General features: G+C 42.5%; 57 protein-coding genes and 1 other RNA gene (2 of these 58 cut by a window edge). 43 read left to right on the top strand and 15 right to left on the bottom strand.

All coding sequences use genetic code 11. The annotated features are described in order from the left end of the window. Both FERRO_RS09365 and recN read left to right on the top strand, forming a co-directional pair. A protein-coding gene (locus FERRO_RS09365) for an NAD(+) kinase (RefSeq protein ID WP_056930580.1) crosses the window boundary here: on the top strand, positions 1–292 show its end. It extends 581 nt beyond the left edge of the window; only the last 292 of its 873 coding nucleotides appear in the window; the start codon falls outside the window, past its left edge; the stop codon is at positions 290–292. 2 nt (positions 293–294) lie between these two features. Then, on the top strand, positions 295–1,962 hold the full coding sequence (gene recN / locus FERRO_RS09360) for a DNA repair protein RecN (protein ID WP_056930579.1): 1,668 nt from the start codon (positions 295–297) through the stop codon (positions 1,960–1,962). Here the strand turns inward: recN and mnmC are convergent. Further along, positions 1,945–3,819, bottom strand: a complete 1,875-nt coding sequence (gene mnmC / locus FERRO_RS09355; RefSeq protein WP_056930578.1) for an FAD-dependent 5-carboxymethylaminomethyl-2-thiouridine(34) oxidoreductase MnmC — start codon at positions 3,817–3,819, stop codon at positions 1,945–1,947. The two genes, recN and mnmC, sit on opposite strands and share 18 nt — an antisense overlap. A gap of 125 nt (positions 3,820–3,944) precedes the next feature. Here mnmC and FERRO_RS09350 point away from each other — a divergent pair, with 125 nt between their 5' ends. After that, positions 3,945–4,841, top strand: coding sequence for a cobalamin biosynthesis protein (locus FERRO_RS09350; protein ID WP_056930577.1), 897 nt, complete (start codon positions 3,945–3,947; stop codon positions 4,839–4,841). A gap of 6 nt (positions 4,842–4,847) precedes the next feature. Here the strand turns inward: FERRO_RS09350 and rsgA are convergent, their stop codons facing one another. Both rsgA and FERRO_RS09340 read right to left on the bottom strand, forming a co-directional pair. Next, positions 4,848–5,720, bottom strand: a complete 873-nt coding sequence (gene rsgA, locus FERRO_RS09345) for a ribosome small subunit-dependent GTPase A (protein ID WP_056930576.1) — start codon at positions 5,718–5,720, stop codon at positions 4,848–4,850. After that, positions 5,717–6,967, bottom strand: a complete 1,251-nt coding sequence (locus FERRO_RS09340) for a M48 family metallopeptidase (RefSeq protein WP_192839866.1) — start codon at positions 6,965–6,967, stop codon at positions 5,717–5,719. The genes rsgA and FERRO_RS09340 overlap by 4 nt, the downstream gene beginning before the upstream one ends. A gap of 66 nt (positions 6,968–7,033) precedes the next feature. Here FERRO_RS09340 and orn point away from each other — a divergent pair, with 66 nt between their 5' ends. Continuing rightward, positions 7,034–7,582 carry an oligoribonuclease gene (orn, locus tag FERRO_RS09335; RefSeq protein ID WP_056930574.1) on the top strand — a complete coding sequence of 183 codons (549 nt, stop codon included), beginning with the start codon at positions 7,034–7,036 and terminating at the stop codon, positions 7,580–7,582. Here the strand turns inward: orn and dsbD are convergent. Both dsbD and queG read right to left on the bottom strand, forming a co-directional pair. Next, the gene (gene dsbD / locus FERRO_RS09330; protein WP_056930573.1) at positions 7,579–9,204 is read right to left on the bottom strand and encodes a protein-disulfide reductase DsbD; all 1,626 of its coding nucleotides are present in this window, start codon (positions 9,202–9,204) and stop codon (positions 7,579–7,581) included. The two genes, orn and dsbD, sit on opposite strands and share 4 nt — an antisense overlap. 35 nt (positions 9,205–9,239) lie before the next feature. Beyond that, positions 9,240–10,304, bottom strand: coding sequence for a tRNA epoxyqueuosine(34) reductase QueG (gene queG, locus FERRO_RS09325; protein ID WP_056930572.1), 1,065 nt, complete (start codon positions 10,302–10,304; stop codon positions 9,240–9,242). Between the two features lie 12 nt (positions 10,305–10,316). Between queG and tsaE the strand changes: the two genes are divergently transcribed. The 4 genes from tsaE to miaA are packed head-to-tail and all read left to right on the top strand — an operon-like array spanning position 10,317 to position 14,909. Then, the gene (tsaE, locus tag FERRO_RS09320) at positions 10,317–10,796 is read left to right on the top strand and encodes a tRNA (adenosine(37)-N6)-threonylcarbamoyltransferase complex ATPase subunit type 1 TsaE (protein WP_056930571.1); all 480 of its coding nucleotides are present in this window, start codon (positions 10,317–10,319) and stop codon (positions 10,794–10,796) included. Next, positions 10,763–12,196, top strand: a complete 1,434-nt coding sequence (locus tag FERRO_RS09315; protein WP_082601273.1) for an N-acetylmuramoyl-L-alanine amidase — start codon at positions 10,763–10,765, stop codon at positions 12,194–12,196. The genes tsaE and FERRO_RS09315 overlap by 34 nt, the downstream gene beginning before the upstream one ends. Position 12,197: 1 nt before the next feature. Further along, positions 12,198–13,967 (top strand): DNA mismatch repair endonuclease MutL, encoded by a 1,770-nt coding sequence (mutL, locus tag FERRO_RS09310; protein WP_056930569.1) that lies wholly within the window; start codon positions 12,198–12,200, stop codon positions 13,965–13,967. A 3-nt stretch (positions 13,968–13,970) separates the two neighbouring features. Continuing rightward, positions 13,971–14,909, top strand: a complete 939-nt coding sequence (gene miaA, locus FERRO_RS09305; protein ID WP_239683505.1) for a tRNA (adenosine(37)-N6)-dimethylallyltransferase MiaA — start codon at positions 13,971–13,973, stop codon at positions 14,907–14,909. On the opposite strand, the gene xseA is transcribed toward miaA, so the two are convergent. After that, entirely contained in the window at positions 14,890–16,221 is a 1,332-nt protein-coding gene (xseA, locus tag FERRO_RS09300) for an exodeoxyribonuclease VII large subunit (protein ID WP_056930567.1), read from the bottom strand. The genes miaA and xseA overlap by 20 nt on opposite strands. Before the next feature lie 251 nt (positions 16,222–16,472). Between xseA and FERRO_RS09295 the strand changes: the two genes are divergently transcribed. From FERRO_RS09295 to FERRO_RS09260, 8 genes are read left to right on the top strand one after another with little or no spacing between them, the layout of a single operon-like run. Next, the gene (locus FERRO_RS09295) at positions 16,473–17,087 is read left to right on the top strand and encodes a MotA/TolQ/ExbB proton channel family protein (protein ID WP_056930566.1); all 615 of its coding nucleotides are present in this window, start codon (positions 16,473–16,475) and stop codon (positions 17,085–17,087) included. Then, positions 17,074–17,493, top strand: coding sequence for an ExbD/TolR family protein (locus FERRO_RS09290; protein WP_056930565.1), 420 nt, complete (start codon positions 17,074–17,076; stop codon positions 17,491–17,493). Before FERRO_RS09295 ends, FERRO_RS09290 begins: the two co-directional genes overlap by 14 nt. Before the next feature lies 1 nt (position 17,494). Continuing rightward, positions 17,495–18,511 (top strand): tetraacyldisaccharide 4'-kinase, encoded by a 1,017-nt coding sequence (gene lpxK / locus FERRO_RS09285; protein WP_056930564.1) that lies wholly within the window; start codon positions 17,495–17,497, stop codon positions 18,509–18,511. Next, the gene (locus FERRO_RS09280) at positions 18,501–18,683 is read left to right on the top strand and encodes a Trm112 family protein (RefSeq protein ID WP_056930563.1); all 183 of its coding nucleotides are present in this window, start codon (positions 18,501–18,503) and stop codon (positions 18,681–18,683) included. The genes lpxK and FERRO_RS09280 overlap by 11 nt, the downstream gene beginning before the upstream one ends. Then, entirely contained in the window at positions 18,683–19,447 is a 765-nt protein-coding gene (kdsB, locus tag FERRO_RS09275; RefSeq protein WP_082601271.1) for a 3-deoxy-manno-octulosonate cytidylyltransferase, read from the top strand. Before FERRO_RS09280 ends, kdsB begins: the two co-directional genes overlap by 1 nt. A gap of 25 nt (positions 19,448–19,472) precedes the next feature. Beyond that, the gene (gene adk, locus FERRO_RS09270; RefSeq protein ID WP_056930666.1) at positions 19,473–20,129 is read left to right on the top strand and encodes an adenylate kinase; all 657 of its coding nucleotides are present in this window, start codon (positions 19,473–19,475) and stop codon (positions 20,127–20,129) included. Positions 20,130–20,140: 11 nt separating this feature from the next. Continuing rightward, the gene (locus tag FERRO_RS09265) at positions 20,141–21,415 is read left to right on the top strand and encodes a 6-phosphofructokinase (RefSeq protein WP_082601270.1); all 1,275 of its coding nucleotides are present in this window, start codon (positions 20,141–20,143) and stop codon (positions 21,413–21,415) included. Between the two features lie 27 nt (positions 21,416–21,442). Next, on the top strand, positions 21,443–22,081 hold the full coding sequence (locus FERRO_RS09260) for a CoA pyrophosphatase (RefSeq protein ID WP_056930562.1): 639 nt from the start codon (positions 21,443–21,445) through the stop codon (positions 22,079–22,081). Here the strand turns inward: FERRO_RS09260 and pip are convergent. Next, a complete protein-coding gene (pip, locus tag FERRO_RS09255) occupies positions 22,065–23,015 on the bottom strand; it encodes a prolyl aminopeptidase (protein WP_056930561.1) in 951 nt (316 codons plus the stop codon). The genes FERRO_RS09260 and pip overlap by 17 nt on opposite strands. Positions 23,016–23,132: 117 nt before the next feature. On the opposite strand from pip, the gene FERRO_RS09250 reads away from it, so the two are divergent. Beyond that, complete coding sequence (locus FERRO_RS09250) at positions 23,133–24,353, top strand: polyhydroxyalkanoate depolymerase (protein WP_056930560.1); 1,221 nt, start codon at positions 23,133–23,135, stop codon at positions 24,351–24,353. Between the two features lie 2 nt (positions 24,354–24,355). Further along, entirely contained in the window at positions 24,356–24,751 is a 396-nt protein-coding gene (locus FERRO_RS09245) for a PhaM family polyhydroxyalkanoate granule multifunctional regulatory protein (protein ID WP_056930559.1), read from the top strand. Between the two features lie 2 nt (positions 24,752–24,753). Here FERRO_RS09245 and FERRO_RS09240 read toward each other — a convergent pair whose 3' ends face one another. Then, a complete protein-coding gene (locus FERRO_RS09240) occupies positions 24,754–25,251 on the bottom strand; it encodes a dihydrofolate reductase (protein WP_056930558.1) in 498 nt (165 codons plus the stop codon). A gap of 91 nt (positions 25,252–25,342) precedes the next feature. Here FERRO_RS09240 and ribA point away from each other — a divergent pair, with 91 nt between their 5' ends. The 9 genes from ribA to serS all read left to right on the top strand — a co-directional run bounded on the left by ribA (position 25,343) and on the right by serS (position 32,754). Then, the gene (gene ribA / locus FERRO_RS09235; protein ID WP_056930557.1) at positions 25,343–25,966 is read left to right on the top strand and encodes a GTP cyclohydrolase II; all 624 of its coding nucleotides are present in this window, start codon (positions 25,343–25,345) and stop codon (positions 25,964–25,966) included. Positions 25,967–25,994: 28 nt separating this feature from the next. Further along, a complete protein-coding gene (locus tag FERRO_RS09230) occupies positions 25,995–26,777 on the top strand; it encodes a 3-hydroxybutyrate dehydrogenase (protein WP_056930556.1) in 783 nt (260 codons plus the stop codon). A gap of 19 nt (positions 26,778–26,796) precedes the next feature. Further along, complete coding sequence (locus FERRO_RS10760) at positions 26,797–28,164, top strand: 3-oxoacid CoA-transferase (RefSeq protein WP_056930555.1); 1,368 nt, start codon at positions 26,797–26,799, stop codon at positions 28,162–28,164. A 45-nt stretch (positions 28,165–28,209) separates the two neighbouring features. Further along, positions 28,210–28,308, top strand: an RNA gene (gene ffs, locus FERRO_RS10050) — signal recognition particle sRNA small type. A gap of 29 nt (positions 28,309–28,337) precedes the next feature. Next, a complete protein-coding gene (locus FERRO_RS09220) occupies positions 28,338–28,892 on the top strand; it encodes an acyloxyacyl hydrolase (RefSeq protein WP_056930554.1) in 555 nt (184 codons plus the stop codon). A 20-nt stretch (positions 28,893–28,912) separates the two neighbouring features. Beyond that, positions 28,913–30,502, top strand: coding sequence for a DNA polymerase III subunit gamma/tau (dnaX, locus tag FERRO_RS09215; protein ID WP_082601269.1), 1,590 nt, complete (start codon positions 28,913–28,915; stop codon positions 30,500–30,502). A gap of 10 nt (positions 30,503–30,512) precedes the next feature. Further along, positions 30,513–30,836 (top strand): YbaB/EbfC family nucleoid-associated protein, encoded by a 324-nt coding sequence (locus FERRO_RS09210; protein WP_056930553.1) that lies wholly within the window; start codon positions 30,513–30,515, stop codon positions 30,834–30,836. 1 nt (position 30,837) lies between these two features. Further along, complete coding sequence (gene recR, locus FERRO_RS09205) at positions 30,838–31,449, top strand: recombination mediator RecR (RefSeq protein WP_056930552.1); 612 nt, start codon at positions 30,838–30,840, stop codon at positions 31,447–31,449. Positions 31,450–31,464: 15 nt separating this feature from the next. Then, complete coding sequence (gene serS, locus FERRO_RS09200) at positions 31,465–32,754, top strand: serine--tRNA ligase (RefSeq protein WP_056930551.1); 1,290 nt, start codon at positions 31,465–31,467, stop codon at positions 32,752–32,754. Here serS and mltF read toward each other — a convergent pair. Beyond that, entirely contained in the window at positions 32,744–34,249 is a 1,506-nt protein-coding gene (gene mltF / locus FERRO_RS09195) for a membrane-bound lytic murein transglycosylase MltF (RefSeq protein ID WP_056930550.1), read from the bottom strand. The genes serS and mltF overlap by 11 nt on opposite strands. 28 nt (positions 34,250–34,277) lie before the next feature. Between mltF and ispD the strand changes: the two genes are divergently transcribed. Beyond that, positions 34,278–34,976: a 2-C-methyl-D-erythritol 4-phosphate cytidylyltransferase gene (gene ispD, locus FERRO_RS09190; protein ID WP_056930549.1), complete on the top strand. Its 699-nt coding sequence runs from the start codon at positions 34,278–34,280 to the stop codon at positions 34,974–34,976. Next, positions 34,969–35,454 (top strand): 2-C-methyl-D-erythritol 2,4-cyclodiphosphate synthase, encoded by a 486-nt coding sequence (gene ispF / locus FERRO_RS09185; protein ID WP_056930548.1) that lies wholly within the window; start codon positions 34,969–34,971, stop codon positions 35,452–35,454. Before ispD ends, ispF begins: the two co-directional genes overlap by 8 nt. 4 nt (positions 35,455–35,458) lie before the next feature. Here ispF and FERRO_RS09180 read toward each other — a convergent pair whose 3' ends face one another. Together FERRO_RS09180 and FERRO_RS09175 are read right to left on the bottom strand one after the other, a co-directional pair. After that, positions 35,459–36,832: a phosphomannomutase/phosphoglucomutase gene (locus FERRO_RS09180; RefSeq protein ID WP_056930547.1), complete on the bottom strand. Its 1,374-nt coding sequence runs from the start codon at positions 36,830–36,832 to the stop codon at positions 35,459–35,461. A 24-nt stretch (positions 36,833–36,856) separates the two neighbouring features. Further along, positions 36,857–37,825 (bottom strand): YheT family hydrolase, encoded by a 969-nt coding sequence (locus tag FERRO_RS09175; RefSeq protein WP_056930546.1) that lies wholly within the window; start codon positions 37,823–37,825, stop codon positions 36,857–36,859. A 70-nt stretch (positions 37,826–37,895) separates the two neighbouring features. Between FERRO_RS09175 and alr the strand changes: the two genes are divergently transcribed. Genes alr through FERRO_RS09160 form a run of 3 tightly spaced genes read left to right on the top strand, consistent with a single transcriptional unit; the run spans position 37,896 to position 40,517 of the window. After that, positions 37,896–38,957, top strand: a complete 1,062-nt coding sequence (gene alr, locus FERRO_RS09170) for an alanine racemase (protein ID WP_056930545.1) — start codon at positions 37,896–37,898, stop codon at positions 38,955–38,957. A gap of 13 nt (positions 38,958–38,970) precedes the next feature. Continuing rightward, positions 38,971–39,918, top strand: coding sequence for an XdhC family protein (locus tag FERRO_RS09165; RefSeq protein ID WP_056930544.1), 948 nt, complete (start codon positions 38,971–38,973; stop codon positions 39,916–39,918). Continuing rightward, positions 39,918–40,517 carry a nucleotidyltransferase family protein gene (locus FERRO_RS09160; RefSeq protein WP_056930543.1) on the top strand — a complete coding sequence of 200 codons (600 nt, stop codon included), beginning with the start codon at positions 39,918–39,920 and terminating at the stop codon, positions 40,515–40,517. The genes FERRO_RS09165 and FERRO_RS09160 overlap by 1 nt, the downstream gene beginning before the upstream one ends. Here the strand turns inward: FERRO_RS09160 and waaF are convergent. Genes waaF through FERRO_RS09145 form a run of 3 tightly spaced genes read right to left on the bottom strand, consistent with a single transcriptional unit; the run spans position 40,480 to position 42,614 of the window. After that, the gene (gene waaF, locus FERRO_RS09155) at positions 40,480–41,514 is read right to left on the bottom strand and encodes a lipopolysaccharide heptosyltransferase II (protein ID WP_056930542.1); all 1,035 of its coding nucleotides are present in this window, start codon (positions 41,512–41,514) and stop codon (positions 40,480–40,482) included. The genes FERRO_RS09160 and waaF overlap by 38 nt on opposite strands. Next, the gene (locus FERRO_RS09150; RefSeq protein ID WP_056930541.1) at positions 41,481–41,684 is read right to left on the bottom strand and encodes a zinc-finger domain-containing protein; all 204 of its coding nucleotides are present in this window, start codon (positions 41,682–41,684) and stop codon (positions 41,481–41,483) included. The genes waaF and FERRO_RS09150 overlap by 34 nt, the downstream gene beginning before the upstream one ends. Before the next feature lie 3 nt (positions 41,685–41,687). Continuing rightward, on the bottom strand, positions 41,688–42,614 hold the full coding sequence (locus FERRO_RS09145) for a branched-chain amino acid transaminase (protein WP_056930663.1): 927 nt from the start codon (positions 42,612–42,614) through the stop codon (positions 41,688–41,690). A 117-nt stretch (positions 42,615–42,731) separates the two neighbouring features. Here FERRO_RS09145 and FERRO_RS09140 point away from each other — a divergent pair, with 117 nt between their 5' ends. The 5 genes from FERRO_RS09140 to FERRO_RS09120 are packed head-to-tail and all read left to right on the top strand — an operon-like array spanning position 42,732 to position 51,110. Further along, on the top strand, positions 42,732–47,051 hold the full coding sequence (locus FERRO_RS09140; RefSeq protein WP_056930540.1) for a YhdP family phospholipid transporter: 4,320 nt from the start codon (positions 42,732–42,734) through the stop codon (positions 47,049–47,051). A gap of 8 nt (positions 47,052–47,059) precedes the next feature. Further along, the gene (locus FERRO_RS09135; protein WP_056930539.1) at positions 47,060–47,947 is read left to right on the top strand and encodes a carbon-nitrogen hydrolase family protein; all 888 of its coding nucleotides are present in this window, start codon (positions 47,060–47,062) and stop codon (positions 47,945–47,947) included. A gap of 11 nt (positions 47,948–47,958) precedes the next feature. Further along, positions 47,959–49,398, top strand: coding sequence for a metalloprotease TldD (gene tldD, locus FERRO_RS09130; RefSeq protein ID WP_152975737.1), 1,440 nt, complete (start codon positions 47,959–47,961; stop codon positions 49,396–49,398). A gap of 53 nt (positions 49,399–49,451) precedes the next feature. Then, positions 49,452–50,525 carry a 3-deoxy-7-phosphoheptulonate synthase AroG gene (aroG, locus tag FERRO_RS09125; protein ID WP_056930537.1) on the top strand — a complete coding sequence of 358 codons (1,074 nt, stop codon included), beginning with the start codon at positions 49,452–49,454 and terminating at the stop codon, positions 50,523–50,525. Between the two features lie 21 nt (positions 50,526–50,546). Beyond that, on the top strand, positions 50,547–51,110 hold the full coding sequence (locus FERRO_RS09120; protein WP_056930536.1) for a DUF4337 domain-containing protein: 564 nt from the start codon (positions 50,547–50,549) through the stop codon (positions 51,108–51,110). Here FERRO_RS09120 and FERRO_RS09115 read toward each other — a convergent pair. After that, positions 51,094–51,654, bottom strand: a complete 561-nt coding sequence (locus tag FERRO_RS09115; protein ID WP_056930535.1) for a cob(I)yrinic acid a,c-diamide adenosyltransferase — start codon at positions 51,652–51,654, stop codon at positions 51,094–51,096. The genes FERRO_RS09120 and FERRO_RS09115 overlap by 17 nt on opposite strands. A 97-nt stretch (positions 51,655–51,751) precedes the next feature. Between FERRO_RS09115 and accA the strand changes: the two genes are divergently transcribed. The 6 genes in view from accA to ispG are tightly spaced (at most 30 nt apart) and all read left to right on the top strand, a layout consistent with a single transcriptional unit that may run on beyond the window. Beyond that, on the top strand, positions 51,752–52,717 hold the full coding sequence (gene accA, locus FERRO_RS09110; protein ID WP_056930534.1) for an acetyl-CoA carboxylase carboxyl transferase subunit alpha: 966 nt from the start codon (positions 51,752–51,754) through the stop codon (positions 52,715–52,717). Beyond that, a complete protein-coding gene (gene tilS, locus FERRO_RS09105; protein WP_056930533.1) occupies positions 52,689–54,068 on the top strand; it encodes a tRNA lysidine(34) synthetase TilS in 1,380 nt (459 codons plus the stop codon). The genes accA and tilS overlap by 29 nt, the downstream gene beginning before the upstream one ends. A gap of 30 nt (positions 54,069–54,098) precedes the next feature. Next, complete coding sequence (gene ndk / locus FERRO_RS09100; RefSeq protein ID WP_056930532.1) at positions 54,099–54,524, top strand: nucleoside-diphosphate kinase; 426 nt, start codon at positions 54,099–54,101, stop codon at positions 54,522–54,524. A gap of 10 nt (positions 54,525–54,534) precedes the next feature. Continuing rightward, positions 54,535–55,611 (top strand): 23S rRNA (adenine(2503)-C(2))-methyltransferase RlmN, encoded by a 1,077-nt coding sequence (gene rlmN / locus FERRO_RS09095; RefSeq protein ID WP_056930531.1) that lies wholly within the window; start codon positions 54,535–54,537, stop codon positions 55,609–55,611. Positions 55,612–55,613: 2 nt separating this feature from the next. Beyond that, the gene (locus FERRO_RS09090) at positions 55,614–56,297 is read left to right on the top strand and encodes a helix-turn-helix domain-containing protein (RefSeq protein WP_056930530.1); all 684 of its coding nucleotides are present in this window, start codon (positions 55,614–55,616) and stop codon (positions 56,295–56,297) included. Then, positions 56,297–56,678, top strand: the 5' portion of a protein-coding gene (gene ispG, locus FERRO_RS09085) for a flavodoxin-dependent (E)-4-hydroxy-3-methylbut-2-enyl-diphosphate synthase (protein WP_056930529.1). The gene runs 836 nt beyond the window's last position; 382 of the gene's 1,218 nt are visible here — the first part of the coding sequence; its start codon is at positions 56,297–56,299; the stop codon falls past the right edge of the window. The genes FERRO_RS09090 and ispG overlap by 1 nt, the downstream gene beginning before the upstream one ends.

Below are 56,678 nucleotides of genomic sequence, written 5' to 3'. Positions count from 1 at the left end.
TGGCGGTCCCATTATTCATCCAGAGTTACAGGCAACGGTCCTTGTCCCTATTTGCCCCCACACGCTGAGTAACCGTCCTATTGTGCTCAGTGATCGTTCAGTGATAGAAGTGATTTTACAAAAGGGAAAAGGTGCTTTTGCTAACTTTGATGTCCAAGATCATATGGCTCTTCTAAGCGATGATCGATTGATTATTTCCCACGCTAAGGAACAGGTTACTTTACTGCATCCCTTAAGCCATGATTATTACGCCATGTTGCGTGAAAAGTTACGTTGGGGGACTAAACTTTAGCTATGCTTAAATCTATTTCTATTCGTGATTACGTCATTGTCGAAACCCTAGATTTAGAATTTGATGCAGGTTTAACCGTTTTTACGGGTGAGACGGGTACTGGGAAGTCTATTCTGATCGACGCGCTGTCTTTAGCTCTAGGAGGGAGAGCTGACGTCTCTACCATACGTCATGGCGCCACTCGCTCTGAAGTGTCTGCCTCCTTTGATTTATCAGAACATCCACAGCTTTACGCTTATCTGGAGGAGCAAGGATTAACGGCCAGTGAAGAGGAAGCCGTATGTCTATTAAGACGTCTTGTGGATAACCAGGGTAAATCAAGGGCTTTTATTAATGGTTCAGCGGTAACCTTAACGCAACTCAAAGAAGTCTCACAACGTTTAATTAATATTCATGGGCAACACGCCCATCAAACGCTGCAATTAAGTACTACGCAACGACAGTTATTAGATGATTTTGCAGGCCATCAAGAGTTGGTAAAGGCAGTAACCTTAAGTTACCGCGACTGGCAACAAAAATTAGCCCACTGGCAACAGTGGCAGAGTCGTTCACAAAGCTTGACCGAGGACGTGTTTCGATTAACAGCTGAGATTAAAGAGTTAGAAGAGATTGTGGTCGCTCCTCCTGACTGGCTTGAGTTTAACGACCAACACAGTCGCTTAACCCATGCTCAGCAAGTGTTAGAGCTCAACCAGCAGGCCTTAGCCGTCTTGAGTGAAGGAAGGGAGAGCGCACTGGACAAGCTAGAGAAGGCGCTCTCCTTGTTGCACAGCATGCCCTATGAGGATATGCAATTAAAATCCTCAATAGATCTGTTACAAAGCTCAGTGATCCAAGTGGATGAGGTCATCACTGGCCTGCGCCACTTTATCCACGGCATTGATATTGATGACGCGAGGCTTAGTCAATTGGATGAACACATGTCAAGGTTAATGCAGTGTGCCAGGCGTTACCGAGTCAATCCTGAGGACCTGTGGCAGTATCTTGCGGAGCGGCGCCAAGAATTATCCACTATTGAGTTGTTAAGTGATGGGCAGACATTGGAGAGAGAGCAGCGGAAGGCTCATGAGGTATATAGGAGCTTTGCCCAAGAGTTAACCCTGTCACGCCAACACGCGGCCCTTAAACTGGCGGATATCATTACCCAGACCCTTGTTGAACTGGCCATGGGGGAGGGGAGTTTTGTGATTGAGGTAAATCCTATTGGGGAACCTGGATTATACGGTCAAGATCAAATTGTATTTAAAATTTCGGGACATGCCAAACAAGCTCCGCAGGAAATTGCCAAGGTGGCTTCTGGAGGGGAACTATCACGAATTAGTCTTGCTATTCAAACGGCCTTGAGCCAATCTGCTTCTGTTCCCACCTTGATTTTTGATGAAGTAGATACGGGTATAGGCGGGCGGGTAGCGCAGATTGTGGGCAGACTCCTTAAAGGGTTAGGTAATAATTATCAGGTGTTATGTGTGACACATCTGCCGCAAGTGGCAAGCTGTGGGGATCACCATCTTCGGGTAATGAAAAAAGTCCAGAGTGATAATGTGGTGAGCCACGTGGAAGTATTAAATTCCAGTCAGCGTGTGGAAGAAATTGCCCGAATGTTAGGTGGCGTGGACATCACTGCCATCACCTTAAAGCATGCGCAAGAAATGTTACAGGCGACCCATTAAAAACCGCTTAGGAGATAAACGATCTAACAGTTGTTTTTCTATGGGCATGGGTTCCCCAGTCATTAGGCTCCTGATAATCCTGGCATTAAGAGCGCTCCATACCACACCTCTGGAAGCATTGCCGAGGATGCAGTAGAGGCGGGGCTCTAATTCTCCTGTCACCGGCAGGCGATCACGGGATACACACCGGAAGGCTACTCGATCAAGGAGACTGGTCACACTTTGTGGTGAATCGCCTAAAATAGAGGCAATACGCTGGGTGTTTTGCAGATGGCTAGAGAGCCAAGGTGTTTTATCTAGTTCATGTTCATAGGTGGCGCCTGAGAGGAGCTGCTGGCCTGGCAAACTAATTAAATACCCATCTTGGCACATAACAGGAAGGGTTGAGTCAATATTTTCATGGCAAAACAATGACAATTGACCGCGATTGGTTGTTAAACCCAGTGCAGAGGTTTGCTCAAGGCTTTCTGCTCCAATGGCTAACACCACGGCGTCAAATTCTCCTAAGCACTCTTTTTTTGGGTTAAAGAGTAACCAATGACCTGGCTGTTTTTGAAGATGCGTCACTGCGGTGTTCAAATGCAGTGACACAGAGGAAGTGCACAGTGCGATAGCCCTTTCACACAATAGCTTGGGGTTCACGTATCCTGCTTGAGGGAAAAATAAGCCACCCAAGGGCTGATTCACATGAAAACGGGAGAGCAGTTCCTTACCCTCTATAAAATAAGCGTAATCCCTCGGTAATCCAAGTTGGTGTAGTGCTTCACGCTGAGCTAGAGCTTCCTCTTGGTTTTTTGCCAGATGAACTACACCTGGATAGTAGGCAATAGGTGCTGGGCTGGCCCCTTCGATCTCGGTAATGAGCTGTTTGGTTAAGTAAAATCCTCTACGCGTCACTCTGGACAGGACATTATCGTCTTTACTGATCACAGGACGCACAATGGCGGCAGGGTTCCCTGAAGCTTGATTTGCAATGGCCTCGTCTTTTTCAAACAAAGACACCTGCATTCCTCTTTGACAGAGTTGATAGGTCATGAGCGAGCCAGCAATACCACTGCCAATGACGGCCACTCGCTTTGTTTGTTGGCCACTTAAATAGGTCCGAACATGAGGGAAGAAACGATTCTGCCGCAAGGTTTGCTTGTCTACAGGAATACGATTAAATTGGCCCACTAAACGATGTTTTTTTTGCGCAAAGCCTTTTTCTCGTGATACGTTAAATCCCGCTCTCATTAAATTGTTTCGGACTTCTCCAGCAACACACCAGGTGGCCAGGGTTGTATCGACATGACAATGTTGCGCGAGAGATGAAAAAATTTCTGCGCGCCACATATCTGGATTTTTTTTCGGCGAAAAACCATCCAGGTAAAGGGCATCAATAGTCATGGTTAAAGATTTTACCGCTGCGTCAATGTCATCAATAATAAGCGTTAAACAGATTCTCTCCTGTGGGAAAAGAATTTCATGATAACCCGGCGTTAATGTTGGCCACTCTTTGATTAATTGGTTAACGAGAGAGGTTGGGAAGTGGTACCGAGGAAGAATATCCTGGAGCTGTGTTGGGGTAATAGGATATTTTTCACAGGCCACATAATGCAACCATGTATTTGGATGGCGATTGTGTTCAAGCCATACCTGTGCGGTAGCTAAAAAATTAATGCCAATACCAAAACCTGTTTCCACCAGACAAAACTGATGGTTTACCTGCGTGAAACGTTGTTGAAGATGATTCCCTTGAATAAATACGGTATAGGCCTGTTCAGCGCCGCCCCATGCGGAATGGTAGACATCGTTAAACTCTGTGGAAAAAAGCGTATCGTTGAGGAGGATGATTTCAGGATGTTTAATAATAGCCATAAATTGGTAGTTTACTGGGTGTTGCTCATTTGCGTGAGTATTGTTGTCAAGCCTATTAATTTTATAATGGAATTAAAGAGTACCTGTAGTTATACTAAACAGATTCTGATACTAGAATTGCACCCATGAACCTTTTTTTAATATTAATAAGTTTGTTTTCTGAAAAATATCGTCCTAGCCAGTTACAAAGCCGATTGTTTACTTATTTTACTCAATATCTGCATTATTTAGATGATCTCTTCAACTCAGGTGAGCGTCATCACGGAGTAGTAGCTTGGTTTGTGGGAATATTGCCCCCGTTGTTTGCTTTTTACCTGTTAAATAGATTACTGGTTCATCTAGGTATAGAAATCAGCTGGTTGATTAACTTGTTGGTATTAGGTTCTGTGATTCAGTTTCGTACTCTATTAAAGCAACTCTCAGAAGCCACTGATGATATTCGTCTGAAAATGAGAGAGAGTCAAGATATGGCAGATCATGAGTCCTTTGTGTTAATGAAGTCGCAGGCAGTAGCCCATGCCATTGAAGTGACCATCAATGAAGCCCATACTTTTTTATTTGCTATTTTATTTTGGTATGGTTTGCTGCCTGGCGTTTATGGAGTGTTGTTATATATGCTTGCCCTCTATATCAACCGTTATTGGGGCCAAGATCGACAGACTGATTTTGGCTATTTTTCCAGTAGGATGTTTTACTTTCTGAATTGGCCGGTTTACTATCTCACGGCATTGACCTTTGCCGTAGTAGGAAATTTTGAGGACGCTTTATTTTGCTGGCGTACACAGGGAATTAAAGCGGGGGAGTCAACCACTTCTCGAATTTTCTTTGCCAGCGCAGCGGGCGCCCTTGGAATTCGTTTGGGTGATCTTCAGTCCTCTCAGCGAAGTATCAATGGTTTGGATCTTGGCTTGGGTGAGGCTCCCGATTTTGATCACTTAAAAAGTACTGAGGGTCTCATATGGCGTGCATTGATGGTATGGTTAATTGTCTATGCCCTGATGACATTGGCAGCTCACGTGTGACAGTTGTTATTTCGCGCTGAGTTGTTGGAGTTCGGTGAGGATTTCGAGTCGCCTTAATATAAGGCGGTCAGTCATCGCTAACTCCTTGAAAGCACATTGTGGTTCATTGATGTGTCGACAGTTATGAAAGCGACATTGCCCAATTAAAGGACTAAATTCCCGAAAAAGGTTCTCAAGGCCGGCATGACTGATGTGGCGTAAACCAAATTCCTGTAATCCCGGGGAATCAATCAAACAGGACTGATTATCAATTTTATAACGCCTTGAAAAGGTAGTGGTATGTTTGCCAGAATCTAAGGCTGCAGAGATGATATTTGTCCTAGCTGGTTGATTAGGAATCAATTGATTAATAATAGTGGATTTTCCCATACCCGATTGACCCACTAATAAACTGGTTTTATGATGAAGTAGCGGTAGCAATTCATCTAATTGATGGTTGACAGCGCTCAAGGGCACTACGGGATAATTTAAGCTTTTATAATACTCAATAATCTTAGCATCACGTGAACTGGTGGGTAGATCCACTTTATTATGAATAATAATGGTTTGACAGTCATTTGAATCGCCAGCCACTAATATTTTAGCCAGTAACGCATCACTAAAGGTGGGTTCATTGGCAATGACTATAATCACTTGGTCAATATTAGAAGCTATTGACTTTTGTCGGAATTCATCTGATCGATAGAAAATGTTGCGGGCCTTATGAACCGTTTCTATAATGCTCTCTTGCTGTGAGTTAATCTCTACCGTCACGCGATCATTACAGGTCACATCATTTTTTTTCCCACGACGTGAGGCCAAAAAAACCCGTCCATCCGGCAGCTCTATTTCACATTGACGGCCAAAGGTGGCCGTCACGGTAGCGTCATGCTGACTCATCCTGCAGTGAGTGCTAATTTTTCAAGATGAGCGATACGTATTGACGCGGGCGGATGGGAATCATAGATAGCTGAGTGAAGCGGATCAGGGGTTAGGGTCGCTGCATTTTCCTTATATAACTTCACTAATGCGCTAATGAGGGAGTGTGCATGGGTATAGCGGCTGGCATAAGCATCGGCTTCGAATTCATGTTTTCTGGAAAACAAACTCATCAGAGGTTGTAAGGGAAAACCAAGAATCGGTAAGATGAGCGTAAACAAAGTGAGGGCCATGGCATTACTAGGTATTTGGTGTCCAAGTCCCATATAGAACCAGTTAGATGTATAAAACCAGCCCAGTAGTGCGAGAAAAACCAGGCTTAAGACAAAAATACTCACCAGACGGTAGAGCACATGACGGAGACGATAGTGGCCTAACTCATGAGCCAGGACGGCCAGGATTTCATCCGTATTTAAACTGTTTATCAGCGTATCAAAAAACACCACACGTTTGGCTTTACCAAAGCCGGTGAAATAAGCATTACCATGGCTTGATCTTTTTGATCCGTCCATCACATAAAGACCGCTGGTATTAAAGCCGCAAGTGTTGATGAGTTGTTCAACCTGGGTTTTCAGATCTCCTTCGGGTAGAGGAGAGAAGCGGTTAAATAAGGGAGCGATCCAAGTGGGGTAGATGGCCAATAATAAAATATTGAACAGCATCCAAGCACCCCAAGCATAAAGCCACCAATGGGTCCCTAAGGAAGCCATCATCCATAGAGCGGCTAAAATAATGGGAACCCCTATTAATATTCCTATAAGAGTGTTTTTAAATAGGTCGGAGAGATACATGGCTGGGGTTAAACGATTAAAGCCAAAGCGCTGTTCAATCACAAAGGTACTGTACAGGTTTAAGGGTAATTCAATAATTGAGCCCATGAGTGTGACCCCAGCGATCAATAGAATGCCGCTTAACAATGAGGTTTGTAGGTGAGTAATAAGCCAATTATTCCACCAAGAGAGGATGCCGAGTTCAATTAAAGCATAGATCCATAAGGATTCAATGAGTGTGTTGAATAGGCTTAATTTAACTTTGGCAGTAGTGTAATGCGCCGCCTTTTGATGTTGCTCAAGTGAGACGGAATTGGAAAATGCCTTAGGAACTTGTTCTTGATGCAGTGTCACGTGTTTGATTTGTCTTACACTTAACCAAAGCCTTATTAAGGTGACGCTGACTAAGAAAATTAAAAATAAAGTGTTAAAATTCACTGCGATTGCCTCTGTATACTGTTAACCTTGAAAACCACTTAATTATTTATTACTAAGAAGATCATTATGGCACAAGATAGAAACCATCTCATTTGGATTGACATGGAAATGAGCGGATTAAATCCCGAGACCGATAAAATAATTGAAATTGCTCTGATTATTACCGATAGCCAGCTTAACCAGGTGGCGGCAGCTCCTGTGTTGGTGATTCATCAACCTGATGAGGTATTAGATGCCATGGATGCATGGAATAAAGGAACTCATGGTAAATCAGGTTTGATAGACAAGGTTAAGGCTGCCACCATGGATGAGGCGAGTGCAGAGCAAATTTTATTAGATTTTATTAGCCAATATGTGCCCGCCAATGAGTCTCCAATGTGTGGCAACACTATCGGTCAGGATCGTCGGTTTTTAGTGAAGTATATGCCTAAATTAGAACAGTATTTTCATTACCGAAATTTAGATGTGAGTACGTTGAAGGAATTGGCTAAACGCTGGCGCCCACAGGTTTATAATGGTTTTAAAAAAGCCGGCAAGCATGAAGCGCTTGCCGATATTGAAGAATCTATAGCAGAGTTAAAGTATTATCGTGAACATTTCTTACGTTTGGATTAATGAAAAGCTTTATTTAAAATGTCCATAAACTGGTTTTTGGGAACAAAGCCAGCCATTCTCAAGGCTGGTAATTCTTGACCGTTCCGATCATATAAGATCATACCCGGTGGCCCGAAGAGACCATAGCGAGCGAGAATGATACGGTCTTCCGCGTTGTTTTTTGTGACATCTGCACGCAGTAATGTGGCTGTTTCAAGTTTGGCGCGTACTGTTTTATCAGACAGCACCGTGTCCTCCATTTCAATGCAAGAGGTGCACCAGTCAGCATAAAAATCTAAAAATACAGGCTGATGATGTGTTTTAGCTAGATTTAAGGCCTGATCTAATTGTGCAACTGAATGAATGGCTATAAATTGGGGGCCTGGTGTTTTAAAATAGCCTATCCATAAGGGTTTTACCATCCATACTGCGACACCAATTAGAAGAATCCCAAAAAAACGTTTTACCCAATTCATCCATCCACCCGCCCGAGGAAGCAAAGCTCCTGCAGAGGTTCCGATAAGAACCAAGGGGGCTCCCATGCCGAGTGACATCATGAATAAAGCACTGCCACCAATCATCCAGTTCTTAGTTTGAGCGATATAAATTAACCCTCCAGCTAGTGGGGCTGCGACACAAGGTCCCACCACCAAAGCTGAGATTAAGCCCATCATGGCCACAGCCACATAACGCCCTCCAGGAAGGCGATTCGATTGTTCATTGAGTTTACTCTGCCAGCTGGATGGGATTTGTAGCTGATACAGATCAAACATGGATAAGGCTAGGACAATAAAGAGGATTGCAATGGTGATTTCTACGGCGGGCGTTTGTAGACTATTTGACAACAAGGTGCCTGTGAGGCCTGCTATCACTCCTGCTGAAGCATAGGTAAAAGACATTCCTAAGACGTAAGTGATGGATAACCAAAAAGCTCTTGATTTGGTTATGTCACGGCCTTGCCCAGCAATAATACCAGACAGAATGGGAATCATTGGAAAAACACAGGGGGTGAGTGAAAGCAGTAAGCCAAAACCAAAAAAGCTCAATAACATCCAAGTATGAGAAGAACTTCCTAAGAAGGCAGCAAAATCATTAGGGTTAGTTGAGTCAGTGTTGAGTTCAGCTGGATGGAATTGGTTAGGACTATCTAAGGGAACCAATATGTTGGGGGCCTCTGCCATAGTGAAATGGCGTGTGGTTGGTGGGTAACAAATGCCGTGAAGTGCACAACCTTGATAAGACACTTCGATTTCTTTGGTAGTAGGTTGATTAACGGTAAGTTTCGCGGTAAAGGGTTGAAAATAAACCCAAACATGGCCATAAACGGGATCTTCTTTTTGCGTAGCTTGAGGTAACTCAAGCTTACCTAAAGGTTGTTGATGATCATCTTGGAGGTGGATTTTATCACGATAAATATAATAGCCAGGAGCAGGAGTAAACGTCAGCAGAAAAGTGTTTTGATCAGTTCTGTTAACCTGGATCTTAAAGGCCTGTTCAGGCAATAAAAAGGTTTTAGTGGCCGGTAAATAGTTATTACTGTCTTGGCGGGTTACAGTGTTGGTATTGTTATCTAAGTAATTACTTGCCCATAAAGGCAATGATGAGGTTAAAAATAGCAACAAAACGATGATCTTGCGTAACATGATTTTACCTAAATTTTACACATATAATTTCTATTCTACTCTGACAATCTTTTTAATGCCCAGTTCACGTGTTCCCTGACAATTGTTGAGGGGTGGTGCAGTTGTTTTTTTAAAGCAGTAATTTCTTTTTCTCGGCCGATTCCGTTGCCCAGTGCTACAGCCACATTTCTTAACCAACGAATGATGCCAATTCGTCTAATAGCACTGCCTTCAAAGCGTTGTTCAAACTCCTGTTCATCAAAGAGAATGAAATCCGCCAAATCAAGATTTCCGTTAAAGCGTGATGCAAAGTGTTTTTCATCAGTGAGTTTTGCAAAGCGGTTCCAGGGGCAAATGATCTGACAGTCATCACAACCATAAATCCGATTGCCAAAATAGGCTCGTAATTCCTCAGGAATGCTCCCGCTGTGCTCAATAGTCAGATAGGAAATGCAGCGCCTAGCATCCAACACGTAAGGCGCTACAATTGCCCGGGTGGGGCATATCTCTATACATGCATCGCAGCGGCCACAGTGTTCAGTGGTTTTTTGATCGATTTCAAGAGGAAGGTCTGTAAAAATTTCCCCTAAAAAAAACCAAGAGCCCGCTTCACGGTTGAGAAGGAGAGTGTTTTTACCGCGCCACCCAAGACCTGCTTGTTGTGCTATTTCAACTTCCATCACAGGAGCACTATCTGTAAAGACTCGATAATTAAATGGGCCGCACCATTTAGTCAGTGTCTGGGCTAAGGTCTGCAGTTTATGACGCAGGGTTTTATGGTAATCACGACCTCGCGCGTAGTAGGAAATATACCCTTGCGTGGCATTGTTCAGTTCCCCTTGGATGTCTTGCAGTGGGGCAGTAAGGTAAGGATGATAGAGGGAAATGACGCGGATTGTTCCTGGATGAAGTTGCGCAGGAGAAGCCCTTAATGGTAAATGTCTCTCTAGATACTGCATTTCACCTTGATAGCCTTTTTCCAGCCATGTTTTAAGTCGCTCGCTGGCGATGTCTAGGTTGGGTTGGCCAATACTCACCCCCTCAAAACCCAATTGCTGAGCTAAAATGATGAGTTGTTGTTTTATTAATTGTGGTTCTATTGGTAAGTTTTTTACATTCATAAGGTTATTTTAATGTTAAATCCCATTACTCATCGTTGGATTTTACACAATGAAATGCAAACCCTTGATTGGGGGCGACGCTTTGCCGATTTTGTTGAACCCGCAATGGTTGTGAGCTTGTATGGAGATCTTGGTGCGGGCAAAACAACGCTTACTAGAGGGGTGCTTGAGGGCTTGGGTTATTCGGGTCGCGTCAAAAGCCCTACCTACCCTATACTTGAAACCTATTCTCTCGCGAGGTTATACTTCTATCACTTTGATTTTTATCGAATCTGTGATAAAAATGAACTTGAAGATTCGGGTTTTAGAGAAAACTTTGGTGGGCTTGGAGTGTGTTTCGTGGAGTGGCCAGAGAAAGCCCAAGACTGGTTACCTTCAGTGGATATTAAGATAAATATCAATATATTAGATAATCAGCGAGAGTTAATTGTGACAGCACTGTCGAAGAAGGGCGTTTTATGCTTAGAAAAATGGCAAAAACTTGGCTGGTAATCAGCGCAATATGTGTTAATTTCGCTCTCTGCAATGGCTCTCATGCTCAAGGTATTTATATTGCTGCGGCAAGAATATGGCCAGCGCAGGATTACACGCGCGTCACGCTAGAATCAACCAGTGTGATAAATGCTAAGCTTTTTACCGTTGAAAACCCTGACCGGTTAGTCTTAGATTTAGATAATGTGATGGAATTGAGGTCCTTGAGAGAACTCAGTCAAAGATTGTCTGCTACTGATCCTTATATCAAAGCCATTCGTGTTGCCCACTTTAATGCTACAACCGTTCGCGTAGTATTTGATTTAAAAGTTCCTGTGAGCGCGAGTTCAGTACTCATTAAACCTGTGGCAAATTACGGATATCGCTTTATGTTGGATCTTTATCCTCTCACGCCCAATGACCCATTAATGAGTTTTCTTGCCCAGCAGGGTAAGCCAGAGTTACAGCATTTAGCTACTCATGAGAGCACCAGTAAACCATTGGCAAATAACTTGCCCCCTGTGCCTGAGAGTAAACAACGTTTATCGGAGAATACTCAGAACAATAAACCTGATCTGGCTACTGCTGTGCCTACCAACGACAACCCTCCCCCCAAACAGGTGATACAACATAGTCCATTAGAGGCTACTCCTGATCCAGTCAAATCTGTTGACTCTGGCCCTTCAGAAACGCCTGCGCCACACAGCTTTTTAATTGCAGTGGATGCGGGTCATGGGGGTGAGGATCCCGGAGCCCATGGCCATAGTGGACACAATGAAAAGGATGTTACGTTGGCTATAGCGAAACAACTTAGTTATTTAATTAATCAGGAACCCAGCTTAAAGGCTGTGTTAATCCGCGATGGTGATTACTTTATTCCGCTACAAGGCAGAACCCTCAAAGCCCGCAGATTACATGCTGATATGTTTGTTTCCATTCATGCCGATGCCTATATCAATGAAGAAGCCAGAGGTTCGTCAGTGTTTGCGCTATCTGAAAAAGGGGCTACTTCTGTGGCAGCAAAATGGTTAGCTCAACATGAAAATGATGCGGATTTAATTGGCGGTGTAGATTTGAATCATAAAGATCCCTATCTTGCACAAACCTTGTTGGATTTATCACAAACCGCAACAATTAACGATAGCTTGAAGTTGGCTCAGTCAGTACTTAATCAATTACATCAAGTGAATGACCTACATCGAGGTCGAGTAGATCAAGCAGGTTTCGCTGTTTTAAAGTCTCCCGATATACCTTCCATTTTAGTTGAAACGGCATTTATTACCAATCCTATTGAAGAAAAACGTTTAGTAGATCCTGGTTATCAAGACCAACTGGCCCATGCGATTCTGCAAGGTATCAAAGAGTATTTGGCTCATAACTCATCGGTGCGTAATAACACTGTCCTTGGTACACGACAGTAATATGACAAGAATTTACTCATTGGATCGGGTATTGATCGCCCAAATTGCCGCAGGAGAAGTCATTGAACGTCCAGCTTCAGCATTGAAAGAGTTAGTTGAGAACAGTATTGATGCTGGGGCTAAGCATATTGAGGTTAACTTAAATGAGGGGGGTATCAGTAAAATTGAAGTCATAGATGATGGCATGGGTATTCATCATGAAGATTTACCTTTGGCGCTCACTCCTCATGCTACCAGTAAAATTACTCAGCTAGATGATTTGGAATCGGTGGCCAGCTTAGGTTTTCGTGGTGAAGCATTAGCCAGTATGGCCTCGGTAGCAACGGTTACAATTATTACCCGTGAGGCGCAAGCGACTCATGGATATCGAATACAAAGTCGTGCAGGACAAATGAGTGAAGTTATTCCTGCAGCACGTTCTGTGGGGACGTCTATTGTTATTGATGAGCTATTTTCTGAGACACCCGCCCGGCGTAAATTCTTAAAATCAATGAATACAGAGTTCGCTCATTGTGACGAAGTCTTAAAGCGTATGGCCTTGAGTCATCCGGATATTGAGTTTCGCTTAAGTCATAATGGAAAGTCTCTTAGGCATTGGCCTGTTACGACTTATCAACACCGGTTGAAGGCAATATTGGGTGATGAATTTATAGTTGGCGCCTTAGCTGTTGATGAGCAAGCTGCTAAAGTGAGTATTGAAGGGTGGATTAGTCGTCCTACATTCAGTAGTAGCAGCCGTGATAATCAATACATTTTTGTTAATGGACGTTTTGTACGGGATAAGCTCATTACTCATGCAGTGCGTCAAGCCTATCAAGACGTTTTGCATCATCAACGCTTCCCTGTGGTAGCCTTATTTATTCGTTGCCCCTTTGATTTAGTGGATGTCAATGTCCATCCTGCTAAAACCGAAGTACGCTTTCGTGATCCCCAAACCATACATCAACTGGTCTTTCATGGGCTATCAAAAACTTTAGATAAAACCTCTCCCACACAAACCACTGTTAGTATGATGGGAAGCAGTGGACCACCGTTAACTGGGATAGTACAAAGATCATTGTCTATGGATTTACCCAGAACACAGTTTGGGGGAATCAATATTGATCACAGTAATCAGGATAATTTTTCTGCTCCTCCTGTTACCAAGGGGGAATTATCAAGTCCTGTTAACGTCAATGTGGTCAACCAACATCCTTTGGGTTTTGCCATGGCTCAATTGCTTGGAATATACGTTCTAGCACAAAATGAGCAGGGCTTAGTGGTGGTGGACATGCACGCTGCCCATGAACGTATTTTATATGAACGACTTAAACAAGCCGTAAAAAATCAAGCCATTCAAAAACAACAATTATTGATTCCCGTGACATTTCGGGTGGATCCCGTGGCCTTTAATCTTGTTAAGGAAAATCAGCAAGTCCTAGGTCAAGTAGGTTTTGAACTAACCGAAGCAGGTCCGGATGTATTGGCCTTAAGAAGTGTTCCTGTTTTGCTAGCAAAGGGAGACTTGGAGGAGATCGCACGGGATTTAATTAATGAATTAATCCACTACGGTACAGCTCGTTTACTTGATGAAAAACATAATCAATTGTTATCCACTTTTGCCTGTCATGGGGCAGTTCGCGCCCATCGACAGTTGAGTATTCCTGAAATGAATGCACTGTTAAGAGATATGGAATTAATTGATCGGACTGATCAATGTAATCATGGGCGTCCTACTTGGCGTCAATTTAGTTTGTCTGAAATTGACCAGTGGTTTTTAAGAGGACAATAAATTTTGTACCCCCCCATCATTTGTTTAATGGGCCCCACTGCCTCTGGTAAAAGTGATTTGGCCTTAGCCTTAGCAACAGAATTCAATGGTGAAATTATCGCTGTGGATTCAGCAACGATCTACCGTTATATGGATATTGGAACCGCTAAGCCAGATCTTCATACAAGACAGAATATTGCGCATCATCTGATAGATATCCTAGATCCTCCCCAGAGTTATTCGGCTCATCAGTTTGCTCTTGACGCAGCGCGTCATGTTGACAATATAACCAATAGAGGAAAAGTTCCATTTTTAATTGGTGGCACGATGTTGTACTTTAAGGCACTTTTATCAGGTTTTAACGACTTACCTTCGGCCAACCAAACGCTTCGAGCACAACTTGATGAGGAAGCGAATAGGCTAGGGTGGCCGGCTTTACATCAACGCTTGATGAGTATTGATGCTGAATTGGCTATGCGCCTTAAAGAAAATGATGCGCAGCGTATTCAACGAGCCTTAGAAGTTTATATGCTGACGGGTCGTCCATTATCTTCCTTTCATCAAGATCAGAAGAAAACCGCATGGTCAGGCCCAGTATTGTCACTTGCCTTGATCCCTGAGGATAGAGCTTCGTTACATCAAAGAATTGAGTTACGTTTTAAGCAAATGCTGGAATTAGGTCTGGAACAAGAGTTGATGGCGCTCAAGGAACGTTTTGCTTTACATGCAGATCTACCTTCAATGCGCTGTGTGGGCTACCGTCAAATGTGGCAGTATTTAGAGCAAGAAATTGATTATCAAACAATGCTCTCTAGTGGGATTTTCGCCACTCGACAACTTGCCAAAAGACAGCTCACTTGGTTGCGTAGTTGGCCTCATTTGATCACTTTAGATCCCTTTCGAAGTGAGACAAAAAGCGACCTGTTATCGATTGTAAAACCATTTATTTCAGAGCATTATTAGGTTGATCTGTCAGATCAGTAACAACCGCTTTGGCTTCCCCTTGATGAAATTGAATACTAATAGATGTATTGAGGGAGGTCTGTTGTATTTGACTAATAATTTTTCCTTGCTGATTGCGAACAATAGAAAATCCTCTTGCCATAATGCTTTGCGGATTTAGATACTGAAGTGATTGTTCGGTATTTATTAATTTTTCCCGATAACGCTGAAACACTCTTTTATTAGCCAAGTTAAAGCGAATAGCGATTTGTTTAATATGTTGTTGCTGTTGATGAATGCGCTGTCCCGGATGAATTAATTTTTGTTGTAGTTGGGAGAGTAACACAGATTGTTGTGATAACCGTATTTTAAACAGACTTGGAAATCTTTCGTTATATTGGTCAACACGAAGCATCTCACGCTCAATCACTCTGTTGATATGCACATGTAGACGTGATTGACTTTGATTTAACTGTTTGAGTTGTTGAGATCTGTCCGGGCTCACCATTTCAGCCGCTGCGGTAGGTGTTGGAGCACGTTCATCGGCTACAAAATCAGCAATAGTGAAATCCGTTTCATGTCCAATGCCGCTGATTAGGGGGAGTTGTGAGCGATATATAGCGCGCGCCACTACCTCTTCATTGTAAGCCCAAAGATCTTCAATGCTGCCACCGCCTCGACAGAGAATAATGACTTCACATTCCTGTCGTTGATTTGCCACATTAATAGTGGCAGCAATGTCTTCGGCTGCACCTTGTCCTTGAACGCGAGTTGGATAAATAATGAGAGTAATGTTTGGGGCACGCCGTTTTAAAGTAGATAGCACATCACGCAGAGCCGCTGCCATGGGCGAGGTGATAATGCCAATTGAACGCGGCGAGACGGGTAATGATTTTTTATGATGCGGTGCAAATAACCCTTCTTGTTCTAATTTCAGTTTTAAGGCATTAAAAGCTTCGTATAAACGTCCTAAGCCTGCTTGACGTATATTTTCTACGGTAATTTGTGTCTTACCACCTAGACCATAATAAGAGGTTACCCCTCTGAGTTCCACTGCCATTCCCTCTTTGGGAGCCCAATCTATTCTCTGATTTTTAAGGCGAAACATTACGCAACTAATTTGAGCATTCTCATCTTTCAGTTGAAAATACCAGTGGCCAGAACTTGCTCGAGAAAAGTTAGAGATTTCTCCTTGAATCCAAATTATAGGTACTGCGTTCTCGAGTAGGCGCTGTAAGCGACTAGTAAAGTCCGAAACGGTAACCACATTCTCGGTCAGTGGTGCTTTTGCAGAGGTAATTTCCTCAAGAGTGTTGTTATTTCTAATGTTCATGTAATTAACCGTTGAGAATCTTAGTGTTGCAAGTAAATGATTAAAGTCAATAGTGTAATTGGATAAAAATGAGTTGTATAAAATTTACTCTCTTCAAAAAAAACACTTATTTATTAGTGGGTTAATTATATTTTATAAAAACTGTTCACAAACTTATCCACAGAATTTGTGGACAACTTTTAGGCATCGCCATTTGGTGATAATTCTATTAAACTATTGTTTTATTCTATCCCTAAGCGCACAGGTGTGTAATGCAATTATTAAGTGAAGCGGGATGGCCGATTTTACTGTTGTTGGTCGCGTCCATATTAAGTTTAGCTATTATCATTGACCGTGCCTTGGCACTGAGAACTTCTCTCATAGTCCCCAAGGGTTTATTGGAAACGGTTATTAAGCTTGAGCAGTCTGGGTCTTTAAGTAAAGAAAAATTAGAAAATATAGCTCAACAATCTGCTTTAGGAGCGGTGCTCACAGTTGCCATCCGGTATCGCCATACAACCCGAGAATTAATTAAAGAAGCCATTGAAGAAAGTGGTAGAAGTATGGTGATGCGTTGCGAGAAGAACTTGCCCATGCTAGGCACTATCGCGGCGGTAAGCCCTTTATTAGGTCTGTTAGGGACAGTAGTTGGGATGATTATTCTTTTTGGCCAAGATAGCACCCTAACCGCTCACGCAGAGCAACTCTCTAGAGGGATATCTGTAGCGTTATACAACACAGCTTTTGGTCTCGTGGTAGCCATTCCAAGTATGATTTTTTATCGTTTTTATCGTTCGCGGATAGATTTTTTTGCTGTAGAAATGGAACAGCAGGCTATTCAATTGGTGGATGAACTCACGAAATACAGAGACCATGGACTTTCGTAGAGGGCAACGCCGAGAGGATCCGGAAATAAATTTAATTCCGATGATTGATATTCTATTGGTCATTGTCATTTTTCTTATGGTATCGAGTACCTTTGTCCATCAACAGGGTTTGAATATTGTTCTGCCGCAGGGAAGTGCAAAGAGTATGGTCATGAATAATGATGAGACTATTGAGGTGGATATGGATATTTCGGGAATAGTCAAAATAAATCAGCACCTATGGTCCAGACAGCCTACTGAACTCAAGCAATGGTTGAGTAAACAAATTAAGCAGCCGATGAATGTTTATATTGTTATTAGGGCTGATAAAAATCTCTCTCATGGGAGTGTGATGCAAGTGATCAGTGATTTTCAAAATTTAGGCTTTAGTCATTTCACCTTGGTGACTGAAGAAAAAAATCATTAGTATGAGTCAGCAATGGTTTCTTGATATCTGGTATTCTCAGCGCGTTAATTGGTTGTTCGTTCCTCTGAGTGGGTTATTTCGTTTTCTTATTAATATAAGAACGTGGCTCTACACCTATGGTTTTATTAAAAGCCATGCTTTGCCAGTTCCTGTGTTGGTGGTGGGTAATATCACAGTGGGTGGCACAGGTAAAACACCCTTGGTCATTTCCTTGTGTCAATGGTTAAAAGAAAAAGGGTTTCAACCTGGAGTCATTACGCGTGGCTATCAGGGGCAAATTAAAGATGTAGCTCTCATTAAAGAGGGGGACGGGGCTTCATTGGTCGGTGATGAGCCGTTATTGATATTCCAAGAAGCTAAAGTTCCCGTGGCAGTGGGTAAAGACAGGTATCTCGCGGGACTGGAGCTTTTGAAGGAATATCCTGAAATTGACATAGTGCTCTCTGATGATGGGTTACAGCATTACGGTCTTCAGCGCGATGTGGAAATTGTCGTGATTGATGGTCTGAGAGAATTGGGTAATGAATATTTACTACCGGCAGGTCCCCTGCGTGAGCCTAAGAGTCGATTGAATTCTGTGGATGCGGTGATCGTTAATGGCGCTACACAGCAACATACTTTTACCCATCAGTGCCTATTCACCATGCAATTGGTGGCTGATTATTGGGTAAATGTTAAGGATATCTCTTTAATTGAAGAGGCTAATCTGTTTACAGATCAACCTTGCTATGTTACCTGTGCCATTGGTAATCCAGGACGTTTTATGCAAACTCTCCATTTACTTAATATTGAGGTACTCAACACTCGTTTTTTTGAAGATCATCATGCCTATCAAGAAAAAGATTTACAGGGTTGGGATCAGCATAAAATCCTAATGACAGAGAAAGATGGGATAAAATGTAAAACGTTCGCTCCTTCTAATGCTTGGATGTTGAAAGTTCACGCTCACGTTGATAAAGCTTTTTATCAATGGTTAGAAGCCAAATTAAGTCAGTGGAGAGTAAAACATGGATCCTAAATTATTGGAAATTCTAGTATGTCCTTTATGTAAAGGACCATTAATAAAAAAAATGGGTAGAAGTGAATTGATTTGTTCTCCCTGTCGTCTTGCTTTTCCGATTCGTAATGATATCCCTGTGATGCTCCAACAGGAGGCGAGAGAGTTACCGGCGGACGAGGAGATTAAGTAGTGGCAGAGGACTTTATAGCCATTGTCCCTGCTCGGATGCATTCAACAAGACTGCCCCGCAAAGCTCTGGCCATGATAGGTGATTATCCATTAGTGATTCATAGCGCCATGCGAGCTCGTGAGAGCGGGGCGCAAAGAGTTATTATCGCTACGGATCATAGTGATATTTTAGAACTAGCTAAACAGTACCAGGTTGAGTGTGTTTTGACTCGGGAGGATCACCTGACAGGCACCGACCGACTCGCAGAAGCCACTCACATACTGGGTTTAGATGATGATCAGATAGTCGTTAATGTTCAAGGTGATGAGCCACTCATTGAGGCTATGGTCATAAGACGCGTCGTCAATCGATTAATTGATAGCCCTGATGCGGTGATGAGCAGCGCTTGTTATCCTATTGATGATTTTAATCATTTTATTAACTCTAACTCCGTCAAGGTGGTACTCAATCAGCGGCAAGAGGCCATGTATTTTAGTCGTTCGGCCATTCCCTTTGATCGGGACAGTAAAAACTCGGCCCTGCCTAAAACCATGAAAGCATGGCATCATATGGGGTTATATGCTTACCGTTGTGGTTTTTTGAAGCAATACCAAAGCCTGAGGCCCGTTACCCTTGAATTAACTGAGAGTTTAGAGCAATTGCGTGTTCTGTGGTATGGCTATCGTATTGCAATGGAAATCACTGAGCAAGCTCCCTTGCCTGGCGTTGATACGGTTGAGGATTTAGAGCGTGTTCGCCAATGGTTTGCCGGACACGGAAAATAATTTAGTAAAGGTGGAGTTAAAGGTCATGAAAATTATATTATTAGGCGCCCCGGGTGCTGGAAAAGGGACACAAGCTGCGTTTATTAAAGAGCAGTTTAACATTCCACAAATCTCCACCGGTGATATGTTACGTGCCGCTGTGAAGGCTGGAACTCCTTTGGGGTTGGCAGCCAAAAAAGTGATGGACAGCGGCGGCTTGGTTTCTGATAATATTATTATTGGTCTCGTGAAGGATCGAATCACTGAAGCTGATTGTGCTAACGGCTTTTTATTTGACGGTTTTCCAAGAACGATCCCTCAAGCTGAGGCATTAAAAGCTGCCGGCGTAGAATTGGACTTTGTAGTGGAAATTGATGTGACCGATGAAGAAATTATTCAACGTATGTCTGGGCGACGGGTACATGTTGCCTCAGGACGGGTATATCATACTTCCTTTAGTCCTCCTCAGATAGATGGCCACGATGATGTTACTGGCGAGCCACTCATTCAGCGTGATGATGACAGAGAAGAAATTGTAAAAAAGCGTCTGCAGGTCTATCACGATCAAACGAGACCTCTGGTGGATTACTATTTAAGTTGGAGTCAATCCAAGGATTCAACCGCTCCCCAATACGTTAAAATTGCAGGGGTGGGTTCTGTTCAGGAAATATCTAATTCTATTTTAGCGGCATTGAAAAAATAACTGGGGGAGCCATGAAAAAATCACCCATGAATGCATTTTATGCTCAATCCGGTGGCGTTACCGCAGTGATTAATGCCAGCGCTTGTGGGGTTATTGAAACAGCACGACGCAATCCAACTAAGATAGGTAAAGTATTATGTGGTCGTAACGGTATTTTAGGTGCTCTCGAAGAGGATCTCATCGATACAACTTTTGAGAGTACTGAAGCTATCCGTGCTTTAAAATATACTCCCTCAGGAGCATTTGGTTCTGCTCGCTTTAAATTAAAAAGTTTGGAGCAGGACAGGGCTTCTTATCAGCGACTCATTGAGGTGTTTAAAGCACATCAGATAGGTTACTTTTTTTATAATGGTGGTGGAGACTCACAAGATACCACCCACAAGGTATCCTTGATGGCAGAGGAAATGAGTTACCCATTGATGTGTGTTGGTATTCCCAAAACTGTCGATAACGACTTACCATTAACAGATTGTTGTCCGGGTTTTGGTTCGGTGGCGAAATATGTGGCGACTTCTATTCGCGAAGCCGGTTTTGATGTGGCGTCCATGGCTAAAACATCTACTAAAGTATTTATATTAGAGGTAATGGGTCGCCATGCTGGTTGGATTACGGCAGCCTGTGGTTTGGCCTCTGAGAGGAAAGGACAGCCACCTCATATACTTCTTTTTCCTGAGGTTCCTTTTAATCCTGAGAGCTTTTTAAAACGGGTCAAAGAGTGTGTTGACAAGTACGGTTATTGTGTCATTGGTGTATCGGAGGGAATACGCAACGAAAATGGACAATTCCTCTCGGAAACCGGTTTAAAAGATGCTTTTGGTCACGCTCAATTAGGTGGCGTGGCTCCTGTGATCGCTTCTCTCGTACGAGAAAAACTGGGTTATAAATATCATTGGGCTGTGGCGGATTATTTACAGCGAGCAGCCCGTCATTTGGCTTCCAAAACAGATGTGGAGCAAGCTTATGCGGTGGGCAAGGCTGCTGTGCAGTTTGCCTTAAAAGGATACACGGCAGTAATGCCTATAATTGAGAGGCTGAGTAATGAGCCCTATCGCTGGCAAATAGGCATGGTACCCTTAGCAAAAGTTGCCAATCAAGAGAAAATGCTGCCTAAAAACTTTATCACGCGAGACGGCTACGGCATCACGCAGCAAGCAAGACGCTATTTGTCTCCCTTGATTGAAGGAGAGGACTATCCTCCCTATCAAAGAGGTTTACCTGATTATGTCACTTTAATCAATAAATCCGTGCCAAAAAAGTTAAAAACCCGGTTTACATCGCAATCATGAGCTTGTTTTTATCAACTTTTTTTCGCTATGTTGAACAAAAATACCGGTGATTCTCTGTTGTTATCAAGGGAATGGATACAACATCGTTTACAAGCAAATAGCTCTGTGGAACTCTTTGACGGGCGCTTCATGATGAGCGATCAAGCACGTGCACAGGCAATTCCTGCGGCAGTCTTAATCCCCCTTGTTAATAAACCAGAGGGAATACAAGTATTACTGACTCAAAGAACCACTCATTTATATCATCATGCAGGGCAAATAAGTTTTCCTGGTGGGCGCATTGATCCTGAAGATGGCGATACATTGATAACGGCTTTAAGAGAGACAGAGGAAGAAATTGGCCTAGGTCGAGATAAAGTTGAAATTTTAGGGGCTCTTCAAGAGTATTTTATTCCTTCAGGTTTCAAGGTAAGTCCTTGGGTGGGCTGGGTCAATCCTCCATTCTCTCTTACCCCTGACCCCTTTGAAGTTGATGCTATTTTTGAGGTACCTTTGAGTTTCTTCTTTGATCCTAAACGTCATGCTCTCACAAAAGATGAGTTTGAAGGTCGGAGCAGACAATACTACCTCTTTCAATATCACGATAAGACAATATGGGGGGCTACGGCGGGTATGTTAGTTAATCTCTACCATACCCTGTTCGCGGAGCTTAAAAATAGTGCTTAAAGTTTTCTGTGGCTGCAACTAGAGCACTGAGTATGCCAGGTTCAAAAGCCGAGTGCCCTGCGTCAGCAATAATCTGATAAGTGGCTTCAGGCCAGGCTCGGTGGAGTTCGTCAGCGGTGACAATGGGACATACAGCATCATAGCGACCTTGAACGATGATTCCTGGTAGATGACGAATGCGATCAATATTGTTGAGCAGGCTATTGTCGGGTAAGAAAATATTATGCGTAAAGTAATGCGCTTCAATACGAGCTAAACCTAAGGCCACCGCATCGCTACCAAAGTGGCTCACTAAAGCAGGGTTAGGCATTAGCGTGGAACAAGCCCCTTCAAATGCGCTCCATTTGCGGGCGGCTGTTAAGTGTATTTTGGGATCAGCATCCTGTAGACGGCGATGGTAAGCCTCTAGCAAGTTACCCCTCTCATGCTCTGGAATCAAGGCGGTTAACTCCCCCCATGCTTCAGGAAAAAAGGTTTTAATGCCATAGAGAAACCAATCAATCTCGCTTTTTCTGCACAGGAAAATACCTCTTAAAATCAATCCCAGACACCGGTCAGGATGACTTTGGGCATAAGCTAAAGCTAAAGTACTTCCCCAAGATCCCCCAAATATAAGCCATTGATTGATCCCTAATAAACGCCTTAATTGTTCCATATCCTCAATTAACAAGGGGGTTGTATTGTCTCGCGTTTCACCAAGTGGGGTCGAACGACCTGCCCCGCGTTGGTCAAAAATGATGATTCGATAAACCGTTGGATCAAAAAATTGGCGATGCATGGGGCCGGCACCAGCGCCCGGTCCCCCATGCAGGAAAACCACAGGAATTCCTTGAGGGTGACCAGATTGTTCCCAATAGATTTCATGGATATCCCCTACAGTTAAGCGTCCTTTCTGATAGGGGTCAATGGGAGGGAATAAAGAATATTTTTGCATGGTTTATAATGAGTCATAAATTTATTTATGTGAGAAGTTTACCTGATTGTTACAATATTTTATCTTTTAAGTGTTACTCTAGCTGAACTAAGCGATTTACTACATAGGGAGACATCTATGCTTTATGAGTTGCATGAATTACAACATACCTCCGTCTCATCACTTCGTGCTTGGGCTGAAACAGCAGCCCACCTTTATGGTAGCCCCTTTAGTCCTTTAAGCTATACTCCTGCAGGACGAATTATCTCTGCCAGTTCTGAGGTGTTTCTCAGAACTACCCAACGGTATGAAAAACCTGTATTTGGTATTGACCATGTGGAGGTATCTGGTCAACTTTATACTGTTGTCGAAGAGACAGTGTTAGATTTTCCGTTCTGTCACTTAAAACGTTTTACGAAGGTTGGCATGAATACTGCGCAACCTAAAGTATTAATTGTAGCGCCCTTATCAGGCCATTACGCTACATTGCTACGCGACACAGTGCGTACCTTTGTGAAAGACTTTGAGGTATGGGTCACCGATTGGGTAGATGCTAAACTGGTGCCTTTGTCTCATGGACCTTTTGGCTTTGATGATTATGTTAGATATATTCAAGAAATTATTCGTTTTATTGGTTCTGATACACATATCGTGTCCGTCTGCCAACCAACTGTTCCTGTACTAGTTGCGGTCTCACTGATGTCAGCCCATCAAGAACCTTTGGTACCTAAGTCAATGGTGATGATGGGTGGCCCCATTGATACCCGTAAAAATCCGACAACAGTCAATAATTTTGCTAAATCGCATCCTTTGTCATGGTTTGAAAGTCGAGTTATTTATCGTGTTCCAGTGAAATACCCGGGGTACTTACGCCAGGTATATCCTGGTTTTCTGCAACATGCTGGTTTTGTGGCCATGAATCCTGGCAGACATATTAATTCCCATCAAGAGTTTTTTTATCAGTTAGTGCGAGGTGACGGGGAAAACGCTAACGTCCACCGTAACTTTTATGATGAATATAATGCGGTGATGGATTTACCTGCTGAGTATTATCTTGAAACATTAGATCGTGTTTTTCATCGCCATGCACTGGCTGAGGGAACATTAACCTCATGCGGCGAGTTGGTCCGCCCCGATGCAATCACTAAAACTGCCTTATTGACGGTGGAAGGGGAGTTAGATGATATCTCTGGCAATGGACAAACCATGGCAGCCCACGAGTTGTGTGGCAGTATTCCCGAGCAACATAGGCAGTATTTAGTGGCTAAGGACGTGGGTCACTATGGGATCTTTAGTGGTCGTCGTTTTAGAGAAATGATTTACCCAACTATTAAATCCTTTATTGAACAAGAGGCTTAATTATGTCTGATTCCATACCCAATCCTTCGGCTGATATGTTTGACATGTTTCAAAAAATGGTTAACCCCATGGCCTTTCCTATGCAAGGCTTATTAAGCGCAGGGCTTGACCCAAAGGAATTGGAGAAAAAGATTAATGAACTGACCACTGTTAAGCACTGGTTAAATGCAAACGTAGGGATGATTGATTTAACAATTAAGACTCTTGAGTATCAGAAAACCATAATGTCTTCTGTGGCTGATGTGACAAAAAAAACCGATGCTAAAACAAAAGATACTGACGCTCAACACAATAATCCAATGATGAATCCAGCTCTATGGCCTTGGACTATGATGCAAGGTGTCAACGGGCAACCATCTGATAATCCCACCAGTAAAACTGACAAAACAAAAAAATAGCATTAACAGCGATGGTAGTGAATGAAACTTAGGGCGTATTGATTTTTTTCATCTTTAGCATGCTTAGTGATTGATTTCACTTGCCATTGTTGTGGGTTAATTTCAGGGAAATAAGTATCTCCATCAATCTGGGCATGAATGAGAGTGAGGTACAAATCATCCGTGATGTTTAATGTGTTGTTAAATAATTCTGCCCCACCGATGATAAATATTTTTTCGGCCAACTGACAACTGTCGATGGCCTCTTTAACTGATGAATAAACCTCTGCATTTGCTACGTGATAGGTTGTATCGTGGCTTAGAATTAAATTACGCCTACCGGGTAACAATCTTCCAATAGAAAGATATGTTTTTCGACCCATGATAACAGGGTGGCCTAAAGTGGTTTTTTTAAAAAAAGCCAAATCAGCGGGCAAATGCCATGGCAACGTGTTATTTTTTCCAATAACACGATTTTCTGACATGGCAACGATCATGGCTAACGTAGGTTTATCTTTCATCAGTCATCGCTTGAATAATAATTAAAAACTTATTAAGCATACAACAATTGCTCTGGTATCATGTAAATTTTATCGATTAATTAGCCTATTAATGAAGTACGAAGAGCATACATTAACTCCTCCTTGGGTACATTTACCAACACGTTATGGACAATTTCGTGCTCGAACCTATGAGTTTGCTGGGCAAGAACATGTGGTTCTTATTATGGGCGATGTGTCTGAAGGAGTGGTCATGGTTAGAATACACTCTGAATGTTTGACAGGAGACGTTTTTCATTCGTTGCGATGTGATTGCGGTCAGCAGCTTGAGCATGCTATGGAAAAAATCGTTGAGCTTGAAAAAGGCGTCATTATCTATCTCAGAGGTCATGAGGGACGCGGTATTGGTTTAAAACAAAAATTAGCTGCTTACAGTTTGCAGGATCAAGGGATGGATACAGTCGATGCAAATCTGTCTTTAGGTCTCCCCGTTGACGCCAGAAACTATGACGCGGCGGTGGCGATTTTGCAAGCATTGCAAGTGAAAGAAATAGATTTGTTGACTAATAACCCAGAGAAACTAGCTAGCTTAGAGAATTCTACTATAGTGATTCGTCATCGAGTCTCATTACAAACTAAAATTCATCCTATTACAAAAAGATATTTGCAGACTAAGCGAGATCGCATGGGGCATCTGTTAGAGATGGAATCCAATAGGACAGATCCTAAAAAATAGTGTTTGTTTTACAGCAAAGGAGGAGTATATGTTGCGAGGCAAAGTAGCTTTAATCACAGGTTCAACAAGTGGCATAGGTCTTGGTGTGGCCACTGAACTCGCTCGTTCTGGTGCTCACATAGTGTTAAATGGTTTTGGTGACAGTCAAGAAATCGAGCAAATAAAACAATCTATGACGACACAATTTGGTGTGACGGTAAAGTACAGTGCGGCAGATATGAAACAACCCAGTCAAATTCACGAGATGGTGAAGATGACCATAGAACAATTAGGGTCTCTCGATATTTTAGTTAATAATGCTGGGATTCAGCATGTCTCACCGGTTGAGTCCTTCGCGCAAGACAAATGGGATGCTGTCATTGCCATCAATCTTTCCTCATCCTTTCACACCATCCAGGCAGCACTTCCGCATATGTATCAAACAGGTTGGGGAAGAATTATTAATATTGCGTCAGCCCATGGTTTGGTGGCTTCAGCGAATAAGTCGGCTTATGTGGCAGCCAAACACGGTTTGATTGGTTTAACTAAAACCGTTGCTTTAGAGGCGGCTAAGACTGGAGTGACCTGTAATGCCATTTGTCCAGGCTGGGTATTAACCCCCTTAGTTCAAAAACAAATTGATGATATTGTAGAAAAAGAAGGAATAACAGAAGAGCTGGCAAAGAGTCGATTATTATCAGAAAAACAACCCTCAGGGGAGTTTGTGACACCCCAGCAAATCGGTAAAACAATAGTGTTTCTATGTTCCGACGCCGCTCAGAGTATTCGTGGTAGTAGCTTATCGATAGATGGTGGCTGGACAGCTCAATAATTTTTAGAGAGATAGACTTATGTCAACAAATAAAGTTTTTAAAGATGCGCAAAGTGCCCTAAATGGCTTACTGAACGACGGAATCACTATTGCAGCGGGAGGTTTTGGTCTATGTGGCATTCCAGAGAATCTAATCTCCGCACTTGTTGCGAGTGGTGTTAAAGACCTCACTATTGTCGGCAATAATGCTGGTGTTGATGATTTTGGTATGGGACTCTTATTAAAAACAAGACAAGTTAAGAAAGTGATTGCGTCCTATGTTGGAGAAAATAAAGAATTTGAGAGGCAGGTGTTAGCAGGGGAGTTAGAGTTACAACTGACCCCACAAGGAACCTTGGCAGAGAAACTTAGAGCGGGGGGTGCTGGTATTCCAGGTTTTTATACCAGAACTGGATTTGGCACTGCTTTAACAGAAAGCAAAGATACCCGTGAGTTTAATGGTAAGTCTTATGTGTTAGAGGAAAGTATTGTAGCTGACGTATCTATTATTAAGGCATGGAAAGGGGATGCAGCCGGTAATTTAGTTTATCGCAAAACGGCGAGAAACTTTAATCCAATGATCGCCACTTGCGGAAAAGTCACCATTGCTGAAGTGGAGGAATTGGTGCCAGTGGGTTCCCTTGATCCAGACGAAATTCATACGCCAGGTATTTATGTGGATCGCATAATTGAAGGCGCTCAGTACCAAAAAAGAATTGAGTTTCGTACCCTGTACATTCCTCCATCTGAAAAGTCGGAGAACACCGCAATGGGAGTAAGAGAGAAACTCGCTATGCGTGCTGCTAAGGAACTACGGGATGGCTATTACGTGAATCTTGGAATTGGTATTCCTACCTTGGTCGCTAATTATATTCCGCAGGGAATCAACGTGACATTACAGTCGGAAAATGGCTTATTGGGTATTGGGCCTTTCCCAACAGAAGAAACTATTGATGCGGATTTGATTAATGCAGGAAAACAGACAATTACCACTCTCCCAGGCTCAAGTTTTTTCTCTAGTGCAGATTCCTTTGCCATGATTCGTGGTGGACATATTGATTTATCCATCTTAGGTGGTTTAGAGGTTTCTGAAAAGGGAGATTTAGCCAATTGGATGGTGCCAGGGAAAATGGTTAAGGGACCAGGCGGGGCTATGGACTTAGTTTCTGGTGTTAAGAGAGTCATTGTACTGATGGAACATACCGCTAAAACAGGTGAACCTAAAATATTACATCAATGCATCCTACCCATTACTGGACAGGCGGTGGTCAATATGATTATTACTGATTTATGCGTTTTTGAAGTGGTACCTGGACAAGGTTTATCCTTAATAGAACTGATGCCTGGGGTGAGCCTTGAGCAAGTCAAAGAAAAAACAGGATGTGATTTTATTGTTTCTCTGAACTAATCTATCCCAAAAAAGGGTGGTTTAGGGTATGATGCAAAGTTCAACGGCGGGTCTCCCCGCATTGTACAGTGGTGAATCGGGTCAGGTCTGGAAAGAAGCAGCCACAGCCACATCGTACAAGTGCCGGGGGTTAGGCTCGCCACCCATTTTTTAATTTCGTCATCGATGTCGTTATGATTACAAAAACATATACTTTGGTAGGCTTGTTGGGGTTACCCTTAATCATTAGCTGTAATAGTGCTTTGGCTAGTCGTGATGGGGTGGGTGTTGAGGTTGGGGAAGGTAATCAAACCGATATGGCCCGCCTTAGTATTGATCACTCCTGGGATAAGAGGTGGTTCACTAACCATTCCTGGTCCCTCGGTGGCTACTGGGATTTTTCCGTAGGAAAATGGAACCCACATAACAGCTCTGGTGGTAATCATGAAGTGAACGATTATAGTATTACCCCCGTTTGGCGTATAAGCCCAACCCAGTCAAGTTCAAACGTAGTACCTTTTTTTGAATTAGGGATAGGCGCTCACTATATAACGAATCATAATGTTGACACTAGCAGACAAATGAGCACTAATTTTCAGTTTGGTGATCATGTGGGAGCAGGGGTAAGCTTGGGACAACAACACGATTGGGATGTTATGTTTCGTTTTCAACATCTCTCTAATGCGGGCATACAAAATCCCAACCCAGGGATTAACTTTTTTCAGTTACGTGTAGGGCATTGGTTTTAAACCAATATATAAATAAATCTATGGCTCCTTCAATGGCCCTTGCTAGAAAATGGCGACCCAAATATTTTTCGCAATTAGTGGGGCAAGAACATGTTGTTAGAGCTTTAAGCAACGCAATTGAAAGTGGACGGATCCACCATGCCTACCTTTTTACGGGTACTCGTGGTGTTGGAAAAACTACTCTAGCTCGTATCCTTGCTAAGTGTTTTAACTGTCAAATAGGATTAACTTCACAACCCTGTGGTGTCTGTGATTCTTGTTTGTCGATTGATCGGGGGAGAAACCCTGATTTAATTGAAGTGGATGCTGCCACCAATACACGTGTAGAGGAAATGCGTGAGTTACTTGATAATGCGCAATATATGCCCGTGGCAGCGCGTTATAAAGTTTACATTATCGATGAAGTTCATATGTTGTCACGGTCAGCCTTTAACTCTATGTTAAAGACCCTAGAGGAACCTCCTGAACACGTTAAGTTTATACTGGCCACCACCGATCCACAAAAAGTCCCCATTACTGTTCTATCCCGTTGTTTGCAGTTTAATTTAAAGCAAATGAGACCTGATCAAATTGCCTCTCATTTGGCCCATGTTCTACAGCTCGAGTCAGTTCCTTATGAAGAGAATGCGTTAACCCTAATCGGGCGTGCTGCACAAGGCTCCATGAGGGATAGTTTAAGTTTATTAGACCAAGCGATTGCCTATGGTGCATCTTCAGTTAACGAGGCTCAGGTTGCTGATATGTTGGGCGTTATCTCTGAAGATTATCTCTATCAGATACTCAATGCTTTAAAAGATACTGATGCCTTGACGTTAGCAACTATCGCCCAATCCATGGCAGATAGGTCATTGTCTTTTATACAAGCACTTGACGACTTGGCACGATTAATTCACGACATCACATTACTTAAAGCCACGCATGAGGCTAAAGAGGTTCTTGGACTCAATGAAGCCTTGCTTCCATTGACCTCACATTGGGACGCTAAAACATTACATTTGTTTTATCAGATAGTGATACAAGCTAGGCAAGATTTATATTTGGCACCCGATGAATTATCTGGCTTTAGAATGACGCTGCTACGTATGCTTGCCTTTGTTCAAAAAGAGAATGAATCGGTGGATCTCTCTCTTAGTGAGAAGTCTGATTTTAAAAAAAAACAGTTGAATAATGAGCCTGACTCAGAGACGGTAAAACCGCAAAAGATTAAAGTGGGTCATACACCTCCTAGCCTCAGTAATTGGGCTGAATTAGTCAATCTGTTATCAGGTTCAGGAATGGCTTACGAATTAGCGAGGCATTGCCAACTAAAAGATTTTCAAGCAGGACAGTTACATTTAACTATCGATCCCTCTCAAAAAATATTCATGCCTTATCAAGATCGTCTGCAAAGCGCCTTAGAATCCATTCTTGTTATGGATATTAAGTTGGTTATTGATCTTGTTAAAGATGATGGATTAACCCCAGCGCAAATTGAAGACAAAAAAGACCACGAAGCGCTTGTGGCAGCCAAGCTTGCTCTGGAGCGTGATCCCGTAGTGCGTTCAATACTAGATGAATACGGTGGGAAATTGATAGAATCGAGTATTAAACCAGTTAAAGATAAACAATAAGAGGTTCATTATGATGAAAGGTGGTTTAGCAGGCTTAATGAAACAAGCTCAGCAAATGCAAGAGAATATGAAAAAAGCGCAAGAGGAATTAGCGCAAACTGAAGTCAATGGTCAGGCAGGTTCCGGCATGGTTAAAATTACCATGACCTGTGACCATGATGTAAAGCGTATTAGTATTGATTCTAGTGTCATGGATGACAAGGATATGCTTGAGGATTTGATTGTGGCGGCTTTTAAAGATGCTCACCGCCAAGCTGAGCATACTACTCAACAACGTATGTCAGGTTTCACGTCAGGAATGGGCATGCCACCTGGGTTGAAATTACCCTTTTAATATGATTGAGAAACGAAAAAGCACGTTGATCGATGAGTTGGTTGGTGCTCTTCGTTGTCTTCCCGGTGTGGGACCCAAGTCTGCGCAACGTATGGCTTTTCATTTATTGCAACATGATCGTGTGGGGGCAGGTAAGCTGTCAAAGGTGTTGGCTGAGGCGCTTGCGAATATAACGCATTGTGAACAATGCAATAATTTTACTGAAGCTCCAGTATGTGACTTGTGCTTGTCACCTAGCCGAGACCCAAGTCTTGTATGTATTGTGGAGTCTCCAGCAGATCTTTTAATGATGGAGCACACCCTGGCTTTTAAGGGTATGTACTTTGTGTTGATGGGAAAAATTTCCCCATTAGACGGCCTAGGTCCAACCGAAATTGGATTGCCCCGCCTCATCAAACGTATGGCAGACGGATTAATTAAAGAGGTCATTATTGCTACTAATTTCACCGTAGAGGGTGAAGCTACTTCCCATGCAATTTGTGAAATATTAAAACCCTTCGACTTGAAGATTTCGCGTATTGCAAGAGGGGTTCCCGTGGGGGGCGAATTAGAATATGTAGACAGTGGTACTTTGGCGCAGGCGTTCATTGAAAGACGTGATGCGAAATTTTAAGTAAAAGGACGAATTATGTTAGATGTACAACTGTTACGAAATCAATTAGATGAAGTAGTGGGCCGTTTAAAACAGCGTCACTTCACTCTAGATGTTGACCGTTTTACAGTGTTAGAGCAGGAACGAAAAACAGTACAAATGGCAACCCAGGAACTACAGGCGCAACGCAATAGTTTGTCTAAAGAAATAGGCCAAGCAAAAGCGCAGGGTATAGACGCTCAATTACTCATGGAAAAAGTGCAAGTTATTAATACTGATCTTAATCTGGCACAGCAACAATTAACGGTTATCCAAAAAGGCTTGGTGGATTTACTCCTCAGTATTCCAAACTTGCCTCATGCTAGCGTTCCTATTGGTCATTCCGCTGAGGACAATGTGGAGATTCGACGCGTAGGGGAACCCAAGAGTGTTGCTTTCAGCCCCAAGGATCATGTGGAGCTTGGTGAAGGGTTAGCCCTGATGGACTTTAATCGAGCATCCATCATTTCAGGAGCTCGTTTTTCTGTTTTAAAGGGTCCCTTGGCTAAATTACACAGGGCGTTGACTCAATTTATGTTGGATGTGCACACCACTGAGCATGGTTATCAAGAGGCCTATGTTCCTTATTTGGTCTCAGCTAATACACTGCGTGGTACAGGACAATTACCTAAATTTGAAGCCGATCTTTTTAAAGTGCTGCGTGAAGAAGCTGATCCTCTTTACCTAATTCCTACGGCGGAGGTTCCTCTAACAAACTTCGTTCAAGATACGATTGTTGAAGAGGATCATTTACCTATTCGCCTCACTGCGCATACTCCTTGTTTTAGATCAGAGGCGGGGTCCTATGGGCGGGATGTGAGAGGGCTCATTCGCCAACATCAGTTTGATAAAGTGGAGCTCGTTCAAATTGTTCATCCAGAATACTCTTATCAAGCTTTAGAGGAGTTAACCCATCATGCAGAGTTGATACTGCAACGTTTAGAACTTCCTTATCGTGTGATGTTGCTCTGTACTGGCGATATGGGAGCTGGCGCCACCAAAACCTATGATCTTGAGGTATGGTTACCAGGGCAAAATGCTTATCGTGAAATATCTTCCTGTAGTAATTGTGAGGCCTACCAAGCAAGACGAATGCAAGCCCGTTTTCGTCATCAACAAAATAAACCAGAGTTGGTACATACATTAAATGGTTCAGGTGTGGCTGTGGGGCGGGCGCTAGTGGCTGTTTTAGAAAATCATCAAAATGAGGACGGTAGTATTTCTATACCAAAAGCTCTGCAACCTTATATGGGTGGAATGACAAAGATAGAAAAAATTAGCGGTTAGTAAAGTCTAAGAACTTAAGGCCTGGACGATATTTGTCTTCAAAACGGCTTAAAATATCATAATAACTTCTAATATTTTCTACATAGTTAACCGGCTCACCGCCTCGGGCAAAGCCATATTCTGTCTTACTAAATACTGCAGGCACGCTGAGAAGAGGAAGAATTTTTTTAATATCGTTCCAAGCATTAGGATTCATTCCTTTGTGTTGCGCTATCTTACGGGCATCCTCAAGGTGTGCTATTCCCACATTATAGGCAGCCAAAGCCATCCATAGTCGATCAGGTTCAGGCACACTCCTAGGGATAGACTCCTCAAGTTGTTTTAAATATATTGCCGCCGCCGGGACCGACTCATTGGGGTCAAGACGATTGCTCACATGTAAGTGGTCTGCGGTATCTGCAGTGAGCATCATCAGCCCCCGCACTCCCGTAGGGGACAAGGCATTGTTATCCCAGCGAGATTCTTGATAGGCCACTGCTGCCAAGAGGCGCCAGTCAATATTAGTGAGTGATTGGGCTTTTTTAAAGATTTGAGTAAATTTGGGTAACCTTGATGCTCTCTTAACCATGAAGACCGATGAGTCTTCACGGTCAAGTGCGTTAATATGCCCATAGTAGCGTTCTACAACCTCTGAAAGGTCGCCACCATGATCCCATCTTTTAAAAAAAACACTAGCAGCTTGAAATAAGGGGTTATTACTATCCTTAGGGAAGGCCCAAGCGAGGGGGCTGGATGGGGTTAAGTGTTGAGCGACCACAAGGTCTGGATAATAGTGTTGAGCTATGGCCACTGTATTCGAGTCACTTATGGCAAAATCTACCGTTCCTTCATACACCTTTTGTAGGAGGTCAAGATCAATATCACCACGGGGATAACTTAACCAGGATAGTTTAGGAAATTTCTCCTTATATTGCTTTAGAATTTCTAAATGAGTGGGATCCGGCACAACGCCTACTTTCTTACCAATCATGTCTTGCGGTGAGTTGATGGGGCTATTGAAGTTATTGTTATAAACAATCACAGGATGGCTGTTTTGATAAGCCAGAGTGAAATCGAATTGCTGTTTGAGTTCGGAGGTTTCATGAACTGCTGCAGCTGCAAAATGGGCCTTATGTAGTTTAACTGCCGTCAGTACTTGATCCAAATTGTCCAATACCAAAAATCGTACAGGTTTGCCGAGATACGCTCCAAAACTTATGCCAAGATCGTGTTCTAGCCCAACGGTTTTTCCATCGGGATCGGTGAGATAAGTGGTGGGACCTAGTCGTGTTGCGATGACAATTTCGGAGAGATCGTTTAAGTTGGTGATGGGTGCCAACACCGGGGCATCTTTAAGTAGTGACGCCCCATCACGGTCTTGCGTATGTTCGTAAGACCAAAGAACGATTAACACCATAGCCGTAAGTAATAACAGAAAAACACGCTCAGGTGAGCCTAAGGGTTTTAAGACAAAAGAAAGTGTCGTTAATAGGTAACGAAGAGTCTGTGATAACATATGGGCAATATTGATATGAGCGCGGAAAATGACCGGATCACATTACGCAATTGTGCCTGCTGCTGGAGTGGGTGCCCGAGTTGGTTCTCAATTGCCTAAGCAATTTATAACAATCGGACATCGCACGGTATTGGATTATACCCTTCAAGCTTTGCTCTCCTGTTCAGAGATTAAACACATTGTGGTTATTTTATCACCCTCTCACGTTTTATATGAGAATCAAATTAAGTTTCGTCATCAGCGTATTAGTATACTTCATGAAGGGGGCGATACTAGAGCGCACACTGTATTAAACGGACTTCGCTATTTATCTAACCGTATAAGAAAAGAAGATTGGATATTAGTTCACGATGCCGCAAGGCCATGTCTTGAGTTGACACACATTGAAGGTTTATTCAAAGAACTTAACGCTGATCCAGTGGGTGGAATTTTAGCTCTTCCGATCAGTGATACAGTGAAAGAAAGTGATCAAGAAGGGCGTGTGATAGCCACCCGCGATAGACAATATTTATGGGCAGCCCAAACCCCGCAAATGTTTCGTTATGGGTTGCTTAATCAAGCGTTATCTATGGCGCAAGACACCATGACAGATGAAGCCTCTGCTGTAGAACGATTAGGATTATGTCCCAAATTAGTTCTTGGTAGTAAGAGTAATATTAAAATTACTTATCCAGAGGATCTTGCGTTGGCAGAGTATATATTAAGGCGGCAGGAGCGTTATGAGTAATTTAAGAGTAGGTCAGGGCTTTGACGTCCATGCCTTGGCAGAAAATCGCCCGCTGATCATCGGCGGTGTAACCATTCCTTATCATTTGGGTTTAATGGGGCACTCGGATGCGGATGTGTTATGTCATGCCCTATCAGATGCTTTATTAGGGGCCGTATCTTTAGGGGATATTGGACGTCATTTTCCGGATTCTGATGAACGCTATGAAGGTATAGATAGCCGCAAATTATTGCGTCATGTGGTGTCTATGATAAAAGAAAAGGGCTGGAGTGTGGTGAATGTAGATATTACTATTATCGCTCAAGCACCTAAAATGATGCCTTATATTGAAGATATGATCGATAACCTTGCCGCAGACCTCGTTATCGTCAGAGAGAATATTAATATCAAGGCCACTACCACAGAAAAACTTGGTTTCACCGGACGCGGAGAGGGGATTGCGGCACAGGCTATTTGCCTGTGCCAGCAAACGGCTTAAACTCTCAGTAGGGTAAGTTTGCCCCAGGAAATATTTTAAGAATATTGGTCCTAAAGTCTTCTTTAATTCGATCAAGCGCCACATTATTATCGGCTTCAAAGCGCAAGACAACAACGGGCGTTGTATTGCTTGACCGAGCTAAACCAAATCCATCCTTGTACTCCACTCGTACCCCATCTAGGGTCAGGATGTCTTCAGCCAGTTCAAATTTTCCGAACTCTTGCAGGGCGCTAATCAGCGTTTTATTTTCTCCTTCCTCGAGCTTGATCTGTAATTCAGGGGTGCAAATACTGTTGGGTAGAGCTTCGAGCGTGGCGGTGGGGTTGTCGGTAGCACTTAATATTTCTAACAGACGAGCTCCGGCATATAAACCATCGTCAAAACCAAACCAACGTTCTTTGAAGAAAACATGACCACTCATTTCTCCCGCCAACAGTGCATGGGTCTCTTTCATTTTGGCTTTTATTAAGGAATGCCCTGTTTTCCAGATTAAAGGCTCCCCGTTAAAGCGTCTAATCCATGAAAACAAATGACGAGTGCATTTCACATCAAACAGAATGGTTGCACCAGGGTTTCTTGATAAAACATCTTGGGCAAAGAGCATTAACTGTCTATCTGGATAAATAATTTCACCTAGGGCAGTAACAACGCCCAAGCGATCGCCATCGCCATCAAAAGCAAGTCCCAGATCAGCTTGTTCTCGCTTCACGCAGGCCACTAAATCCTCTAGATTTTCCGGTTGAGAGGGATCGGGGTGGTGATGAGGGAAATGACCATCTACTTCACAAAAGAGCTCAATCACTTCACACCCTAACTGGCGGTAGAGATCTGGTGCAAAACGTCCTGGGATACCACTCCCGCAATCCACCACAATTTTTAACGGTTTATGTAAATGAACATCTTTGGTAATGGTATCTCTATAGAGTTGATCGATGTTTGCCTCACGATAGCTACCGTGACCCTCTGTAAATTGGTTATTTTCAATCCGTAAACGTAGAGCTTGGATGGCTTCTCCAGATAGAGTTTCGCCCCCCAAGACAATTTTAAAGCCGTTATATTCGGGAGGATTATGAGAGCCCGTCACCATGACGCCAGTAAATTGCGTCCATTGGTAAGAGGCAAAGTAAAGCATGGGGGTTGCGACCATTCCGACATCAATGACATTTAAGCCGCTCTCTCTGAGACCTTGAGCTAGTGCTGCACTTAACATGGGGCCTGAGAGCCTGCCATCTCGCCCGATAACAATTTCCTCTAAGCCTTTACTTTTGGCTTCACTACCAATGGCTCTGCCAATTAATAAGACGGACTGTTCTGTCAATTGTTTATCAACGATGCCACGAATATCGTAGGCTTTAAAAATTTCTCTTGCCACAGTCATGGTGATTTCCTATGTGTATCAAATTTAAATTTTAAGGTTTTGAATAAAAGACAATATTGTATCGGGGATCCAGCATAAAGATCCAGGAAAAGAACCGTTTACAAATCCCACATGTCCGCCTTGCGAGGTGACTACTAATTGCGTGGAAAAAGATAATTTATCACGGCTGGGTATCAAATACTTGGGGATAAAGGGATCATCCTCACTCATAATGATTAACGTGGGTAGTTGTATTTGTTTGAGTCGTGTTCCAGAACTAGATTGTTGCCAGTAATCTAAAGCATTCTTAAAGCCATGCAATGGCGCCATACAAAACTCGTCAAATTCGAACATGTTGCGTGCTTTGAGCACTTTATCAATATCAAATAATCCAGGAAACTGGTTAGCCTTTAATTGTGCCTTAGGTTTGAGAGTACTTAAAAAATGACCAGTATAAAAACGGTTAAATCCCTTATTTAGCGTATTAGCCACAACCTCTAGGTTAAGGGGAGGAGCAATGGCGACAGCGCTGTTGACATAGGAAAAATTAGGTTCCTCAGCTAACCACTTGAGTAATATGTTGGCTCCCAGTGAGAAGCCCACTAGGTGCAAGGGAAGATGCGGATATAACGCTCTTAATTGGGGGATGAGCCAGTTAAGCTCGTGACTATCACCGGCATGATACATACGAGGAGCCAAATTTATTCTATCACTGCACCCTCTAAGGTTCGGGGCTACCACGATAAATTGATGATGGATGGCCTGATGTGCGAGGCTCCTGATGTAACGAGATTGACTATTACCCTCTAAACCGTGAATCAGTAATAAAACAGCTTTGGCCGGAGTACACTCTGCCACATCCAGATCTAAGAAATCCTGATCAGGCGTACTGAGGGTTTTACGTACCCACGGGATGGTTGGGCAGGGTACGTAACGTGCTCCATATATTGTATGGAGATGTTGATTGAACAACCATTTGGGGGGGGAGTAGGTCTTAGAAGAAATTAAAGACATTATTGGCGGCAAACTAAAAAGACGTTTAAGATGATAACCATTTAGTATTTGAGAAAATTACCCCTAAATTATGACACGTCCTGCACGGATCACCGTACATTTAAATAATATTATTCACAACACCCATGTGGCCAGAAAAATGCATGGAGGAAAAATATTGGCGGTGGTGAAGGCTAACGCTTATGGACATGGAGATAGACAAGTTGCTGCAGCTCTTGCCCCCCATGTGGAGGGATTTGCAGTGGCGTGCCTTGAGGAAGCCATCATCTTGAGGGAGGAAGGTATTACTCAACCCATTGTTTTACTAGAAGGCCCTTTTTCAGAGCAGGAAGTGTTTGAGTATAATCGCTATCAATTAACACCCGTTATCCATCATATTGATCAATGGCAGTGGTGGTCAGCGGTGAATTCACAAAAACCTATCTGGTTAAAGTTGGATACAGGGATGCATCGTTTGGGCTTTAATGAGTTTGAAACGATTCAATTGTGTTCATATAAACCCAATCATCCCGTCCCAATAGTTGAGGTTCTGATGACCCATTTTGCCAATGCAGATAGTCTTAATCTAGGCATGGTGGAGTTACCAATGCAACGTTTTGAACGGGTTATGCAACATTTTAAAGTATCGAGTAGCGTGGCCAATTCCGCTGCTATCATGCTTCATCCTCAATTGCGAGGACATTGGGCACGCCCAGGTTTAATGCTCTATGGCGTAGATCCCTTAGGTCGTGTGGCTGAACAGGTGGGGCTGAAGCCTGCCATGAGTTTTACCTCAGAGGTGATTGCTTTACGTTGGATTGAGAAGGGGGAAGCGGTAGGTTATGGTAGCTTGTTTACTGCGGATAAACCCACCCGTGTGGCTACCATTGCCTGTGGCTACGCGGATGGCTATCCTAGAACGGCCATGCATAATGCCCCAGTGTGGATCAACGGTGAAATAGTGCCCCTGATTGGTCGGGTTTCCATGGATATGATTACTGTGGATGTGACGCATCACCATCATGTTCAGGTGGGGTCAACAGTGGAACTATGGGGTGAGAGAGTGAGTGTTGCTGACGTAGCGCGCCATGGCGGGACTCTTGCCTACGAATTACTGTGCCATACTCATAGACCCAGTAGATACTATGATTAGTTAAGGCATTAAAATGGACAGTGCAGATTTATTGGTATTAGACACATTGCGACGGTGGATGCAAGAAAATCGCCGATGTTTTTTAATTACGTTAGTTAAAACAGTAGGCTCTGCTCCCCGCTCAGCTGGCGCCCTTCTGGCCGTGACAGATCAGGGGGAATTAGTGGGTTCAGTGTCAGGTGGATGCGTTGAGGATCAGTTGACTGATTATATTAAACAGTACCCTCCTCAGTTACCACAGTACATGAGTTATGGTGTTGACCAAAATCAAGCCTTAAGATATTTACTGCCTTGTGGTGGCAGTATAGAAATCCTTATAGAACCCTTAGGACCACATAGCCTCATCGAAAAGTTATGTGTGCATATTGAGAAAAAAAACAAGGTACTGCGACGCTTAAATACGAATACCGGTGAGGTCACGCTTAGTCTGATTGATTTAACTCCTCATCCTAAGGTGAAGGTTGAAGCACCCCTGTTAGAAGTCACCTTTGGTCCGCGTTACCGGCTACTAATTATCGGTGCAAATCAGATAGGATTGTATTTGGCACAAATGGCTGAAGCCTTAGACTTCCACATAACTGTTTGCGATCCGCGTGAGGAAATTAGACGTAGTTGGCCCCTACAACACCTGACAGTGAGTCAATTAATGCCAGATGATTTTATCAAAGCCCAATTACCAGATATGAACACTGCCATCGTAGCATTGACCCATGATTTAAAACAGGATGATTTAGCGCTATTAGAGGCCCTCACTTCGCCAGCCTTTTATGTGGGTGCGGTGGGTTCACGTAAAACCCAAGAGGCTCGTAAGATGAGACTTGAGAGTTTTGCACTGAGCACAGAGCAACTGGCTAAATTAAAAGGTCCAATTGGACTATCAATTGGAAGTAAAACACCCCCTGAGATTGCGCTCGCTATTTTGGCTCAGATAACGGCTATTAAAAACGGAATTCTGAGTTAATGGAAGGAAAAAGACACGGTCTGTTGTTGTTGGCCGCAGGTTCAAGTCGGCGTTTTGGAGAAAATAAACTCCTCCTTAAAGATGAAACAGGGCAATATTTGGCCATTCGAGTGGCTGAGCTGTATGCCCATCTGGAGTATAAATGGGCGGCTATCACTTCTCGTCAATTAGCCCTTATTGAGCCCTTATGTAGGCTGGGGTATCAGGTCACCGTATTAAAGGACTCTCCCTCTTTTTCTTATTCATTAAAAGTGTTGGTTGAGAATACTAAGAACCATGCATCATGGTTAGTGGCTTTGGCTGATATGCCATGCATTCAGCCTACAACCGTTGAACAATTAATGAATTGTTTGCAGCAAGGAAAACCTTTGGTGGTCCCGAGATACCGGGGTAAAAGAGGAAATCCGGTTGGTTTTAGTCGGGCCTATCTGTCATCAATCATGGCTCTTAACGGTGATTATGGATTAAGAGAGATACTTGAAAATAATCCTGAAGCGGTCAATTGGCTTGAGGTGGAGGATGAGGGAGTTGTCTTTGATATTGATGAGCCAGAACACTGGCTTAAATACCTGCGTCAAGGAGTTGGAGCTCTTCAATAACTTGTTTGGGGGTTATGTCAGTTAAACAGTGCAAGTGCCCCAACGCGCATTCTCTTTGAAAACAGGGACTGCAGGGGAGATGGCGAGTGATAACTCGTGCTTTTGCGTAAAGTGGTGGAGTGAATTGAGGGCTTGAGGAACCAAAAAGGGCTACCAAAGGGCGATGTAAAGCGGCAGCAATATGCATCAGACCCGAATCATTGGTGACCACTGCCTGGGCTAGCGCCATTAAATCCACCGCTTCTGCTAAGGTGGTTTTTCCACATAAATTAATTATCGGGCCGTCAATTTGTTGCAGGATATGTTGTGCTATGTCGGTATCTTTGTTAGATCCCATTAGCCAAATTTGTTTGTTTTCTGCGATTAACATGTGGGCTAATTGACGGAAATGTTCCATAGGCCAGCGTTTAGCAGGACCATACTCGGCCCCAGGACACAACACGACAGCTGGTACGTTAAGCGATAACTTGAGTTCTCTAATGAGTTCTTGTTGTTGGGATAAATTGGGCTCAATTTTTGGATAGAGCGACTCATTAAAAATAAAAGGTATTTCAGACAAAGCAAGGAACCTTTCCACCATAAAAGGATAGCGTTGCTTATCTAATTTAAGATCATGGGTTAATAAAATACCACGCACCTCTTTTTGGTAGCCGATGCGCTCAGGAATGGAGGCTAACCAGGGAATCAATGCTGACTTTAAGGAGTTGGGTAGTAGTATTGCACGATCATAATGATTTTTTAATACTTTAGCGCAGAGCCAAATACCCTTCAGGTTAAGTTGTTGATGAATTAACGGGCTATCAATAATATTGTCAACTTCAGCCATACGCTCAAGGACTCCCCGTGTCCACGAGGGAGCAAGCACATCAATAGTACAATCCATTGAGGATTTTAAATGTCTCAAAAGGGGTTGGCTGAGTACCGCATCACCAACCCAAGATGCCCCAATGATTAATATTCTTTTCAATGTTGTGCTTGCGGGAGCGGGCCTTGCCATTCATACTTAGTACCACAGTAAGGGCATTGAGCATGACCTGTTTTAGTGATATCTAAAAATACCCGTGGATGAGTGTTCCAGATGGCCACCGCAGGTTGAGGGCAATGCAGAGGTAAGTCTTTTTCACTGACCACAACAACTTGTTGATCTAATGCTTTTCCCTGAGACATGTTTTATTCTCCAACATAGCTTAACCAATGTTGATGACTGGCGCTTTGACCTGTCACCACTTCAAAATATTTACTTTGAAGCGCTTGGGTGATGGCCCCTCTCATCCCTTGACCAATCACACGATTATCAACTTCTCTAATGGGGGTGACCTCAGCGGCTGTCCCGGTAAAAAAAGCTTCATCTGCACTATATAATTCGTCTCGCGAGATTCGTCTCTCGATGACCTTGAGATTCATTTCTTGAGCTAAGGACATGATGGTGTCGCGAGTAATACCTTCTAACGCGCTGGACAAATCTGGGGTATAGATGATTCCTTTTTTTACAATAAAGATGTTTTCTCCAGACCCTTCGGCCACAAACCCTTCCACATCGAGCAGTAGTGCTTCATCATAACCGTCTGTGATAGCTTCATTGTTAGCTAAAATAGAATTCATGTAGTTACCAGATGCTTTGGCTTTACACATAGTCACATTAGGATGATGTCTCGTGTATGAGGAAGTTTTAACACGAATTCCTTTTTCAATAGCTTCATCACCAAGATAAGCGCCCCAAGGCCAAGCTGCAATAGTAATATGGGTTTTAGCTCCTCTTGGAGATACGCCCATTTTTTCAGAACCGAGAAATACTAGAGGACGAATATAGCATTCCTTTAATGAGTTTTCACGAACAGTATTCAGTTGTGCTTCTATCACTTCATTTATGGAAAAAGGCATCGGTATCTGAAGAATATGGGCGGAACGGAATAGTCGTTCAGTATGTTCTTGCAATCGGAAAACAGCGGGTCCAGTACTGGTGTTATAAGCCCTCACTCCCTCAAACACAGCCAAACCATAATGTAGTGAATGAGTTAAAACATGGGTATTGGCTGAACGCCAAGGTATCATTTGACCATCTAACCAGATCAAACCATCACGGTCGGACATTGACATAAAGCACTCCACATACAAAATATCCATTTTAACGGATCTTGCCACTTTCTCCTAGCCACACCTTATTAAATATCTGGCCCGCCTCAGGTACAATAAAACCGTTATAATTAATAACTTATGAAAGCATTGAAAAAAAATCTCTGCGCTTTGCCAAAACAGTTACTTCGATTCAGCCTGGTGGGGATGGTGCTCCTCTCGCTGATCTGGTTTGCCTTACAGGCTTTTGCGCTAAGAGACCCCGATCGCTATCGTCCGCAATTAATAGAGTTATTTCAACATACTACGGGTCTTGATATTTCTATTGGGTCTATTGAGCATGCCCCGTGGGCGTTTCAACCAGGGGTACTTCTTAAAGGTATAGTTGTCCTGAATGAGCAACATCAACCCATTCTTAGTGTTCCCTCCCTTGAAGCCAGGTTGTCCTTACTAAATTTATTTAAAGCACGCTTAGACTTTAGTCGTTTGAAAATTGTGGTTGATGAAGTGGATGTGGATCGAGATAAGCAAGGGCAATGGTATTTATCTACTTTACCTATTTCTAAATCTAACAGTGAAAAAAATCCCTTTTTACATTGGTTAATCGAACAGGGGCATTGCAATCTAACGGTGAAAAAACTCGTTTTTAGAGATAAGATGACAGCGCAACCGACTTATCTTTTTCGAGAGATTCATGTCGAATTAAAAAACTCTTTAAGTCAACATTGGATTAAAGGAACAGTCTTACCCGATCCTTATTTTGGCGAGGCGATGAGCATTGAGGGCGCACTGTATGGCAATCAATCCAGTAACCTTAGTGCTTGGCATGGGCAGTTAAAATGGTCAACCCATCATTTTAATCTGACTTCTCTGACGCCTTGGTTTGCATCGCTACATCCTTTAAAAAAAGGATATGGTTCGTTTAATGCAGTATTCTCTCTCCGTGAACATTTTCAGATAGGTATTGATACTGATATTGATTTATACAATCTTAAAGGTCGATTTGATCAAGCACTTCATGATTTCGATGTAGATCAATTACAAGGGCACTTAAGCTTTAATCAGTTAGAAAAGGGTTTTGACTTAACTGTTAGAGAACTGGCAGTGCGTGGTAACAGTTCTATTAAAATATCGCACCCATTGAACCTTACACTACTCATTAATAATAGTTTTAATCGTTTTACTGCCAAAGAGTTGGTCATCAATGACATCCACAATAATATAGATCAGCTTCCTATGACAGAGAGTCAAAGACATTTTTGGTATAAGTTGGGCATGCAAGGAGACGTCAATCATATCAATATTTCATGGCAAGGAGATTTGACTGTCCCTCAGCAGTATCAGGCTAGCTTAGATTTAGACCGGTTTGGCCTTAATCCATACCAATCGTTTCCCGCCATACATGATTTTACTGGACATATAGATTTGCGAAATGATGGGGGAGCTGTTAAAGGACAGGGATCCTCTTTAACCTTAAATTATCCTCAAATATTCCCCTATCCCAATTATATAGATCAATATACTGTTGATATCAATTGGTTACATAATGCTGATCAAGTGATTCTAAGTATTAACAACATTAATGTGTCTAATGCTGATCTGTCCGGTGACTTTTCAGGATCCATGGAGTTTAATGCAACTACTCCTAAACAGACTCACTTACATGGCAAATTACAAAGAGCGAATCTAAACGCTATCTGGCGCTATATGCCCTTAACGGTCAATAAAGATACCAGAGATTGGCTGAAAACTGGATTGGTTAAGGGTTTTACAAAAGAAGTGAATTTTAATCTTGATGGAGATTTACAACAGTTTCCATTTGCCACTGATCAAATTGGAAAGTTTACAGTGAACGCAACAGTATTTGATGCACAAGTAAATTTTAATAACAAGTGGCCGATAATTGATCATGTAGCTGGAGATTTCTACATAAAAGAGGCGGCGTTGGGGTTTAAAGCTAAGGCAGGGACTATTTTAAACAATCAGATAAACAACGTAATGATTTCGATTCCCGACCTCGTTCATGGTAATGAAGTGTTATTTGTGGACGGGAGTATCCATACATCAGTCAAGGAAGCGCTAAATTTTATTAAGAATAGTCCAGTGAGTGGTTACATTAACCATGTCGCAGATTCACTGGTGGGTTCTGGTCTTGGGGAGTTGTCTTTAAAGTTACAAATACCTTTAATACATTCTGTTGATACCACATTAAGGGGGGATTTTCAGTTCATTGATGCAACATTGGATGATGGTAATAAAAGTATTCCTCCTGTTAATGCGTTAAATGGACATTTGCGTTTTACTGAATCAGGTTTGGACTCAGACCGTTTAACAGCTTCTATTTTGGGTGGAGAGGCGAGTCTTATATTTTCAACTGATAGTAACAAGAATACGGTTTTAAAAGCACAAGGAGTGGCTGACGCAAGCCAACTCTACGGAGTGTATGGTAACTCACTGTTAAAAAAGGTATCGGGCCAGTCTAACTGGACAGCACTATTTAAGTTTAATAAAAATAAGACTGATATTCTATTAGACAGCACGGCGCTTTTAGTGGGTGAACCAGTCGGCATTCATCTCTCCACACGTTCTGATGGATTAATAGATTTAGCTTTGTTAGGTAATACCTCCATGAAGAGCTTAAATGTTTTATTCCCTAACCCCCTATGGGCATCCCTTGATAGCTCCGTTAACTGGAATGGTCATATCTTATTGAGTAAGAAATATGATGATATAAGCTTTTCTTTAGCTGCTTTGGTGTTAAAAAAACCTGTTTTTATGACAGTAAAAGGTTCTCTCTCTAACCTGATTATTGCTGATATGTCTGGGCACAGTGATATTCCTTCGCTGTCTCGTTTGGGTTTAAATAAAATCAATTCACTGTGCCGGGGTACTTTCGCTTGGCACGGACGTTTTGAAAAAAGAGACACTGTTACCACAATTGTTTTTACCAGTAACTTGAAAGGAGTCAGTATTGATGGACCGGGAGAATATCAAAAAACTTCCACTCAATCGTTACCTGTTACTTTAATCATAGAACCTTTAGAAAGCGGAAAAACTCAAATGAGTTTAAATGTGGATTCTTGGTTTGGTACGAAAATTATATACGAGTCTCAATCAGATGGAAGCTTCAACGCAACGCGCGGAGTCGTCAATTTAGGAGGACCTTATTTGGGTCAGGTAGGGCCTGGTTTCTCTGTAATGGGACAATTAGAAAATAGTAATATTGATGATTTGACGAGTTTTTGGGATAGTCATGCAAATCAATGGCAATCCCCCATTAACGAAAATCAAAAAAAGAAAGTCGCTGCGACAAATAATATGTTCGGTAGTGTTAATAATATTGATGTGACAGTTAATAATGTTGTCTGGCGGAAGAGAACTTGGCTTAAGCATCGGTTACAAGCAAGCTGGCTCAAACATCAATGGTCCGTGAGTATTCAAGGAGTGCAAGTCAATGGATCCATTAACTGGGATAAAGAAAACCAAGGATTTATTAAAGCTAATTTTTCTCAGTTAGTTATTCCAGACACTATTTCACAACAGGAAAAAGATAATAGCCCTGGGCCTAAAACCACTAAGAAAGTTCTTCCATCTAACCTGGCTAACCTTGATGATTTAAAGGAAATGCCTGACATTGACCTTATTGCTGAGCATTGTCAGTTTGGAAAAAAGAAGTTATCTCATGTTGAGTTTGCTGCACAAAGGCAAGAAAACGCTTGGCATATAAGCCGTTTCTTTGCCAATACTGAGGGTGGAGAAATACAAGGGACTGGTCAATGGTTGGGTAGTGGGGGAGAGCAAACCAAAACCGAAATTAAGTTAGCCATTGATGCAAAAAATTACGGTAATTTATTAAAAGCGATGGGCTATAACAACCTGATGGCTCGTGGAGATGGAATCATTAATGCGAATTTATCATGGTCAGGTGGACCCAAGGATTATGATTTTGATTATGCATCGGGTACGATGAATGTAGATTTACATGATGGACAGTTTTCAAAAGTAGATCCTGGTGGTGCTGGACGAATTATTGGTTTATTTAGTCTACAAAGTTTACCTAGAAGAATAACCCTTGATTTTCATGATATTTTTTCTCAGGGTTTTGCTTTTGATACAGTTAAAGGTGAATTTATTATTAAAGAAGGGGTGCTAAATACCCCTGATTTTGTCATGTCAGGTCCTGCGGCGCGTGTTAAGTTGAAAGGTTTGATTGATTTCACGCAGGAAACCTCTGATTTGAAAGTGAAAGTTGATCCGGCAGTGGGAGGTGATGTATCTCTAGCTGGAGCGCTCATTGGTGGGCCTGTTGTGGGGGCAGCGGCCTATCTAGTGCAGAAAATTTTACGTAACCCATTAGACAAGGTATTGTCTTATGAGTACCGTATCTATGGTAGCTGGGATAACCCTCAAGTGGATACTGTGGACACAAATTTTGATGCAACGGAAAAGGCGGTTAATTAAGAGAAATGATGACTAAAGTAATAACTAAGCAGAAGGATTCTGGATTTGGTAAAGCGAAATTATTGCCTGGTAACTTTCGGGCTGCTGCCATTCAAATGGCCTCTGGCCCGCACGTTGATGCCAATTTACTAGAGGCGGGTCGTTTAATGAAAATGGCGGCTAACCAAGGTGCAGCCATTATTGGGTTACCTGAATATTTTGCCATTATGGGCATGAAAGAGATGGATAAAGTGAAAGTAGCGGAGTCATTTGGCGCCGGTCCTATTCAAGATTTCTTATCACGTTCAGCAAAACGCCTTGGAGTTTGGATTATTGGTGGATCCATTCCTTTAAAAAGTGACCAAGGTAATAAAATTCGTAATAGTTGCCTTGTTTATGATCACAAGGGACAATGTGTGGCCCGTTACGATAAGATTCATTTATTTGATTTTCAGCGTGGCGCAGAGAAATACGATGAATCTAAAACTATCGAGCCTGGTCATCAGGTGGTAACTCTAGATAGTCCCTTTGGAAAAATAGGTTTATCCATTTGCTATGATTTGCGTTTTCCTGAACTCTATAGAGCCATGGGTGATTGTGATTTAATTTTTGTTCCCTCTGCTTTTACTGAAACCACTGGTAAAGCTCACTGGGAGACCCTAATCAGAGCAAGAGCTATTGAAAATCTGAGTTATGTTATCGCTCCAGCGCAAGGGGGGTATCATATGAATGGCCGAGAAACACATGGTTCAAGTATGATCGTAGATCCTTGGGGGGTAGTATTAGATCGTCTTCAAAGGGGCTCTGGTGTGGTTATTGCTGGAGTTAACCCTATTCACATTAATGAATTGAGAACAAGTTTGCCTGCACTCCAACATCGGACGCTCAGTATACAAGCACAAACAGTAAAGAAATAAGGATTATGGTCATGAATGCAACTTTTAAAAGCGCACAATCTATACTTCTCGAACCTTATGGTCTAGGTATTGGCCAGCTGGAGCAAGTTCTGGGTTCAATATTGACTCATCAAGTAGATTACGCAGATTTGTATTTTCAGTACAGTAGAGCTGAAGGTTGGAGTTTAGAAGAAGGTCAGGTGAAATCAGGGTCTTTTCATATTGAACAAGGTGTTGGCGTGAGAGCGGTGAGCGGTGAGAGAACTGCTTTTGCCTACTCTGATGACATTCAATTATCTAGTCTGCAAGAGATTGCTAAGGCTACGCGCTCAATCGCTCACAGTGGTCGTGACAGCAGTGTCTCAAAACTGACCTACAGTTCTTTATCGAGGCAGTTATACCCAAGTTTTGATCCTTTATTAACTCTAGCCGATGACAAAAAAGTCCTTTTGTTAGAGAAAATTGAAAAAATTGCCAAATCATTAGATCCGCGAATAACGCAAGTCATGGCCTCACTGGCCGCTCAATATGAGGTGGTTTTAGTGGCTCGCAGTGACGGACATATGGCAACGGATATTAGGCCTCTAGTTCGTCTTTCTCTTCAAGTTATTGCAGAACAAAATGGACTACGTGAACAGGGTTCAGGTGGAGGAGGTGGTCGTTTTGGCTATGAGTATTTTACCGACGAAATTCTGGAAGACTATGCTAAAAAAGCGGTGCATCAAGCTTTGACCAATTTAGACGCAAAGCCAGCTCCTGCAGGTTTAATGCCCGTCGTATTAGGACCAGGCTGGCCTGGGATTTTATTGCATGAGGCAATTGGTCACGGGCTGGAGGGAGACTTTAATCGTAAGGGTTCCTCTGCTTTTTCAGGACGAATTGGTCAGCGGGTAGCCTCTCCTGGTGTAACAGTATTAGATGATGGAACCATCGCTAATCGTCGCGGTTCGCTCAATTGCGATGATGAGGGTAATCCGACCCAAGCAACGGTGCTGATTGAAAATGGGATTTTGAAAGGCTATTTACAGGATAGCCTTAACGCACGATTAATGGATATGCCAGTAACTGGTAATGCGCGACGCGAGTCCTTTGCACATTTACCCATGCCGCGTATGACCAATACTTATATGTTAAATGGTAATACGCCAGCTCAGGACATCATAGCTTCCGTTGAAAAAGGCATTTATGCGGTTAATTTTGGCGGGGGGCAGGTTGATATTACCAGCGGGAAATTCGTGTTTTCTGCAGCGGAAGCTTGGATGATAGAGAATGGAAAATTAACTTATCCGGTTAAAGGGGCAACACTCATTGGTAACGGCCCGGATGTATTAACTAAGGTTTCTATGATTGGTAATGATATGACCCTTGACCCTGGTGTGGGAGTGTGTGGCAAGGAGGGGCAAAGTGTTCCTGTGGGAGTCGGCCAACCTACTTTAAGGATAGATGGTTTGACGGTGGGTGGGACAATTTAGTCTGCTAGAATATTGCTTTAATTTAAAATTTTAATATAGGTTTATAGAACCAAATGAATACTGATCACCTTTTTAAGACTGATGACTTGAGAATTCGTGAAATTAAAGAGCTTTCACCTCCAGCACATTTGTTACGTGAATTCCCAATTTCTGAGAACGCATCTACCGTAGTTTCTTCAACACGCCAACAAATTCATCATATTTTACAAAACGATGACGATCGCTTACTAGTGATTGTAGGTCCATGTTCCATTCATGATCCAGTAGCTGCCATGGAATATGCGTCGATGTTAAAGCCTTTAAAAGAGAAGTATGCCAGCGAGTTATTAATTGTCATGCGTGTGTATTTTGAGAAACCCAGAACCACTGTGGGTTGGAAAGGGCTAATTAACGATCCATATTTAGATGGTACGTTTCAAATCAATGAAGGCTTAAAGCTTGCACGCGGATTATTGCTTGAAATAAACGAAATGGGTATGCCGGCGGGAACGGAATTTTTAGATTTGATTACACCCCAGTATTTTGCGGATTTAATCAGTTGGGGGGCTATCGGTGCGCGCACCACTGAAAGTCAGGTTCATCGAGAGTTGGCTTCAGGATTGTCGTGTCCAGTGGGTTTTAAAAATGGAACAGACGGCAACCTAAAAATTGCTATTGATGCTATTCGTGCCGCTCAGCAACCCCACCACTTTTTGTCAGTAACAAAAGCTGGACACTCTGCCATTGTCGCCACCAATGGTAATGAAGATTGTCATGTTATTCTCCGTGGCGGGAAATCTACTAACTATGATGCTGAAAGTATTGAGATGGCCAATGCAGAGCTTGTAAAAGCTGGCTTATCTGCAAAAGTGATGATCGATTTTAGCCATGCTAATAGTCAAAAAGATCCGCAAAAACAATTAATAGTGTCTGAGAATGTGGCGAATCAAATCATACAAGGTGAAAAGCGCATAATGGGGGTAATGATTGAGAGTCACATTGTTGGGGGTAGACAAGATCTTGAATCGGGGAAATCTTTGACATATGGGCAAAGTATAACCGATGCATGTGTGTCATTTGCTGACACGGAAACAATATTAGATCACCTGGCCTTAAGTATCCGTCTACGTCGTCAAAATAATAGATAAAAGTATCAGGGAGAGTACTAAATGGAAGATGAGTTTCACGTTCACGGTTCTCATGAACATGAATTAGAGCACCAAGCTGGTCACGGCATTCCCTTAGCGCAACAGGTTGCTGTATTCACGGCGATTCTGGCCTCCGTTGGGGCAGTAGTCAGTTATCTTGGTAGCACTGCGCAAAATGAAGCACTTTTTCATAAAAATGAAGCTGTACTGTTAAAAGCACATGCTAGCGATCAGTGGAGTTATTATCAGGCTAAGAGTATGAAGGGGAATTTAGTCTCTATTGCACAAGATTTTGCTTCTGGAGCCAGTAAAATCAAATATCAAAATGAAGCAATTCGTTATGAAAAAGAAAAAGCACTAATCAAAGAAAAAGCTGAGTCCTTTGAGTCAAGATCTGAGGAAGAAAATAAATTAGCAGAAAAGGCTTTTCACCCTCACCATTACTTAGCAAGAGCTATGACTTTTTTACAAATTGCTATTGCCTTAGCTTCTGTAACAGTTCTTACTAATCGTAAATGGCTACTTATACCTACAGGTATAGGTGCTGTCATAGGAATTACCTTAGCCTTTATGGCTTATCTTTAGTTTTAAGGCTACGCCAGAGTACGTCTGGCGTATTTGACAGCCGGTTAATTTCCCTGGCTATGACAAATAAATAATCGGATAGACGATTAATGTATTGCATAGCGTAAGCAGAAATCATTTCGTGATGACTTAAAGAGACTATACGACGCTCGGCTCGTCTGCATACGGTTCTGGCATGGTGACAGATAGCCGCCGCTTGGTTTCCTCCCGGTAGAATAAATTCTTTTAGTGCACTCAGATTGGCATTATAGGAATCAAGACGCTCTTCAAGCTCTGCAACACGCTTTTCTGTAATGACCAAGTGACCTGGAATACACATTTCGGCACCAAGGTCGAATAAGTCATGCTGTATTTGAGTTAATTCGTTTTGAATATTCTGGTCAATGGGATAGGACAATAGGATACCTAAAATACTATTTAATTCATCAATATCCCCCATGACTTCAACACGAAAATGGTCTTTATCAACCCGGCTTCCATCACCAAGCCCCGTTGTCCCTGCGTCTCCAGTTTTAGTGTATAAGCGAGTGAGTCTGTTACCCATGATGGTGTCTCTTGAAATGTTTATTAGCCTTGTTAGTCACAGACCGTTATAATAATGTTTTGTTCGCTAATCTTGCCATAATTAAGCTTATTACTGTATGAAAACTGTTTTTTTAGAATTCGAGCAACCCATCGGTGAATTAGAAGCCAAGATTGAAGATCTTCGTTTTGTTCAAGAAGACTCTGCTGTTGATATTTCTCAAGAGATTGAGCGTCTACAAAAAAAGAGTCAAACACTGACTAAAGAAATCTATGCTAACTTAAGTGCTTGGCAGATAGCCCAAGTGGCACGACACAGTCAGCGTCCCTACACACTTGACTACATTGAACATATTTTCACAGATTTTGAAGAGTTACACGGTGATAGAAGTTTCGCTGATGATCCTGCTATTGTAGGGGGGATTGCTCGATTCCAAGAAAAACCAGTTATGATTATTGGTCACCAAAAGGGACGTGACACCAAAGATAGAATTTATCGGAATTTTGGGCAAGCCCGTCCCGAGGGGTATCGTAAAGCATTACGATTAATGCGATTGGCTGAGAAGTTTAACATGCCGATTATGACCTTTATCGATACGCCAGGTGCTTATCCTGGAATTGGAGCAGAAGAAAGAGGTCAGTCTGAGGCTATTGGTAGAAATTTATACGAGATGGCTGCCTTAAGAACCCCTATTATCTCTACTATTATTGGTGAGGGAGGGTCAGGCGGTGCTCTGGCTATTGCTGTAGGAGATACGACACTCATGTTGCAATACTCGGTATATTCTGTGATATCGCCAGAGGGTTGCGCTGCTATTTTATGGAAAACAGGTGACAAAACCAGTGATGCGGCCGAAGCCTTAAATATTACTGCACCTCGTCTTAAAAGTTTAGGGTTGATTGATAAAATTGTTAGTGAACCCCTAGGGGGCGCTCATCGGGATATTCCGGTTATGGCACAAACTCTTCGACGCGCGTTACAAGAAGCATTAAAATCTGTTATTGATCTGTCAGTTGAAGAGCTTCTTGCCCGTCGTTATGAAAGACTAATGAGTTATGGCAAGTTCAAGGAAACCCGCAGTTAATTTAATTGATACAGTTGGTCAGATTTTAAAAAAATATATATCTGATCAACAGTTTCATATTACCGTGGCAGTAAGCGGTGGATTAGATTCTGTAGTGTTGTTATATGTCTGCTGGAAACTTGCCGATCTTTTACCCCTCTCTTTGCATGCCTTACACATTAACCATCAATTGCAACCCATCAACAAATCTATGGAAGAGTTTGTGACTTCCATATGTCAAGACTGGAGTATTCCGCTCTCTATTGAAAGAGTGGAGTGTGATTTAAATGCAGGGTTGGGCCTTGAGAATGCAGCACGTACAGCGCGCTATAATATTTTTAAAAATACTCCAACAGACTTTTTACTTTTAGCTCATCATGCTAACGATCAAGCCGAAACACTGTTAACACAATTCTTTAGAGGTGCTGGTTTACCTGGCCTTTCAGCCATGCCAGAGCAGCGCTTGCTTGCGGGGTCAGCGGTGCAATTACTAAGACCTTTTTTACAGGTATCACGCGCTGAAATTCTTGAGTTAGCGAATCGTTATCAGTTAAAGTGGATTGAAGATCCGTCAAACCAAAACGTTTATTACCAGCGTAATTATATTCGTCAAATTTTAACACCTGTTATTGAGCAGAAGTTTCCTCATTGGCTTGACGTTGCTGAACGTACTCGCTCACATTTTGTAAAAGCCCAAAAACTATTAAATGATTTAGCACAAATTGATGTACTTTTTTGCGCCCATGAAAATAGTTTGGTGGCGGAAAAAGTGATCTCTCTGGGTGAAGAGCGGGCAGCAAACTTAATTCGTTACTGGTTGGCTAAGCAAGGTTTACCTGTGCCTCAACAGAGTCAATGGCTTAATTGGTGGCAACAGGTACTACTCGCACAACCTGACAAACATCCTCGTCTGAGTTTTGCTAATATTTCCCTAGTGAGTGACAGAGGATATTGGTATGTGATTGCCAACCTTGAAGCTTGGGTTTCATTTGAACTGCGTCAATGGCCAATGGAAGAGATTGATATTCCAGGGGTCGGAATCTTGACTAGCAGTCCAGTTTTTGGCGCTGGAATCAACGTAGAGTCCTTAAATCATGGAGTGGTAGTATCAAGGCGACGTGGGGGAGAATCCATTAAAATTCACCCTCATCGTCCTCATAAAGCCATAAAAAAAATTTTTCAGGAGCTTGATATCCCTTTGTGGGCCAGGGATTATTGGCCATTCATTATGAACCAACAAGGAATAGTTGCTATTCCAGGTATAGGGGTTAGTGTAGAGCACCAAGCATCTCCAGATGAGTGGGGTGTTGAGTTGGCATGGCGTTTTAATATAAGTCATGGTCAGGGAGGGGGCTCGCATGTTAAAATCTAGTGTTTTTTACTTTAATTTTGGAGTGTTGTCATGGCTATTGAGCGTACCCTATCGATTATTAAACCCGATGCAGTTGAGAAAAATGTGATTGGGCAAATTTACACTCGTTTTGAACAAGCTGGACTTAAAATTGTTGCAGCCCGTATGACCCACTTGTCTCAAGCAGAGGCTGAGGGATTCTATGCGGTTCATCAAGAACGTCCATTTTTTAAAGATTTAGTCTCTTTTATGATTTCCGGACCAGTGATGATTCAGGTACTTGAGGGGGAAGGGGCGATTTTAAAAAACCGTGATTTAATGGGCGCCACAGATCCTAAAAAAGCCGCTACTGGAACAATTCGTGCCGACTTTGCTGACAGTATTGATGCAAACGCTGTACATGGTTCTGACGCCCCTGAGACGGCAGCGGTTGAAATTGCTTATTTTTTCCCAGCTTTGAACGTTTACACTCGCTAAGAGTAAAATAATGACCATCAATTTGCTTGGATTAACACGAGACGAGCTGACTGGGTTTTTTGATAAACTCGGGGAGAAGCCTTTTCGTGCCAAGCAAGTGATGAAGTGGATACATCAAATGGGTGTATCTGATTTCTCTATAATGACAGATGTGGCCAAGCAATTAAGAGAAAAACTCTCTGAAATAGCCAGCATTTCTGTCCCAACGTTGCTGTCAGAACAAGTCTCATTAGATGGGACAAAGAAATGGTTGTTACAACTAACACCTGGAAATGCTATTGAAACAGTATTCATCCCGGAGGATGACAGAGGGACATTGTGTGTTTCATCGCAAGTGGGTTGCGCCCTCGCTTGTACGTTTTGCTCTACGGGACGACAAGGTTTTAATCGTAATCTAACCACTGCAGAAATTATCGGTCAAATTTGGTGGGCTTACAAAGCCTTAGGAAAAAACCCAAAGGGAGAACGAGTGATTAGTAATGTGGTGTTAATGGGTATGGGGGAACCCTTGTTGAACTATGATGCAGTGGTCAATACCTTGTCCCTATTATTAGACGACCATGCATACGGCTTATCAAGAAGACGAGTAACTTTGTCAACCTCTGGAGTGATTCCGGCCTTAATGCGTTTGCAAGAACAGATGCCTGTTGCTTTGGCGGTATCTCTTCATGCTCCCAATGATGAATTGCGGGATATTTTAGTACCTATTAATCAAAAATATCCATTAAAACAACTCATGCAAGCCTGTCAGTCTTATGTGTCGGCAGGTCCTAGAGACTTTATTACATTTGAATATGTCATGCTCAGGGATGTTAATGATTCCGATGAGCATGCGAGACAATTGATTGGATTAGTTAAAGATATTCCATGTAAGTTTAATCTGATACCCTTTAATCCTTTTCCAGACAGTGGATATGAGGCTTCAACGGGTGAGAGAATTCGCCGGTTTAAAAGCCAGCTCATTGAGCATGGTTTTATTGTGACGGTTCGAAAAACGAGAGGTGATGATATAGACGCCGCCTGTGGTCAGTTAGCAGGTAAGGTGATAGATAAAAGCCGACGCCATGAAAAATTTTCAGGGATGTAAAGATGACTGACAATGTAAATAACCAATCTACTTTAATTTTAAGTTTAGGTCAGCAGTTGGAGCAAATGCGAATCCAAAAAGATTTATCCATTGAGCAAGTCAGTGGAAAACTTAAGTTTTCAATAAAACAGTTAACTTATCTTGAGCAGGATAAGTTTGATGAACTGTTAAGTCCCTATCTTGTTCGTGCCATGTTACGCTCCTATGCTAAGTTTCTATCCGTTGACGAACAACCATTGATTTTAGAGCTTGAGAGAGTTTTGCCCGCCGCTAAAATTCAGTCTTTTACTAAACAAGAAGTAGCTGTTCAACCTAAAAGTGTTCGTTTTTCTATGGCAAAGAGTCCTTCCAACCGATTTGGATTCAAAGCTGTGTTAATCGGTATATTGTTGCTTGTTTTGTTATCGTTAATCTTATGGTTTCAAAGAAACTACTTGCATCTTTCAGGTCTACATACCGCTGAAAAAAAGGAAAGTTATAACAATTCCGCTATCCAAACTCCTCCCACGGTTAGCTTGACACCGCAAAATCATGAAGCAACTCAAGACTTAGTGAAGCCTGTGGATATTAATACTGCGCCCCTTGCCGAGCCGACACAATCCAACCCATTACCTTTAGCTAACACTAATGAGAAAACCAATTCTTCGCCTGGTGAGGCTGTTAGCAATCATAAAACTAATCAATGATGAATACGCTTATTAAACGAAGAGCCTCTCGTGAGGTAAAGGTGGGAGAAGTGAGGGTGGGGGGAGATGCCCCCATTGTTGTGCAATCTATGACTAATACTGATACCGCTGACATTGATCGCACAATTGAACAAATCTTGGCTCTTGTCCAGACAGGTTCGGAAATTGTCAGAATAACAGTTAATAGCGCTGAGGCTGCACGGAGTGTTCCTGTCATTGTTCAAGCTTTACGCCAGTCAGCCTGTTCTGTTCCCATTGTTGGAGATTTTCATTTTAATGGTCATAAGTTATTAACAGAGTTTCCTGAGTGCGCAAAAGCTCTTGATAAATATCGTATTAACCCTGGCAATGTAGGGCGTGGATCAAAAAAAGATGAGCAGT

The organism is Ferrovum sp. JA12, assembly GCF_001431705.1.
In the GTDB taxonomy this organism is placed as follows: Bacteria; Pseudomonadota; Gammaproteobacteria; order Burkholderiales; family Ferrovaceae; genus PN-J185.
The sequence above is the reverse complement of the archived record's forward strand: the minus strand, read 5'-3'. Positions and strand labels throughout refer to the sequence as shown.

What these genes read in the sequence shown, in the direction of transcription:
- recN (WP_056930579.1), top strand. Translation starts at nt 295, where the DNA reads ATGCTTAAATCTATTTCTATTCGTGATTACGTCATTGTCGAAACCCTA.
- mnmC (WP_056930578.1), bottom strand. Translation starts at nt 3,819, where the DNA reads ATGGCTATTATTAAACATCCTGAAATCATCCTCCTCAACGATACGCTT.
- FERRO_RS09350 (WP_056930577.1), top strand. Translation starts at nt 3,945, where the DNA reads ATGAACCTTTTTTTAATATTAATAAGTTTGTTTTCTGAAAAATATCGT.
- rsgA (WP_056930576.1), bottom strand. Translation starts at nt 5,720, where the DNA reads ATGAGTCAGCATGACGCTACCGTGACGGCCACCTTTGGCCGTCAATGT.
- orn (WP_056930574.1), top strand. Translation starts at nt 7,034, where the DNA reads ATGGCACAAGATAGAAACCATCTCATTTGGATTGACATGGAAATGAGC.
- dsbD (WP_056930573.1), bottom strand. Translation starts at nt 9,204, where the DNA reads ATGTTACGCAAGATCATCGTTTTGTTGCTATTTTTAACCTCATCATTG.
- queG (WP_056930572.1), bottom strand. Translation starts at nt 10,304, where the DNA reads ATGAATGTAAAAAACTTACCAATAGAACCACAATTAATAAAACAACAA.
- tsaE (WP_056930571.1), top strand. Translation starts at nt 10,317, where the DNA reads ATGTTAAATCCCATTACTCATCGTTGGATTTTACACAATGAAATGCAA.
- FERRO_RS09315 (WP_082601273.1), top strand. Translation starts at nt 10,763, where the DNA reads ATGCTTAGAAAAATGGCAAAAACTTGGCTGGTAATCAGCGCAATATGT.
- mutL (WP_056930569.1), top strand. Translation starts at nt 12,198, where the DNA reads ATGACAAGAATTTACTCATTGGATCGGGTATTGATCGCCCAAATTGCC.
- xseA (WP_056930567.1), bottom strand. Translation starts at nt 16,221, where the DNA reads ATGAACATTAGAAATAACAACACTCTTGAGGAAATTACCTCTGCAAAA.
- FERRO_RS09295 (WP_056930566.1), top strand. Translation starts at nt 16,473, where the DNA reads ATGCAATTATTAAGTGAAGCGGGATGGCCGATTTTACTGTTGTTGGTC.
- FERRO_RS09290 (WP_056930565.1), top strand. Translation starts at nt 17,074, where the DNA reads ATGGACTTTCGTAGAGGGCAACGCCGAGAGGATCCGGAAATAAATTTA.
- lpxK (WP_056930564.1), top strand. Translation starts at nt 17,495, where the DNA reads ATGAGTCAGCAATGGTTTCTTGATATCTGGTATTCTCAGCGCGTTAAT.
- FERRO_RS09280 (WP_056930563.1), top strand. Translation starts at nt 18,501, where the DNA reads ATGGATCCTAAATTATTGGAAATTCTAGTATGTCCTTTATGTAAAGGA.
- adk (WP_056930666.1), top strand. Translation starts at nt 19,473, where the DNA reads ATGAAAATTATATTATTAGGCGCCCCGGGTGCTGGAAAAGGGACACAA.
- FERRO_RS09265 (WP_082601270.1), top strand. Translation starts at nt 20,141, where the DNA reads ATGAAAAAATCACCCATGAATGCATTTTATGCTCAATCCGGTGGCGTT.
- FERRO_RS09260 (WP_056930562.1), top strand. Translation starts at nt 21,443, where the DNA reads ATGTTGAACAAAAATACCGGTGATTCTCTGTTGTTATCAAGGGAATGG.
- pip (WP_056930561.1), bottom strand. Translation starts at nt 23,015, where the DNA reads ATGCAAAAATATTCTTTATTCCCTCCCATTGACCCCTATCAGAAAGGA.
- FERRO_RS09250 (WP_056930560.1), top strand. Translation starts at nt 23,133, where the DNA reads ATGCTTTATGAGTTGCATGAATTACAACATACCTCCGTCTCATCACTT.
- FERRO_RS09245 (WP_056930559.1), top strand. Translation starts at nt 24,356, where the DNA reads ATGTCTGATTCCATACCCAATCCTTCGGCTGATATGTTTGACATGTTT.
- FERRO_RS09240 (WP_056930558.1), bottom strand. Translation starts at nt 25,251, where the DNA reads ATGAAAGATAAACCTACGTTAGCCATGATCGTTGCCATGTCAGAAAAT.
- ribA (WP_056930557.1), top strand. Translation starts at nt 25,343, where the DNA reads ATGAAGTACGAAGAGCATACATTAACTCCTCCTTGGGTACATTTACCA.
- FERRO_RS09230 (WP_056930556.1), top strand. Translation starts at nt 25,995, where the DNA reads ATGTTGCGAGGCAAAGTAGCTTTAATCACAGGTTCAACAAGTGGCATA.
- FERRO_RS10760 (WP_056930555.1), top strand. Translation starts at nt 26,797, where the DNA reads ATGTCAACAAATAAAGTTTTTAAAGATGCGCAAAGTGCCCTAAATGGC.
- FERRO_RS09220 (WP_056930554.1), top strand. Translation starts at nt 28,338, where the DNA reads ATGATTACAAAAACATATACTTTGGTAGGCTTGTTGGGGTTACCCTTA.
- dnaX (WP_082601269.1), top strand. Translation starts at nt 28,913, where the DNA reads ATGGCTCCTTCAATGGCCCTTGCTAGAAAATGGCGACCCAAATATTTT.
- FERRO_RS09210 (WP_056930553.1), top strand. Translation starts at nt 30,513, where the DNA reads ATGATGAAAGGTGGTTTAGCAGGCTTAATGAAACAAGCTCAGCAAATG.
- recR (WP_056930552.1), top strand. Translation starts at nt 30,838, where the DNA reads ATGATTGAGAAACGAAAAAGCACGTTGATCGATGAGTTGGTTGGTGCT.
- serS (WP_056930551.1), top strand. Translation starts at nt 31,465, where the DNA reads ATGTTAGATGTACAACTGTTACGAAATCAATTAGATGAAGTAGTGGGC.
- mltF (WP_056930550.1), bottom strand. Translation starts at nt 34,249, where the DNA reads ATGTTATCACAGACTCTTCGTTACCTATTAACGACACTTTCTTTTGTC.
- ispD (WP_056930549.1), top strand. Translation starts at nt 34,278, where the DNA reads ATGACCGGATCACATTACGCAATTGTGCCTGCTGCTGGAGTGGGTGCC.
- ispF (WP_056930548.1), top strand. Translation starts at nt 34,969, where the DNA reads ATGAGTAATTTAAGAGTAGGTCAGGGCTTTGACGTCCATGCCTTGGCA.
- FERRO_RS09180 (WP_056930547.1), bottom strand. Translation starts at nt 36,832, where the DNA reads ATGACTGTGGCAAGAGAAATTTTTAAAGCCTACGATATTCGTGGCATC.
- FERRO_RS09175 (WP_056930546.1), bottom strand. Translation starts at nt 37,825, where the DNA reads ATGTCTTTAATTTCTTCTAAGACCTACTCCCCCCCCAAATGGTTGTTC.
- alr (WP_056930545.1), top strand. Translation starts at nt 37,896, where the DNA reads ATGACACGTCCTGCACGGATCACCGTACATTTAAATAATATTATTCAC.
- FERRO_RS09165 (WP_056930544.1), top strand. Translation starts at nt 38,971, where the DNA reads ATGGACAGTGCAGATTTATTGGTATTAGACACATTGCGACGGTGGATG.
- FERRO_RS09160 (WP_056930543.1), top strand. Translation starts at nt 39,918, where the DNA reads ATGGAAGGAAAAAGACACGGTCTGTTGTTGTTGGCCGCAGGTTCAAGT.
- waaF (WP_056930542.1), bottom strand. Translation starts at nt 41,514, where the DNA reads ATGGCAAGGCCCGCTCCCGCAAGCACAACATTGAAAAGAATATTAATC.
- FERRO_RS09150 (WP_056930541.1), bottom strand. Translation starts at nt 41,684, where the DNA reads ATGTCTCAGGGAAAAGCATTAGATCAACAAGTTGTTGTGGTCAGTGAA.
- FERRO_RS09145 (WP_056930663.1), bottom strand. Translation starts at nt 42,614, where the DNA reads ATGTCAATGTCCGACCGTGATGGTTTGATCTGGTTAGATGGTCAAATG.
- FERRO_RS09140 (WP_056930540.1), top strand. Translation starts at nt 42,732, where the DNA reads ATGAAAGCATTGAAAAAAAATCTCTGCGCTTTGCCAAAACAGTTACTT.
- FERRO_RS09135 (WP_056930539.1), top strand. Translation starts at nt 47,060, where the DNA reads ATGACTAAAGTAATAACTAAGCAGAAGGATTCTGGATTTGGTAAAGCG.
- tldD (WP_152975737.1), top strand. Translation starts at nt 47,959, where the DNA reads ATGAATGCAACTTTTAAAAGCGCACAATCTATACTTCTCGAACCTTAT.
- aroG (WP_056930537.1), top strand. Translation starts at nt 49,452, where the DNA reads ATGAATACTGATCACCTTTTTAAGACTGATGACTTGAGAATTCGTGAA.
- FERRO_RS09120 (WP_056930536.1), top strand. Translation starts at nt 50,547, where the DNA reads ATGGAAGATGAGTTTCACGTTCACGGTTCTCATGAACATGAATTAGAG.
- FERRO_RS09115 (WP_056930535.1), bottom strand. Translation starts at nt 51,654, where the DNA reads ATGGGTAACAGACTCACTCGCTTATACACTAAAACTGGAGACGCAGGG.
- accA (WP_056930534.1), top strand. Translation starts at nt 51,752, where the DNA reads ATGAAAACTGTTTTTTTAGAATTCGAGCAACCCATCGGTGAATTAGAA.
- tilS (WP_056930533.1), top strand. Translation starts at nt 52,689, where the DNA reads ATGGCAAGTTCAAGGAAACCCGCAGTTAATTTAATTGATACAGTTGGT.
- ndk (WP_056930532.1), top strand. Translation starts at nt 54,099, where the DNA reads ATGGCTATTGAGCGTACCCTATCGATTATTAAACCCGATGCAGTTGAG.
- rlmN (WP_056930531.1), top strand. Translation starts at nt 54,535, where the DNA reads ATGACCATCAATTTGCTTGGATTAACACGAGACGAGCTGACTGGGTTT.
- FERRO_RS09090 (WP_056930530.1), top strand. Translation starts at nt 55,614, where the DNA reads ATGACTGACAATGTAAATAACCAATCTACTTTAATTTTAAGTTTAGGT.